Annotated in this window: 63 protein-coding genes, 2 tRNA genes and 2 other annotated features (2 of these 67 cut by a window edge); of the genes, 47 read left to right on the plus strand and 18 right to left on the minus strand. The window is 39.8% G+C overall.

Features of this window, described 5'->3' with window-relative positions; genetic code table 11:
• The 4 genes from tapA to KHA99_RS26460 form a co-directional block, all read left to right on the plus strand.
• Nucleotides 1–562, plus strand: partial view of an amyloid fiber anchoring/assembly protein TapA gene (gene tapA, locus KHA99_RS26445; RefSeq protein WP_213120465.1) — the 3' portion only. The gene continues 236 nt to the left of window position 1, outside the view; the window shows 562 of its 798 coding nt (coding positions 237–798); its start codon lies beyond the left edge, outside the window; it ends in the stop codon at nucleotides 560–562.
• 140 nt (nucleotides 563–702) lie between these two features.
• Nucleotides 703–1266 carry a signal peptidase I SipW gene (gene sipW, locus KHA99_RS26450; RefSeq protein ID WP_213120466.1) on the plus strand — a complete coding sequence of 188 codons (564 nt, stop codon included), beginning with the start codon at nucleotides 703–705 and terminating at the stop codon, nucleotides 1264–1266.
• Between the two features lie 87 nt (nucleotides 1267–1353).
• Nucleotides 1354–2160, plus strand: coding sequence for a TasA family protein (locus KHA99_RS26455; protein WP_213120467.1), 807 nt, complete (start codon nucleotides 1354–1356; stop codon nucleotides 2158–2160).
• A gap of 86 nt (nucleotides 2161–2246) precedes the next feature.
• The gene (locus KHA99_RS26460; RefSeq protein ID WP_213120468.1) at nucleotides 2247–2840 is read left to right on the plus strand and encodes an LPxTATN C-terminal sorting signal domain; all 594 of its coding nucleotides are present in this window, start codon (nucleotides 2247–2249) and stop codon (nucleotides 2838–2840) included.
• A 185-nt stretch (nucleotides 2841–3025) separates the two neighbouring features.
• Here KHA99_RS26460 and KHA99_RS26465 read toward each other — a convergent pair whose 3' ends face one another.
• Complete coding sequence (locus KHA99_RS26465) at nucleotides 3026–3916, minus strand: MBL fold metallo-hydrolase (RefSeq protein ID WP_213120469.1); 891 nt, start codon at nucleotides 3914–3916, stop codon at nucleotides 3026–3028.
• A gap of 189 nt (nucleotides 3917–4105) precedes the next feature.
• Between KHA99_RS26465 and KHA99_RS26470 the strand changes: the two genes are divergently transcribed.
• From KHA99_RS26470 to msrB, 8 genes are all read left to right on the plus strand, one after another.
• The gene (locus KHA99_RS26470) at nucleotides 4106–5620 is read left to right on the plus strand and encodes a spore germination protein (RefSeq protein ID WP_213120470.1); all 1515 of its coding nucleotides are present in this window, start codon (nucleotides 4106–4108) and stop codon (nucleotides 5618–5620) included.
• Nucleotides 5621–5632: 12 nt separating this feature from the next.
• The gene (locus tag KHA99_RS26475; protein WP_213120471.1) at nucleotides 5633–6754 is read left to right on the plus strand and encodes a GerAB/ArcD/ProY family transporter; all 1122 of its coding nucleotides are present in this window, start codon (nucleotides 5633–5635) and stop codon (nucleotides 6752–6754) included.
• Nucleotides 6738–7895: a Ger(x)C family spore germination protein gene (locus KHA99_RS26480; protein ID WP_213120472.1), complete on the plus strand. Its 1158-nt coding sequence runs from the start codon at nucleotides 6738–6740 to the stop codon at nucleotides 7893–7895. The genes KHA99_RS26475 and KHA99_RS26480 overlap by 17 nt, the downstream gene beginning before the upstream one ends.
• A gap of 78 nt (nucleotides 7896–7973) precedes the next feature.
• On the plus strand, nucleotides 7974–8552 hold the full coding sequence (locus KHA99_RS26485) for an SCO family protein (protein WP_213120473.1): 579 nt from the start codon (nucleotides 7974–7976) through the stop codon (nucleotides 8550–8552).
• A 105-nt stretch (nucleotides 8553–8657) separates the two neighbouring features.
• Nucleotides 8658–9488, plus strand: coding sequence for an SGNH/GDSL hydrolase family protein (locus KHA99_RS26490; protein WP_249366900.1), 831 nt, complete (start codon nucleotides 8658–8660; stop codon nucleotides 9486–9488).
• 5 nt (nucleotides 9489–9493) lie between these two features.
• Nucleotides 9494–10078, plus strand: a complete 585-nt coding sequence (locus KHA99_RS26495; RefSeq protein ID WP_213120474.1) for a YpmS family protein — start codon at nucleotides 9494–9496, stop codon at nucleotides 10076–10078.
• A gap of 148 nt (nucleotides 10079–10226) precedes the next feature.
• Nucleotides 10227–10763, plus strand: a complete 537-nt coding sequence (gene msrA / locus KHA99_RS26500) for a peptide-methionine (S)-S-oxide reductase MsrA (protein ID WP_213120475.1) — start codon at nucleotides 10227–10229, stop codon at nucleotides 10761–10763.
• On the plus strand, nucleotides 10760–11194 hold the full coding sequence (gene msrB, locus KHA99_RS26505) for a peptide-methionine (R)-S-oxide reductase MsrB (RefSeq protein WP_213120476.1): 435 nt from the start codon (nucleotides 10760–10762) through the stop codon (nucleotides 11192–11194). The genes msrA and msrB overlap by 4 nt, the downstream gene beginning before the upstream one ends.
• A 710-nt stretch (nucleotides 11195–11904) precedes the next feature.
• On the opposite strand, the gene KHA99_RS26510 is transcribed toward msrB, so the two are convergent.
• On the minus strand, nucleotides 11905–12504 hold the full coding sequence (locus KHA99_RS26510; protein ID WP_213120477.1) for a DUF502 domain-containing protein: 600 nt from the start codon (nucleotides 12502–12504) through the stop codon (nucleotides 11905–11907).
• A gap of 120 nt (nucleotides 12505–12624) precedes the next feature.
• On the opposite strand from KHA99_RS26510, the gene KHA99_RS26515 reads away from it, so the two are divergent.
• Entirely contained in the window at nucleotides 12625–12789 is a 165-nt protein-coding gene (locus tag KHA99_RS26515) for a YjcZ family sporulation protein (RefSeq protein WP_213120478.1), read from the plus strand.
• Nucleotides 12790–12834: 45 nt separating this feature from the next.
• Here the strand turns inward: KHA99_RS26515 and KHA99_RS26520 are convergent, their stop codons facing one another.
• A complete protein-coding gene (locus tag KHA99_RS26520) occupies nucleotides 12835–14196 on the minus strand; it encodes a TrkH family potassium uptake protein (RefSeq protein ID WP_213120479.1) in 1362 nt (453 codons plus the stop codon).
• A 161-nt stretch (nucleotides 14197–14357) separates the two neighbouring features.
• Here KHA99_RS26520 and KHA99_RS26525 point away from each other — a divergent pair, with 161 nt between their 5' ends.
• The 10 genes from KHA99_RS26525 (at nucleotide 14358) to yodN (ending at nucleotide 23788) form a co-directional block, all read left to right on the plus strand.
• Nucleotides 14358–15701, plus strand: coding sequence for an aspartate aminotransferase family protein (locus KHA99_RS26525; protein ID WP_213120480.1), 1344 nt, complete (start codon nucleotides 14358–14360; stop codon nucleotides 15699–15701).
• Nucleotides 15702–15718: 17 nt separating this feature from the next.
• The gene (locus tag KHA99_RS26530; RefSeq protein WP_213120481.1) at nucleotides 15719–16411 is read left to right on the plus strand and encodes a CoA transferase subunit A; all 693 of its coding nucleotides are present in this window, start codon (nucleotides 15719–15721) and stop codon (nucleotides 16409–16411) included.
• Entirely contained in the window at nucleotides 16396–17061 is a 666-nt protein-coding gene (locus KHA99_RS26535; RefSeq protein WP_213120482.1) for a 3-oxoacid CoA-transferase subunit B, read from the plus strand. The genes KHA99_RS26530 and KHA99_RS26535 overlap by 16 nt, the downstream gene beginning before the upstream one ends.
• 32 nt (nucleotides 17062–17093) lie before the next feature.
• Entirely contained in the window at nucleotides 17094–18362 is a 1269-nt protein-coding gene (locus tag KHA99_RS26540) for a peptidase (protein ID WP_213120483.1), read from the plus strand.
• A gap of 104 nt (nucleotides 18363–18466) precedes the next feature.
• Entirely contained in the window at nucleotides 18467–19321 is an 855-nt protein-coding gene (gene ablB / locus KHA99_RS26545; protein ID WP_213120484.1) for a putative beta-lysine N-acetyltransferase, read from the plus strand.
• 63 nt (nucleotides 19322–19384) lie between these two features.
• On the plus strand, nucleotides 19385–20776 hold the full coding sequence (locus KHA99_RS26550; RefSeq protein WP_213120485.1) for a sigma-54 interaction domain-containing protein: 1392 nt from the start codon (nucleotides 19385–19387) through the stop codon (nucleotides 20774–20776).
• A gap of 164 nt (nucleotides 20777–20940) precedes the next feature.
• On the plus strand, nucleotides 20941–22374 hold the full coding sequence (kamA, locus tag KHA99_RS26555; protein ID WP_213120486.1) for a lysine 2,3-aminomutase: 1434 nt from the start codon (nucleotides 20941–20943) through the stop codon (nucleotides 22372–22374).
• A 12-nt stretch (nucleotides 22375–22386) separates the two neighbouring features.
• Nucleotides 22387–22668 carry a YokU family protein gene (locus KHA99_RS26560; RefSeq protein ID WP_213120487.1) on the plus strand — a complete coding sequence of 94 codons (282 nt, stop codon included), beginning with the start codon at nucleotides 22387–22389 and terminating at the stop codon, nucleotides 22666–22668.
• A gap of 74 nt (nucleotides 22669–22742) precedes the next feature.
• On the plus strand, nucleotides 22743–22970 hold the full coding sequence (locus tag KHA99_RS26565) for a YozE family protein (protein ID WP_213120488.1): 228 nt from the start codon (nucleotides 22743–22745) through the stop codon (nucleotides 22968–22970).
• Nucleotides 22971–23092: 122 nt separating this feature from the next.
• Nucleotides 23093–23788, plus strand: a complete 696-nt coding sequence (gene yodN, locus KHA99_RS26570) for a germination protein YodN (RefSeq protein ID WP_213120489.1) — start codon at nucleotides 23093–23095, stop codon at nucleotides 23786–23788.
• 3 nt (nucleotides 23789–23791) lie between these two features.
• On the opposite strand, the gene KHA99_RS26575 is transcribed toward yodN, so the two are convergent.
• On the minus strand, nucleotides 23792–23956 hold the full coding sequence (locus KHA99_RS26575; RefSeq protein WP_213120490.1) for a hypothetical protein: 165 nt from the start codon (nucleotides 23954–23956) through the stop codon (nucleotides 23792–23794).
• Between the two features lie 170 nt (nucleotides 23957–24126).
• On the opposite strand from KHA99_RS26575, the gene KHA99_RS26580 reads away from it, so the two are divergent.
• The 5 genes from KHA99_RS26580 to KHA99_RS26600 all read left to right on the plus strand — a co-directional run bounded on the left by KHA99_RS26580 (nucleotide 24127) and on the right by KHA99_RS26600 (nucleotide 27401).
• Nucleotides 24127–24300, plus strand: a complete 174-nt coding sequence (locus KHA99_RS26580) for a YozD family protein (RefSeq protein ID WP_213120491.1) — start codon at nucleotides 24127–24129, stop codon at nucleotides 24298–24300.
• Nucleotides 24301–24472: 172 nt separating this feature from the next.
• Nucleotides 24473–24649, plus strand: a complete 177-nt coding sequence (locus KHA99_RS26585; protein ID WP_213120492.1) for a hypothetical protein — start codon at nucleotides 24473–24475, stop codon at nucleotides 24647–24649.
• An 11-nt stretch (nucleotides 24650–24660) separates the two neighbouring features.
• The gene (locus KHA99_RS26590; protein ID WP_249366969.1) at nucleotides 24661–25491 is read left to right on the plus strand and encodes a serine/threonine protein kinase; all 831 of its coding nucleotides are present in this window, start codon (nucleotides 24661–24663) and stop codon (nucleotides 25489–25491) included.
• Nucleotides 25478–26248 carry a sporulation protein gene (locus KHA99_RS26595; protein WP_213120494.1) on the plus strand — a complete coding sequence of 257 codons (771 nt, stop codon included), beginning with the start codon at nucleotides 25478–25480 and terminating at the stop codon, nucleotides 26246–26248. The genes KHA99_RS26590 and KHA99_RS26595 overlap by 14 nt, the downstream gene beginning before the upstream one ends.
• An 829-nt stretch (nucleotides 26249–27077) precedes the next feature.
• On the plus strand, nucleotides 27078–27401 hold the full coding sequence (locus KHA99_RS26600; protein ID WP_213120495.1) for a YodL domain-containing protein: 324 nt from the start codon (nucleotides 27078–27080) through the stop codon (nucleotides 27399–27401).
• Nucleotides 27402–27428: 27 nt separating this feature from the next.
• Here KHA99_RS26600 and yoyE read toward each other — a convergent pair whose 3' ends face one another.
• On the minus strand, nucleotides 27429–27557 hold the full coding sequence (gene yoyE / locus KHA99_RS26605) for a protein YoyE (RefSeq protein ID WP_213120496.1): 129 nt from the start codon (nucleotides 27555–27557) through the stop codon (nucleotides 27429–27431).
• A 178-nt stretch (nucleotides 27558–27735) separates the two neighbouring features.
• Between yoyE and deoD the strand changes: the two genes are divergently transcribed.
• The 3 genes from deoD (at nucleotide 27736) to KHA99_RS26620 (ending at nucleotide 31101) form a co-directional block, all read left to right on the plus strand.
• A complete protein-coding gene (deoD, locus tag KHA99_RS26610) occupies nucleotides 27736–28440 on the plus strand; it encodes a purine-nucleoside phosphorylase (RefSeq protein WP_213120497.1) in 705 nt (234 codons plus the stop codon).
• A gap of 247 nt (nucleotides 28441–28687) precedes the next feature.
• Nucleotides 28688–30154: a lmo1851 family serine protease gene (locus KHA99_RS26615; RefSeq protein ID WP_213120672.1), complete on the plus strand. Its 1467-nt coding sequence runs from the start codon at nucleotides 28688–28690 to the stop codon at nucleotides 30152–30154.
• A 125-nt stretch (nucleotides 30155–30279) separates the two neighbouring features.
• Nucleotides 30280–31101, plus strand: coding sequence for a hypothetical protein (locus KHA99_RS26620; RefSeq protein ID WP_213120498.1), 822 nt, complete (start codon nucleotides 30280–30282; stop codon nucleotides 31099–31101).
• Nucleotides 31102–31157: 56 nt separating this feature from the next.
• Here KHA99_RS26620 and KHA99_RS26625 read toward each other — a convergent pair whose 3' ends face one another.
• Nucleotides 31158–31403, minus strand: coding sequence for a DNA alkylation repair protein (locus tag KHA99_RS26625; RefSeq protein WP_213120499.1), 246 nt, complete (start codon nucleotides 31401–31403; stop codon nucleotides 31158–31160).
• 93 nt (nucleotides 31404–31496) lie between these two features.
• Between KHA99_RS26625 and KHA99_RS26630 the strand changes: the two genes are divergently transcribed.
• Nucleotides 31497–31973: a FixH family protein gene (locus KHA99_RS26630; RefSeq protein ID WP_213120500.1), complete on the plus strand. Its 477-nt coding sequence runs from the start codon at nucleotides 31497–31499 to the stop codon at nucleotides 31971–31973.
• 25 nt (nucleotides 31974–31998) lie between these two features.
• On the opposite strand, the gene KHA99_RS26635 is transcribed toward KHA99_RS26630, so the two are convergent.
• The 5 genes from KHA99_RS26635 to KHA99_RS26655 all read right to left on the minus strand — a co-directional run bounded on the left by KHA99_RS26635 (nucleotide 31999) and on the right by KHA99_RS26655 (nucleotide 33907).
• Nucleotides 31999–32358: a hypothetical protein gene (locus KHA99_RS26635; RefSeq protein WP_213120501.1), complete on the minus strand. Its 360-nt coding sequence runs from the start codon at nucleotides 32356–32358 to the stop codon at nucleotides 31999–32001.
• Between the two features lie 6 nt (nucleotides 32359–32364).
• Nucleotides 32365–32826: an Hsp20/alpha crystallin family protein gene (locus KHA99_RS26640; RefSeq protein WP_213120502.1), complete on the minus strand. Its 462-nt coding sequence runs from the start codon at nucleotides 32824–32826 to the stop codon at nucleotides 32365–32367.
• A gap of 73 nt (nucleotides 32827–32899) precedes the next feature.
• The gene (locus tag KHA99_RS26645; RefSeq protein ID WP_213120503.1) at nucleotides 32900–33376 is read right to left on the minus strand and encodes an Hsp20/alpha crystallin family protein; all 477 of its coding nucleotides are present in this window, start codon (nucleotides 33374–33376) and stop codon (nucleotides 32900–32902) included.
• A 28-nt stretch (nucleotides 33377–33404) separates the two neighbouring features.
• Nucleotides 33405–33647 (minus strand): spore germination protein, encoded by a 243-nt coding sequence (locus tag KHA99_RS26650; protein ID WP_213120504.1) that lies wholly within the window; start codon nucleotides 33645–33647, stop codon nucleotides 33405–33407.
• Nucleotides 33648–33664: 17 nt separating this feature from the next.
• Complete coding sequence (locus KHA99_RS26655; protein WP_213120505.1) at nucleotides 33665–33907, minus strand: spore germination protein; 243 nt, start codon at nucleotides 33905–33907, stop codon at nucleotides 33665–33667.
• 179 nt (nucleotides 33908–34086) lie between these two features.
• On the opposite strand from KHA99_RS26655, the gene KHA99_RS26660 reads away from it, so the two are divergent.
• Nucleotides 34087–34860 carry an SDR family oxidoreductase gene (locus tag KHA99_RS26660; RefSeq protein WP_213120506.1) on the plus strand — a complete coding sequence of 258 codons (774 nt, stop codon included), beginning with the start codon at nucleotides 34087–34089 and terminating at the stop codon, nucleotides 34858–34860.
• A 112-nt stretch (nucleotides 34861–34972) separates the two neighbouring features.
• Nucleotides 34973–35131 carry a hypothetical protein gene (locus tag KHA99_RS26665; protein WP_213120507.1) on the plus strand — a complete coding sequence of 53 codons (159 nt, stop codon included), beginning with the start codon at nucleotides 34973–34975 and terminating at the stop codon, nucleotides 35129–35131.
• Nucleotides 35132–35202: 71 nt separating this feature from the next.
• On the opposite strand, the gene KHA99_RS26670 is transcribed toward KHA99_RS26665, so the two are convergent.
• Entirely contained in the window at nucleotides 35203–35760 is a 558-nt protein-coding gene (locus KHA99_RS26670) for a GNAT family N-acetyltransferase (protein WP_213120508.1), read from the minus strand.
• Nucleotides 35761–36070: 310 nt separating this feature from the next.
• Nucleotides 36071–37198 (minus strand): amidohydrolase, encoded by a 1128-nt coding sequence (locus tag KHA99_RS26675; protein ID WP_213120509.1) that lies wholly within the window; start codon nucleotides 37196–37198, stop codon nucleotides 36071–36073.
• Nucleotides 37199–37366: 168 nt separating this feature from the next.
• Here KHA99_RS26675 and KHA99_RS26680 point away from each other — a divergent pair, with 168 nt between their 5' ends.
• From KHA99_RS26680 to dapF, 4 genes are all read left to right on the plus strand, one after another.
• Nucleotides 37367–37690 (plus strand): DUF4870 domain-containing protein, encoded by a 324-nt coding sequence (locus tag KHA99_RS26680; protein ID WP_249366902.1) that lies wholly within the window; start codon nucleotides 37367–37369, stop codon nucleotides 37688–37690.
• Between the two features lie 127 nt (nucleotides 37691–37817).
• A complete protein-coding gene (locus tag KHA99_RS26685) occupies nucleotides 37818–38672 on the plus strand; it encodes a patatin-like phospholipase family protein (RefSeq protein WP_213120510.1) in 855 nt (284 codons plus the stop codon).
• A gap of 1310 nt (nucleotides 38673–39982) precedes the next feature.
• The gene (locus KHA99_RS26690) at nucleotides 39983–40774 is read left to right on the plus strand and encodes a hypothetical protein (RefSeq protein ID WP_213120511.1); all 792 of its coding nucleotides are present in this window, start codon (nucleotides 39983–39985) and stop codon (nucleotides 40772–40774) included.
• 81 nt (nucleotides 40775–40855) lie between these two features.
• Nucleotides 40856–41839: a diaminopimelate epimerase gene (dapF, locus tag KHA99_RS26695; protein ID WP_213120512.1), complete on the plus strand. Its 984-nt coding sequence runs from the start codon at nucleotides 40856–40858 to the stop codon at nucleotides 41837–41839.
• 10 nt (nucleotides 41840–41849) lie between these two features.
• Here dapF and KHA99_RS26700 read toward each other — a convergent pair whose 3' ends face one another.
• A complete protein-coding gene (locus KHA99_RS26700; protein WP_213120513.1) occupies nucleotides 41850–43694 on the minus strand; it encodes a DNA ligase D in 1845 nt (614 codons plus the stop codon).
• Nucleotides 43695–43934: 240 nt separating this feature from the next.
• On the opposite strand from KHA99_RS26700, the gene ku reads away from it, so the two are divergent.
• Nucleotides 43935–44771: a non-homologous end joining protein Ku gene (gene ku, locus KHA99_RS26705; RefSeq protein WP_213120514.1), complete on the plus strand. Its 837-nt coding sequence runs from the start codon at nucleotides 43935–43937 to the stop codon at nucleotides 44769–44771.
• Between the two features lie 30 nt (nucleotides 44772–44801).
• Here ku and KHA99_RS26710 read toward each other — a convergent pair whose 3' ends face one another.
• The 3 genes from KHA99_RS26710 to KHA99_RS26720 form a co-directional block, all read right to left on the minus strand.
• On the minus strand, nucleotides 44802–45089 hold the full coding sequence (locus tag KHA99_RS26710; RefSeq protein WP_213120515.1) for a DUF6509 family protein: 288 nt from the start codon (nucleotides 45087–45089) through the stop codon (nucleotides 44802–44804).
• A gap of 101 nt (nucleotides 45090–45190) precedes the next feature.
• Nucleotides 45191–45282, minus strand: a tRNA-Ser gene (locus KHA99_RS26715).
• An 8-nt stretch (nucleotides 45283–45290) separates the two neighbouring features.
• Nucleotides 45291–45364 (minus strand) — tRNA-Gly (locus tag KHA99_RS26720).
• A gap of 211 nt (nucleotides 45365–45575) precedes the next feature.
• Here KHA99_RS26720 and KHA99_RS26725 point away from each other — a divergent pair.
• From KHA99_RS26725 to ltrA, 4 genes are all read left to right on the plus strand, one after another.
• Nucleotides 45576–46325 (plus strand): DeoR/GlpR family DNA-binding transcription regulator, encoded by a 750-nt coding sequence (locus KHA99_RS26725; RefSeq protein ID WP_213120516.1) that lies wholly within the window; start codon nucleotides 45576–45578, stop codon nucleotides 46323–46325.
• Nucleotides 46322–47236, plus strand: coding sequence for a 1-phosphofructokinase (gene pfkB / locus KHA99_RS26730; RefSeq protein ID WP_213120517.1), 915 nt, complete (start codon nucleotides 46322–46324; stop codon nucleotides 47234–47236). The genes KHA99_RS26725 and pfkB overlap by 4 nt, the downstream gene beginning before the upstream one ends.
• A 14-nt stretch (nucleotides 47237–47250) precedes the next feature.
• Nucleotides 47251–49116 carry a PTS fructose transporter subunit IIABC gene (locus tag KHA99_RS26735; RefSeq protein WP_213120518.1) on the plus strand — a complete coding sequence of 622 codons (1866 nt, stop codon included), beginning with the start codon at nucleotides 47251–47253 and terminating at the stop codon, nucleotides 49114–49116.
• A gap of 531 nt (nucleotides 49117–49647) precedes the next feature.
• A complete protein-coding gene (ltrA, locus tag KHA99_RS26740; RefSeq protein WP_213115845.1) occupies nucleotides 49648–50922 on the plus strand; it encodes a group II intron reverse transcriptase/maturase in 1275 nt (424 codons plus the stop codon).
• A 154-nt stretch (nucleotides 50923–51076) separates the two neighbouring features.
• On the opposite strand, the gene bcbE is transcribed toward ltrA, so the two are convergent.
• Nucleotides 51077–52354, minus strand: coding sequence for a bacillibactin exporter BcbE (gene bcbE / locus KHA99_RS26745; RefSeq protein WP_213120519.1), 1278 nt, complete (start codon nucleotides 52352–52354; stop codon nucleotides 51077–51079).
• 188 nt (nucleotides 52355–52542) lie between these two features.
• Nucleotides 52543–52795 (plus strand) — a binding site (T-box leader).
• A gap of 36 nt (nucleotides 52796–52831) precedes the next feature.
• Nucleotides 52832–53081 (plus strand) — a binding site (T-box leader).
• A gap of 59 nt (nucleotides 53082–53140) precedes the next feature.
• Here bcbE and trpE point away from each other — a divergent pair.
• The 4 genes in view from trpE to trpC are tightly spaced (each overlapping or abutting the next) and all read left to right on the plus strand, a layout consistent with a single transcriptional unit that may run on beyond the window.
• On the plus strand, nucleotides 53141–54532 hold the full coding sequence (trpE, locus tag KHA99_RS26750) for an anthranilate synthase component I (protein WP_213120520.1): 1392 nt from the start codon (nucleotides 53141–53143) through the stop codon (nucleotides 54530–54532).
• On the plus strand, nucleotides 54529–55140 hold the full coding sequence (locus tag KHA99_RS26755; RefSeq protein WP_213120521.1) for an anthranilate synthase component II: 612 nt from the start codon (nucleotides 54529–54531) through the stop codon (nucleotides 55138–55140). The genes trpE and KHA99_RS26755 overlap by 4 nt, the downstream gene beginning before the upstream one ends.
• The gene (gene trpD / locus KHA99_RS26760; RefSeq protein ID WP_213120522.1) at nucleotides 55112–56137 is read left to right on the plus strand and encodes an anthranilate phosphoribosyltransferase; all 1026 of its coding nucleotides are present in this window, start codon (nucleotides 55112–55114) and stop codon (nucleotides 56135–56137) included. The genes KHA99_RS26755 and trpD overlap by 29 nt, the downstream gene beginning before the upstream one ends.
• On the plus strand, nucleotides 56138–56563 hold the 5' portion of the coding sequence (gene trpC, locus KHA99_RS26765) for an indole-3-glycerol phosphate synthase TrpC (protein WP_213120523.1). Its footprint extends 366 nt past the window's final position; only the first 426 of its 792 coding nucleotides appear in the window; its start codon is at nucleotides 56138–56140; its stop codon lies beyond the right edge, outside the window.

The raw sequence follows: 56563 nt of genomic DNA on the forward strand, positions 1-56563 counted from the left end.
AAATAATTCTTTCCAGGCTGGAAAATGGGATGATACAGTTCCACCTGATAACGATGAATGGGATAAAAGTTCATTAAGTTTCGATGGGACCAAGGCTTGGGCAGGGGAATGTAATGTTTTTACTACTATTAAAAACACAGGGAATAGCGCGAATATGATATCCACATGGAGATTTTATTTATATAAGGTAACGGGTGGTGAAAAGCCAACAAGCGGTCATGTTGCCACGGGGGTAGTCCCTAAACTAAAGAGTGGAGAAGTAGGACAAATTTCAGCAACTGTAAAAGAAAACGGAATATATCGATTTGCGGTAAGAAGACCTCTTGGTCATCCTGGGAAAAATAGCCCTGATGAAAATGGCTATTCCTATATTTGGAGTGAAAATTTAATTAATGTCGTAAGCTGTACCAAAACCGAGCCAAATGTTAGCGAGGAAAAGTCTGAGCATCATCCAGAAAGCACAACCCCTACGGGAAATGAGGGGCAATCAGAGAATTCAGAGGAATCGACCCCTACACAGAAAGAAGATAGTCCAACATTAAATGAAGTTACTAAGGATTGAATTAGAAAATATAACAACTGAGCCTAATTCATTTAAAATCGTTACAGTAGATAAGAATGGTCATGGATCAATGGGGATTACGATAACGGTATCACTAGATAAGGTTGTAATCAATTAAAAAAGCAAATGGGGTGATCAAAGTGGCAAGCAAGATTTGGAAGATTACTAGTAATTTGATAACAGGAATTCTATTCCTTCTATTTATCTTCATGATTTTTGTAGTAGTTTCATCAAAAGCCTCAAGCGGGGAACCTAATTTCTTAGGTTACCAACTGAAAACAGTCCTTTCTGGTTCCATGGAGCCAACATTTAAAACGGGGTCTATAATTGCCGTAAAGCCAGTTGAAAATGCTACAAATTTGAAAAAAGGTGACATCATTACCTTCAAAGAATCAGAAGGAATGTTAATCACACATAGAATTGTCGACGTTATCAAAAAGGAAAATCAAGTTATGTATGTAACAAAAGGTGATAACAACGAGGATAAAGACGCCAATGCAGTTGTATCCAAAAATGTTGTTGCAAAATATTCTGGTTTTACAATTCCACTTCTTGGTTATTTCATTGATTTTGCAAAATCCAAAAATGGTACAGCTTTATTGCTGATTTTACCTGGATTATTATTACTTGCTTATTCTGCTATAACCATTTTCAAAGCATTAAAAGAACTTGATAAAGGAAATGACGTTCAAAAGACTGCTTAATGGTTGCACTCCTTATGGAAACATAAGGGTTCAATAAATAAATTTTACATACCCAAATAGAGGGTGAAAAAAGAGGAGGAAGAAGGAATGAGCTTGAAAAAGAAATTAGGGTTGGGAGCAGCATCAGCAGCACTAGGTTTATCATTAATTGGCGGAGGAACATTTGCTTACTTCAACGATACTGCAACAGTGAATAACCAATTTGCAGCGGGAACATTAAACTTGGATGTATTAAAAACTGCCGATGGTGAAATTAATTTTGATTTGAGAAATATGAAACCTGGTGATACTGCAAAAAGATACTTTGTCTTACAAAATAGCGGATCACTGTCAATTAAGGATGTAATGATGGCAGTAGTGGCTAGCGATTTTTCTGATGGTATGACGGCAGCTGGAAAAACCGCAGATAGTAATATGGAAGGGTTTTTAAAGCAATTTAAGGTTGAATTTTTCCGGGTACAAAACCCTGATCCAACACAACCAGGTGGACCTTGGAATAATCCGCAAAATGCAGATATTATTGCTTCCGGAAAAACTGTAACTTTATGGGACTTACACAATAAAAATTATAATGATATCCTTTCGGCATATAAGGGGACTGGCGCTGATATCGGTAGATTAAATATTTCTCCAACAGGAATGCCTGTAGGTGATCAAGATGGCGTTGGTATTCAAATTACCTTTGTTGACAATGGTAATCAAAATATTTACCAGGGCGATAGTGTAAAAGTATCCTTTGATCTAGAGGCTAGACAAGAAGCTGGTGTTGAGGTTAAAACAAATGGTTATATTAAATCAAATGAAAACCATCCATCTACACCAGTAACTACTGACAATAATGACAACAAAAACGTCCAGGCTGTTTCTGACGCCAAAGACAATCCAAAAGAATAATAGACTTTTAACTTGCATTCGATGGGCGGAGGGCAATCCTCCGCCTATTGAAAAAATAAGGTGAATTTATTTGAATGAGGTAATGTATGAAAAAACATCTCATTATTTTATTAATTCTTCTCGTAATGCTACCCAATCAGGTTCTCGGTGCAACAGGTACTAAGGTACTAAACTTAACAGTAGATCCTCAAAAGGTCTTGTTTGATATTCGTAATGTTAAGCCAGGAGATAGCTTTCCAAGAAAAATTGCAGTAATGAATAAAGGAAATAATGGTTTTAAGTACATCGTTACTAATAAATTTATTACCGGTTCAAAGGAATTTTATGATCGATTAATCCTGAAAATTGAAGATGGTACAAAAGTAGTATACGAAGGAAATCTCAAAGATTTTGAAAAACTAGATCCACGTTTACTAAAAAGTAAGTCAAAAGAAGATTTGTATTTTTATATAACTGTACCATATGAATTGGATAACAAATATCAGGGCTTAAATTGTGAATTTCAATTGAAATTTTATGTTGAAGGTACATTAGGCGGTGCACTTCCAGCAGATGGGCCTCGACTTCCTGCAACGGGTACAAATATGTTTAATTTTTTAGTAGCTGGTATCACGCTAGTTTTAGCTGGCGGTACACTACAATTTATTAAGAGCCGTAGAAAACAGGATAAACCAATATAAAGACCTTGATTTTGGAGCTTAACAATCAAGGTCTATTATTTTTTTCTACCATTATAAATTTTTATTATTTACATTAAAGCTGTTTTAATTTGGGGAATTAAAGAATAATCCAAAAGATGAGGGCACGCGCGACCGTGTATCTTTTTTGTTTTAAAATAGAAAATAGAATAGCCACCATAGCCATTCTATTTCACTCTCACTATTTCCGATGCTGTTTCCGCCACAACATACCCCAACCGTTCCAAATGCTTCCGAATACCGCTTCGCTCCCATGTCTTGAGAATTGGAGTTGTAAGTGTAGCTTTTGGATAAAATATCCCGATTTCCGTCAATTCTTTAAAACTCAATCCTTGCTTGACATATCCTTCAATTTTTTCATCCCTCTGATCGATTATGTCAAGGAATTTATCCATTGCGTCTGTAAATTCCTCTTTAGTGAAAATACCTTTTTGATGGCCGGTAATGTATGTATTTGCATCAAGCGTCAAGAGCCGTTTGCCTGAGTTGATAAAGTCATCGATATTACCATCGGTCCCATTATACCATGGACCAAAGGTAGTCATATCATAATCGCCAGCAAACACGACCCCGAGCTCCGGAAAGTATGGGCAGGCCAGGCCGCTTGTATGTCCAGGAGTATGCAAAAACACTACTTTTACATCATCAAATACATATTCTGACTCGTATTCATATGTTCCTGAAAATCCCCCGAGATTTTGAACCCATTCCTGTGGAAGGGTTTTTTTCCATGCTTCCACGCCTCTAGGACCCCATTCTTGATAGACCCCATTTGCATGGGCTATTCCCTCCACTGTCCTAGAAGTTTCAAATTCAATCTTATTGATAAGTTTGGTCGCATCTCGGAACAGGTGATTATGTAAGGTATGGTCAGGATGGTAATGGGTATTAATGATGAGATCAATTCCCTTTTCGTGGTCCAGTTCAAGAAGGGCTTTTGCCTCTGCTCCACTGTCAATTAGCACCTTTTCCTCGCAGTCGATATACAAGCTCCGAGAGAAAGGGACTTTGCTGCTATTTGGACCTTCCATGATGATAATAGGGCCAATTCGATTCAATGAGTTCACTCTCCTTTTCTCTCTATTTGAAAATTCATAATTTTCATCGATGAATGAATACTCATTCATAATACCACATTATTTTGTTCTTCTCAAAAAATTTTTTATCATTCAGACTGCTTTAGAATTTGGGTAAAAAATAATTATTTGGAAAAAATAAGCTAAACTGACAACAATAGGTGCTGAAATATGTTCAAATGGAAAAAAGAGAGTAAGTCACAGGAAGTATTTAAAGCCCATAGCTTATATATCGATGAATTGAAAGAGCAATTAAAAAACGAACTGCTTTATTCAGATATTACCTTTCGTCATCTCAAGAAAAACGGGAATAGAATCGTCTTTTGTTTTTTAGAAAGCTTGATTGACAAGAGTAGCTTGGATGAATTTATTCTGGCTCCGATTCAAAATAATGAGAAGATTGAATGGTCCGTCCAAGGATTCACGCAGGTTCTGCCATTATCGGTCTTAACAGTAACCAATCAACTGAGTGAAATTATCAGCGGGCTGATTGAAGGTAATGTCTATATATATGTGGAAGGGGACCCGTATGGTCTATTAACGAATCTCAGCAAGACGGTTGAACGTGGAGTGGAGAAGCCAGAAACGGAATCAAACGTTTATGGCCCGAAGATTTCGTTTACGGAATCCCTCGTCAGCAATATGAATATCTTAAGAAACAATTTAAAGGACCCAAACCTTTGTATGCAGGACCTTGTAGTGGGGAAAAGGGTGAAAACAAAAGCGAAACTCGTCTACATACAGGGAATTGCCGATGAGGAACTTGTCACCACCTTTAAACAAAGGATAAGTGAGCTTGAAATAGATTATGTCCCCGGGAACACCGTTCTTGGACATTTGATTGAAAACAACAGCTGGAGCGTGTTTCCCCAGTTGATGACGACCGAGCTCCCGGACCGGATATCCATTGCACTATACAGGGGCAAAGTGGCTGTTCTAATGGACCGGAGTCCAGATTGCCTTTATGGTCCCACAACCTTTTTCTCCTATTTTGAGTCTACCGAAGATGTTTATATGCGGTGGAATATGGGGCTGTTCTTACGGGTCCTGCGATTGACGGCGCTTTTTTTATCCGTCCTATTGACGCCCGCCTATGTTGCGGTTCTGACCTATCATTATGAAGTTATACCGTCGCCCATGCTGGTTACCTTGGGTGAGTCAAGGTCAAAGGTACCCTTTCCACCGGTCTTTGAAACATTGCTGCTAGAGTTTGTCATAGAGCTGCTTCGCGAGGCCGGTGCCAGGCTGCCAACAAAAGTAGGCCAGACCATCGGTATCGTAGGTGGTATTGTCATCGGACAGGCAGCCGTTCAGGCCGGTTTTACCAGTAACATCTTAATTATTATGATTGCATTAAGTGCGCTCGGGTCCTTTACAACCCCAAGTTATTTAATGGGTACGGCAATCAGAATGATTCGTTTTCCAATTATCATTATTGCTGGTATTTGGGGCGGAATTGGGATTATGGTTGCATTTTGTTTTTTTATCATTCATCTGCTAAGACTGGAAACACTGGGTAAACCATATCTTTCGCCGGTTTATCCTTTACAATGGCGAGATCTGGGTTATAGTTTTTTCCTTGTGCCTTATCAATATCTTGCCAAACGTCCTCAGACCAATAAACCAGTAGACAAAGAGCGTTTTTCAGAAAAAAAAGCTAAGCTAAAAAAAGATATAGATGAATAGAGGGCGATGTAAATGGAGGTGAATGTTAAACCCAGAGATGGATTGCAGCTTCATGCATTTCTGCTCATATTTATTGTTCACTCCACCCAAATTGGTGTAGGACTTGTAGGCTTGCCAAGAATTGTATATTTAGATGCTGGCCATGACGGCTGGATTTCTGTTTTTTTAGCAGGGGTGCTGGGAGGCGTGTCCTTGTGGTTCATGGTAAAAATGCTTGGTCAATATGACAGCGCAGATTTATATGGCATACATGCCGATGTATTTGGAAAATGGATAGGAAATTTTCTCAGTCTGATGTATATGGGTTATTTAGCTGCCGCCTTTTTTGTAATCTATATTAATTACATAGAAATCGTGCAGGTGTGGATCTTTCCAAACCTTCCAACCTGGCAGCTTGGGTTAGTGTTGACTCTGCTTTCTGCCTACGCTGTTTATGGAGGAATAAGGGTTGTTGTAGGAACCGCCTTCTTGTCAGTGATGGGGACGCTTTGGATGGTTTTCGTCCTATTTGTTCCTTTAAAACATTCGGAAATTAATCATATATTTCCGATATTAGATGCCGATATTGAACAAATTCTTAAAGGAGCTCACAATTCCTCCTTATCAATGATGGGGATGGAATTAGTCCTATTTGTTTACCCATATATAAAAGAAAAACAAAAAACTCAAATTTTCTCCCAAATAGGCAATGCATATACAGCCTTTATTTTTACACTTGTTACGTTTGTCTCGATAATTTATTATGCTGGTGGAAGTTTGGAACAAACCATTTGGCCTGTTATATCGTTGTTCAAAATAGTCCGCCTTCCCAATTTGGAAAGGTTCGAAATTATCGCTGTTTCTTTTTGGATGCTTATTATCGTGCCTAATTTGTGTATTTATTTGTGGGCAGCCTCGAAAGGTTTCTCACGTATATTTGCTGGAAAGCAAAAATGGGGGCTTTGGATTCTTGTCAGCTTAATCTTTGTATCTTCATTTTTTGTCAAAGCAAGATATCAAATGAATCTGATTTCAGATATAATCGGAAAGTTCGGTTTTTATGCTGCGGTTTGTTACCCGATTCTTTTATATTTCATTGTTTCTGCCAAAAACAAGTATTTTAGGGGGAAGAACAATCATGCCAAAGGGTCCTAAATGGAAAACCGCTATATTGATGATTGCTAGCACGCTTTGTTTATCTGGATGCGTGGAGGCGAGGCAATTAGAGAAATTAGGACTGATTACGGCTGTTGGCTATGATTTGGATGGGAAGAATACGATTAAGGGGACAGTGGTTGTTCATAAATTTGATGCACTGGCGAAGAATGTGACTAAAGTTATTTCAGTAGAAGCCCATACGAGTAAATCTTTACGACAGAAACAAAATCTTCGTTCCGACCAAAGGCTTGTTTCAGGGCAGCTGCGATGTGTCGTCTACAGCAAGGCCCTTGCAAAGAAAGGGATTATTCAGCTTGTTGATACGCTTAATCGTGACCCTAATATCGGCAATATGGTATATTTGATGATTTCGGAGCATGATGCTTCGTCAATCATCAATGTGGGCAAGAAGAATGTGAAACTGAATCTTGGAACTTATTTATATAATCTAATTAGGCAAAATGTAGAAAGTGAGCAGATGCTCTCACCTACACTGCAGGATTTTAATCATAGTTACCATGATAATGGAAAAGATCCGGTATTACCACTTCTTAAATTAGAGAATGGCGATGTTTCGGTTGCAGGCACAGCCCTGTTTAAGGATGACAGGCTTGTAGGAATATTGCCTACAAATAAGCTATTTTTCTTAAAAATTTTGGCAGAAAAATATAAATCTGGTACTGAAGAATTTGGATTTAATCGAGAAGACTTCAAGAGCATCTTAAAGGGAAATGAGGGACGGAGTTTTCGAACTGTTTATAATAAATTATTTCTGGAAATCGACAATATCCGCAGCCATACCAAAATAAAATTAGTGGATAAGAAAAACGTTCGATTTAGGGTCGAAATTAAATTTGCATCAAGGCTTTTGGAAACAACAGAGCCTCTTGAATTGGGCAGTGCCAAAAATGTTAAATTCATTGAGAGGCAGATCGAAAAGAAAATGGAAAAGGAAATACATGATTTGCTCATTTTTTTTCAAAAGAAGGGGGTGGACCCGGTCGGGATTGGCAATGAATATATCGCTCATATTCGCGGGAAAAAAATTACCCCAAAGGAATGGAGAAGTATTTATAAAAATGCCAAATTTGAAGTTCGTGTGAAAAATACTATTGTAAAAACGGGAGTAATAGATTAAACTACGCTTTTCCTTTCCTCTTTTTTAAAACTTTGTTAAACTATTCACGGATGGAATAGAGGAAGGTAGTGTGTTTAAATGAAATTTCGACTGGTCATGATATTATTAGTCATTTCTAGTATGCTGCTTGCAGCTTGCGGACAAAAGGAAATTAAGGATGCGCTAAACTGGGAGGTAGCCGACTTTTCTGCGGTGAACCAGGATAATAAAGCAGTTGGACTAAAGGATTTAAAGGGAAAGATTTGGATTGCTGATTTTATTTTTACAAGCTGTGCAGATGTTTGCCCACCGATGACTGCGAATATGACAAAACTTCAAAAAATGGTTAAGGATGAAGGGTTGAAGAATGTTGAATTTGTCTCTTTCAGTGTTGATCCCACTGTGGACACTCCTGAAGTACTGACTCGATATGCGAACCAATTTGGGGCAGATTTTTCAAATTGGACCTTTTTAACCGGATACTCTCAGCAGTTTATTGAAGGTTATGCAATGAAAACATTCAAGACGCTTGTGAAAAAACCTCAGAATGAAAATCAGGTCATCCATCAAACCTATGTCTATTTGGTAGGTCCAGATGGAAAAATAAAAAAATCATATAATTTATATAAAGATGTTCCGTTTGATGAAATGATTCAGGATATAAAAATTCTGCAATAGACCGTTATACAGGTCTATTTTTTTCTGGGAATAGGATGGGTATTATAGATTTGTTTTGAATGAGTTTGGTCATGTTATAATAAAATTAGTTTAGAAGGCAGGTGAATGGGTATGTATAAATTTTTCCCCCTTCTAATTCTCTCGGTATTGTTCCTGGGCTCTTGCAGCGGAACTGGGGAATGGGAATTACATCATGCAAAGCAAACGGCTGTACCGGTCTATGAGCCTGTACCTGCTGATTTTATTCCGCGCACCTTAACAGTTCTCTCCGCAGGCGATTCCTTAACACAAGGTGTTGGCGACAGTACAGGTAAGGGCGGCTATTTGCCTTATTTAGAAACATTGCTGGAAAATGAAAAAGGCATTAAGGATGTAGATTTCTATAACTTCGGGGTGAAGGGAAATCGGACCACTCAATTGCTGAAAAGGCTGAAGGCACCTGAAATAAAGCCTGTCTTAAAGAAGGCCGATTTGGTTATTCTGACTATTGGCGGCAACGATATCATGAAGGTGGTCAGGGACAATCTCTCAAATCTTGAATATTCCATTTTTATGGATGAAAAGGAGAACTATCGTAAACATTTGATTCAGATAATAGAAACAATAGTCAAGGAAAATCCAAATGCATCTATTGTGTTGGTGGGTCTTTATAATCCTTTTTCTAAGTGGTTTTCAGATATTGAGGAATTTGATCAGATTGTTTCCGAGTGGAACCAAGCAGGTCAATCGGTTATATCACAATATCCCAATGCTTACTTCGTTTCGATTGAAGATATATTTTTAAACAGCAGTGAAAACCTCCTATTCACTGATAATTTTCATCCAAATGATAAGGGCTATGAATTGATTGCCCAGCGGCTCAATGAAACAATGGAAGAACGGGTCTTGCCGGATTTGGACAGGAAGCCGTATATGGTTAGTACAGAGGAGAATTAGATTTTATGAAAAACAAATGGAAAGTTGGATTCCTAATCTTGGCGGGAATCAACCTTTTATTCGCGATTGTCCTGCTATCGCTTGTGTTGGGTACGGGCTCGGATGCGGATCAAAAAAGCACTCAAATGAAGGAAATAAAAGGTGACCACGTTTCCTTTCATGTGAACTCCAACAAATACGATTTGAATAAGCTAATTAATCATTATTTAAATGAGGAGTCTTCCGAATCCCCAATTGCTTATCGTGTTTTATTGGGAGACGAGGTGGAGTTGTATGGAAGTATTCCGGTTTTTAGTGAACAGGTTAAAATGAAATTGACATTTGAACCTGAAGCGCAAAAGAACGGGGATTTAGTTCTAAAGCAGAAATCCATGTCTGTTGGGAGTCTTCCTCTGCCCATTTCCTATGTTCTAAAGTTTATTGGAGATAATTATAAGCTTCCAGAAGGTGTTGAAATCAGACCGAATGACAAATTGATTAATGTCCATATGCAGCAATTAAGGCTGAAAAGTGATTTGAAAATTAAAGTGGACCAATTTGATTTAAAAAAGGACAAAATCGCCTTTACGATCTTAGTGCCAGTTGATTAGACTTGTACGTGAGCAAAAGAGAATAGTGTGTTATTTTGCCGGGCCAGTTGAACTGGCCCGTTTTTTTTAATCAGCAAATTTCCTTTTTGAAGCAACATTTTGTATACTCATAACTAGCAAAGAATCTAAGAAGAACGGGGTTGAGAGCATGGACAGTAAAGAACAATTGGCGACATTTGCCGGTGGTTGTTTTTGGTGTATGGTGAAACCGTTTGATGAGCTTCCTGGCATTAAGAGTGTCATTTCGGGTTATACTGGCGGTACGGTAGAAAATCCAACCTATCAGCAGGTTTGCTCTGATACAACTGGACATTATGAAGCGGTACAAATTACCTTTGACCCGGAAACTTTTCCATATGAAAAATTGCTTGAATTATTTTGGCAGCAAATAGACCCAACGGACACCGGAGGCCAGTTTTATGACCGCGGTCAATCCTATCAAACCGCTATTTTTTACCATGATGAAGTACAAAAAAGACTTGCTGAGGAGTCAAAGCATGCCTTGGAAAAAAGCGGCCAGTTCAATAAACCGATTGTCACACCAATATTGCCGGCAAAGGCTTTCTATCGTGCCGAAGAATATCATCAGCATTACTACAAGAAAAATCCTGCACATTATGAACGGTATCATATCGGATCAGGCCGGGCCGGATTTATTCAACAGCACTGGGGAGATAAAAAATGACAAATCAAAACAAGGAAGAATTAAAGAAGAAACTGACGCCGATGCAATTTGAAGTCACACAAAATAACGGCACTGAACCGCCGTTCAGAAATGAATACTGGAATGAAACGAGTGAAGGAATTTATGTCGATATTGTCTCCGGAAAGCCGTTGTTTAGTTCGCGTGATAAATTCGATGCAGGCTGCGGCTGGCCGAGCTTCACGAAGCCGATTGAAGAAGAGGAAATCGTTGAAAAGGAAGATTTCAGTCACTTTATGATTCGCACAGAGGTACGGAGTAAATCAGCAGATTCACACCTCGGCCATGTCTTTCCCGACGGCCCGGAACCAACCGGACTAAGATACTGCATCAACTCCGCCTCATTAAGGTTTGTTCCAAAGGAGAAGCTGGAAGAAGAGGGGTATGGAAAGTTTAAAAAGCTTTTCGATTAAAAAAAGCCGCGAATTTTGATAACAGGTTCCGTTACCTATCGCAAACATTAAAAATGTAAGCCAAAATGAGTGCCAATTTGCATATGAAATTGACACTCATTTTTTATTGGTATAAAGCCATTTGGGTGGAAATCACATAAAAATTTGTATAGGGAAATGCACCTTAATTTGTCGGAGTACAATGGCTGTTGTACCCCGACAATTTTGCCCTCAATTTGATATACATTTTATCTTACAAAAAGCGCTTAGAAACATAAGAAATCCTATCCTTAATTGAATAACCAGTGATATTTAAAATAAGCGGAGATTTTCCCGTTATATGCAGAATGGAGCTCGTTTAGGGGGAAATAAGGGGAGGTTTTCCGCTTAAGCACAGAAAAATCCCCAATTTTTATGTTACTTGAGTCAATAGGGGGAATTTTTCCTCTTATTTAGGCTATTTTTAAGCTTATTTACAAATTAAGAGGAATTTCTCCCTCTATTTTTCAAATTGTGGCTTAACCTTCCCCCTAACTGAGAAGAGCGGACCCTTACTAACCCAGATAAGGGAATCAGCATCTTTTACAACCAAAAAGGCTCAGTGAACAGAGCCTTTTTATTTTTAATTGCAAAAACAGATACAAGAAGCAGTACAAATTGGGTTACATTTTCAATTGCAATTTCGAGTTTTGTGATAGGAAACGGAACCCCTTAGAATTTTGAGCGGCTTTTTAAATTGAGCTTTTTTCCTTATGCTTTGAACTAGACGTCATCCCACCTGACAGGATAAATTTCATGGCATCCTCCGGTTTCACATCAATAATTTCAATCTGCTCCTTCGGAATTAGAAAGGTAAAGCCTGCCACCTGAAAGGTCTGTGGAATATATACAGCCGCATGATCCTTTAATGGACTATAAAAATCCTCTAACTGCTCGGATGTAATGAACCCCATGCTTTTCATCCCGGTTCCAGGAATGACAACCAAAGCCACCTTGGAAAAAGATTTCTTATCCCCCAAAAAGGATTGTATAGTGTCCTTTATGACTGAATAAATCGTTTTTACTACAGGGATTTTTTCCAGCAGCCGATCAATTAGCCGGATGATTTTTCCTGAAATGTACTTTGTCGATAGCCAGCCCAACAGGGTAATCAGGATAATGGTCGTCAACAAGCCGATGCCTGGTATATAATCTTCCTTTAAGTACGGACGTAACCGGTCACCAAGCAGCCCATCCAAAAATAAAAACGTTTTGTATATTACATATATGACCAGTATAATTGGAACAATCGTCAAAATCCCGTTAATAAAACTCTTTAAAATAGATTTCATTTCATTTCACCTGCCAAACTAATATCGTCTTTCATAATATAGGCGAATGCACATACAGGTCAAGCACCTACTACATAAAGTAATCTTGAAAAGATACAATTTTTAGAGGAGTGAATGCGAATGTATGGCGGATATGGTGGTTTTGATGGCTGCTGTGGTGGCTATGGCGGAGGATTCGGCTATGGGGGCTATGGCGGAGGATTCGGATTTGGATATGGCGGCTTTGCGCTAATTGTCGTGTTGTTTATTCTCTTGATTATTATTGGCGCAAGCTGGGCCTACTAAAAAGTGCGGCTGACTCCTAAACCGGGGTCAGCCGTTTTCATTTTTTTATCCGATGATAACCTTTTCCTTCGGATAATGGAACGTTTCTTTCCTTCCCTTGCCTCTTAACATCAACAAGCAGGTAACAATTCCAATCCTTCCGATAAACATTAATATCATGATCAGTATTTTACCGAAGGTTGTCAAATTTGAAGTTAATCCCAGCGATAAACCGTTTGTCCCGAAGGCAGAAGTGACCTCAACAATAATCGGTATCAAGGTGCTTTTCTCAGTAATGGATAGGAGGATAATCGAAAGTAAACACAAGCAAGCTGCTGTTGTCATCACAATAAACGATTTAATGACATCGTCGTGATTTAATTCCCTTTTAAATATTTTTACAGACCCTTTTCCTTGAGCATAAAAGATAATCGTTAAAACAACAATGGCAAAGGTAGTTGTCCTGACTCCTCCACTGGCACTGCTCGGCGAACCGCCGATAAACATTAACAGGGACATAAATAGCTGATTACTCTGAGTTAATTCACTGAAATCTAAGGTTGCAAGCCCTGCACTTTTGGTAGTAACGGAGTGGAAAAAGGAATAAAAAAGGATTTGGTGCCAATTTTTATCAGCAAAAAAATGATGAATGTCCAAAAGAAAAATAAAGATTCCTCCGAGCAAAGTAAGGATGATAAAGGTTACAGTTGTCAATTTCGTAAATAGGGTAAAGTGGAATCTTTTTTTACTCTTTAAGGATAAAAAGAAATCAAGCATCTCTACTATTACAGGAAATCCAATTGCTCCAAGTACAATTAAAAGCGCGACCATGAATTGGACAAAATAGTCTTGATAATAAGGAATAAGAGAAGCTCCCGTAATATCAAAGCCAGCATTGGTCGTTGCGCTGATTGAGATAAAAAATCCATGTTTAAAAGCAGATAATACCTCATCATAGTATTTGAGTAAATGAATTCCCAAAACAATTCCGCCGATAAATTCGATGGAAATGATAAAGATAAAAATCCGCTTTGCCAGATGGACCAAGCCAGAAAGGTTTGATTGATTGTTGTCAATCATAATCAATTGCCTTTCCTTTAACCCCACTTTTTTTCCCAGCATCACCCAAAGAAATGTACTTAGAGACATGATTCCGAGCCCTCCTAGTTGGAGAATGATGCAAAGGAGAACAATCCCGAAATTATTGAACGTATCCTTTAAGGAAATAACGCTTAACCCGGTTACGCTGACGGCGCTAACGGCCGTAAACATGGCATCGATAAAGCTAATTTTTACATTTGGAAGGTGCGCGAAAGGTAATTTTAATAAAAGCGTCGAAATAATTAGTGCAGATAAATAAAAGATAAAAATTAATTGAAATGTCGAAAGTTCCCTCGTCTTCGACTGTAGCTTCTTTATAGAGTCCATTTAAATTCATTCCTTATATAATCTCCCTGTTATTCTATAATAAGCTTTGCAAATTGTAAAAGGCCGGAAAGAAACAAAATGGTGAATCATACAATTTCAATAAGGAAATGAATCTATTAGCTTCTTAATTTTGCATTATGCAGAGGGAAGTGGTTTATAGGGTGGAACAGTCGTATTTAATTAAGCCCATGCTTGATGGGTCATACCCCGTCATCGATTATGGAAAAGGCGTCTATTTATATGACAAGAACGGAAAGAAGTACTTAGATGCCGCTTCTGGGGCTGTCACAGCCAATATCGGTCATGGAGAAAAAGAGATTATTAAGGCGATGGAAGAGCAGGCCCAAAAGGTCTCGTTCGTGTACCGCTCGCAGTTTACCAGTGAAGCAGCTGAAAAACTGGCTGAAAAGATCGCTAAGCTGCTGCCGGGAGATTTAAATTGGAGCTTTTTCGTTAACAGCGGTTCCGAAGCCACAGAAACTGCCATGAAAATGGCAATTCAATATTGGCAGGAAAAAGGAATAACCACGAAACACAAGATTTTATCCAGATGGGTCAGTTACCATGGGATTACTTTGGGAGCGCTTTCGATGTCAGGTCATCCAGGAAGAAGGGCAAGATTTGTTCCACTTTTAGAGGAGTTTCCAGTCATCCATCCCCCTTATTGTTACCGCTGTCCATACCATCTTGAAGCACCTGCCTGCCAATATCTTTGCGCCCGTGAGCTAGAAACTGCTATCAACAGAATCGGGGCAGATAATGTTGCCGCCTTTATCGTAGAGCCAGTCATTGGTGCTGCAGGCGGAGCCATTTCCCCGCCAAAGGATTATTTAAAAACGATAAAGAAAATTTGTGATGACCATGACATTCTGTTAATTGCAGACGAAGTAATGACAGGAGCTGGCCGGACTGGAGCGATGCTCGCATCTGAGCTATGGGGTGTCATTCCAGATATTGTCGCCTTAGGAAAGGGACTTGGAGCGGGATATGCACCGATTGCCGCTGCTATTGCCACCGATAAAGTCATCGAGCCAATTCTGGCCGGCTCCAAAGTGGTCATGAGTGGTCATACATTAAGTGCCAATCCACAAAGCTGTGCTGCCGCTTTAGCAGTCCTTGAATATTTGGAAAAAAATCAGATTATGAAAACAGTTGAAGGTAAGGGTGAGTTTTTACGAAAGGAACTTGAAAAACTAAAGAGCCAATTTTGGTTTATAGGGGATGTCAGAGGGATAGGCCTTCTACTCGGAATTGAATTTGTCAAGGACCAAACATCAAGAAGACCGTTTCCTAGAAATGCGCAAGTTACGCAAAGAATGGTGGAGCTTGCCAAGGAAAAAGGGCTTATCGTATATCCAGCAGGTGCGGGAATAGATGGGGTAAATGGTGACTCGATTATAATCTCACCTCCATTAACTATTACCGAAGTAGAAATGAATGAATTAATTTACTTATTAAAGGAAGCATTTTCAGTCTTTTCAAAGGAAATCAATTTATCGGAATGACTGGGTGGTGTAAAAGGATGGAAAACCCATTTGGGAAAATCGCAACCTTGGAGAAGGCCATGGAGTTTTTTCATGACGGAATGACGTTAATGTTTGGCGGCTTTGGCGGTGTAGGGACTCCGCCGGGTTTAATCGATGGGATTCTCGAAAAAGGAATTCGCAATTTGACACTAATCGGAAATGACACTGGTTTTCCCCATATTGGAATCGGAAAATTGGTCAGCCAGGAAAGGGCGAAAAAAGTGATTGCCTCTCATATAGGGTCAAATCCATTTGCCGGTCAGTTCATGCATGAGGGAAAGCTCGAGGTGGAGTTTTCCCCACAAGGCATTCTAGCTGAGAGAATTCGTGCGGGTGGTGTGGGACTCCCTGGAATTTTATCCGATATCGGCAAGGACATTGAGCTGGTAGCGGGAGATAAACAGAGGGTCGTGCTGAACGGTAAAGAATATTTAGTTGAGGAAGCATTAACAGCGGAGGTTTCCATCGTATTTGCGAAAAAGGCTGATGAATATGGAAATTTAATTTATGACAAGAGTGCCCGCAATACCAATCCGCTTGTGGCCATGGCAGGTACAATCACGATTGCCGAAGTAGAAGAAATTGTTCCCCTCGGCACTCTTGATGCGGAAGAAATTATTACACCCGGAGTATTCGTGGATTACATCATTCCAACTAAAGGGGTGAACTGGAAATGGGCATGGGAGTAGATATACGTAATAAACTAGCGAAACGTGCCGCCGAAGAAATTCAAAATGGGATGGTAGTGAATCTTGGTATCGGCATCCCTTCCCTCGTTCCTAATCACCTCAAGAAAGGGGTAAACGTTATTTTTCATGCGGAAAATGGCATTACTGGAATGGGTCAAAGTCCGATAAAAGGTGAGGAGGACAAAAACCTTTGCAATGCAGGGGGATTTCCTGTCACGTTAAACATCGGCGGTTCCTATTGTGATAGTGCGGTTTCGTTTGGCATGATCCGCAGCGGCAAAATAGATATCACGATTTTAGGCTCCCTTCAGGTAAGCCAGAAGGGAGATTTAGCGAACTGGATTGTACCTGGAAAGAAGGTCCCGGGGATGGGCGGGGCAATGGAGCTTGCCCAAAAGGCAAAGAAAGTTATTGTCCTGATGAACCACTGTGATAAACATGGCCGCTCAAAAATCGTCAAGGAGTGTACGATGCCCCTTACTTCCAGGGAATGTGTGGATTTGATTATTACGGAATTAGCAGTTTTTCAAGTGACAGAAGAAGGACTGCTATTAACAGAAATATTTGCCCAAGGTAATCTTGAAGATGTAGTCAATAAAACCCAATGTGAATTTGCTATTAGTGAAAATTTGAAAGAAATCCCCTATTAAATGCAGCATAGTTAATAAAGGGAGTGGTGCAGATGCAAAATCATGAAGCTCAAATCAACACTTGGTTGAAGGAGAACCGTGCAAGAGGGGCAAGGCTCCTGCAAATCCTTGTCAGGGAAAACTCCACAAGAGGCAACGAAAGCAGTGCTCAGGCGATTCTCATTGAAAAATGCCGCCAGCTTGGATTAACACTTGATATTTGGGAAATTGGCAGTGAGGAATTAAAAAATCATCCAGCCTACTGCTGTGATCGACAAAACTTTGAGGGAAACCCCAACCTAGTTGCTGTGTTAAAGGGCACTGGCGGAGGAAAATCTCTCATCCTCAATGGTCATATTGATGTGGTTCCGGTTGGCAATGAGTCAAGCTGGGAACGGGATCCCTTTAGCGGGCATATCGAATGCGGAAAACTGTACGGCAGGGGGGCCACCGATATGAAAGGGGGAACCGCCGCCCTTTTAATGGCGCTTGAGTCCATTATTGCCTCTGAAATAAAGCTTAAAGGGGACGTCATTTTTCAGAGTGTTATAGAAGAGGAAAGCGGCGGCGCGGGAACGCTTGCAGCTGTACTAAGAGGATACTGTGCCGACGGAGCGATAATTCCAGAACCGACGAATATGAAAATTTTCCCGAAGCAGCAGGGCTCTATGTGGTTTAGAATTACCGTAAAAGGCAAGGCAGCACACGGAGGAACTCGCTACGAAGGCGTTAGTGCAATCGAGAAATCGGTAATAGCCATTCAAAGATTGCAGCAATTAGAAAAAGACCGGAATGCTAAAATTTCAGACCCGCTTTATCAAAAAATACCAATCCCAATTCCTATTAATATTGGAAAAATCACTAGCGGCGAATGGCCATCATCGGTGCCTGACACTGCTGTGATTGAAGGCAGGATGGGGGTTGCCCCGAATGAAACAATGCAATCTGCTCAGTCTGAAATGGAAGCTTGTCTTAACGAGCTTAATGAGCAGGATTCTTGGTTTAAGAATCATCCTTTAACCATCGAATGGTTTGGCGGCAGATGGCTGCCGGGTAATATGGAAAGCAGCCATCCATTAATGAAGGAGCTTTCTGCGAGTTTCAGAGAGGTCAATGGGGAGGAACCAGTGGTGGAAGCAAGCCCATGGGGAACCGATGGAGGAATTCTTTCAGCCGTGGGGAATACACCAGTTGTTGTGTTCGGCCCGGGGACTACGGAAATTGCCCATGATGCCAATGAATATATCATTCTCGATGAAATGTTTGCCGCAAGCGAGATTATTGCTCTAACAATCTTGAAATGGTGCGGAGTACAGGAATAGTGTTGTATTCTAAAATCAAAATACTGCAGGCGAAATGTCTGGCTTGGAAAAGCCAGACATTTTTCTGAAAAACATAGAAATTTTTAAAAAAAGGGGTGATGATGATGAATCATTTACTAACGACAATTTTTGAAAATCATTCCACCTTCTATATGGAAGTCTGTATTGACCCATTTAATAAACGAATCCGAGTCGACGACTATCGCGGGAATATAAAGCAAATTCTGGTAAGAGCAGAGGAACTCGTCAAACAGCATCAAGTGGAAAAGTTAATCATCAAAGCGCGAATGGAAGATACGATTTCCCTTTTTGAATTTGGTCTTCAGCCTGAAGCGATCGTAGACCATTATTTCCGGGGTTCGGATGCATATTTTTATACAAAATATTATATTTCTGATCGGAAGAAAAACGACCATTGGATGACCGAAGACGCAATCATTCACAGTATTTATCAATTGGATCATGTCCAGCAAAATTTAACCCCGCCAAAAGATTACGAGATTAAAAAAGCTGATGAAAGCCAGGCAACCAAGCTATCTGCTCTTTACAGGCAGGTGTTTCAAATTTATCCAACTCCATTAAATGACCCGGAATATATAAAAAAGACAATGCAGAGTGGGACAATCTATTATGTCTTTTTACATCAGGGGGACATCGTCAGTGCAGCTTCTGCGGAAATAAACGATTTTTATAAAAATGCGGAATTAACAGATTGTGCGACGCTTCCGGAGCACCGGAAATATGGACTGATGAAGCTTCTCCTGAATGAGCTTGAGGGAGAATTAATTAAAAAAGGGATTTTTTGCAGCTATTCAATCGCCAGGTCATTGTCATTTGGGATGAATGCAGCCCTATATCAGCTCGGCTATTCTTACCGCGGAAGGCTCATGAATAATGTCTATATTTATGACAAGCTGGAGGATATGAATATGTGGGTAAAGAATTTGGCAGGCTGCTAGCTTTTTGGCAGATGGTGCCCGTTTTTCGGCACCAGGTATACTGGCGGAGGGGCAGGTGAAATAATGGGCCAATTAACTGCTTTAACACAGGAAGTCCTAAGTGCCATTTTAAAAAGCATTGATGAAGGAATCCATGTGGTTAATATCGAAGGGAAAACCATTTTTTATAATGAAGTAGCGGCAAGGCATGATGGAATGGAGGTGACAGAGGTTCTGGGGAAGCACCTGCTAGAGGCTTTCCCTTCCCTAACAGTAGATTCAAGCACCTTGTTAAAGGTCATCAAGACAACTAAGCCAATCTATAACCAGACCCAAGAATACGTTAATCTACATGGCGCCAGAATTGACACCATGAATACTACCTTGCCAATTCTGCTGAATGATGAAATTATCGGTGCAGTTGAAATTGCAAAAGATTATTCGCGGATGAAACTGCTTGCAGAAAGGCTGCTAGACTTGCAAAAAGGACTGAACAAAAGCAAAGGAAAAAAGATCCCTCCACAGGTCCGCTATACATTAAATGATTTAAAAACGGTAAACCCAAGCTTTAATAGAATGAAGGAGGAAGCCAGGAAACTGGCAAAATCGGATTCTCCTATCCTTGTATACGGCGAATCTGGTACCGGTAAAGAATTATTTATACAAGGAATTCATCATGAATCAAGACGGTCAAACGGACCCTTTATTGCCCAAAATTGCGCTGCCATCCCGGAAACTCTGCTTGAAAGCATGCTGTTTGGAACGGCCAAAGGAAGCTACACGGGAGCCGTTGACAGAAAAGGGTTATTTGAGCTTGCTGATGGGGGCACCCTGTTTCTTGATGAACTTCACGCTATGCCAATTGAATTGCAGGCGAAGCTTCTTAGAGTTTTGGAGGAGGGGATGGTCAGAAGGGTGGGCAGTTCTGAAACTAGTACCGTGGATGTCCGTGTCATCGCTGCGGTAAACGTTCATCCAAATAAAGCTCTTCAAGAAGAAAAACTGCGCTCTGACCTTTATTTTCGCTTAAATGTATTTACCTTTTCTTTGTTGCCGCTTCGGGAAAGAAAGGAAGATATCGTCTATTTATGCAAATTCTTTATACAAGAATTTAATAATAAACTCAAAAAAAATATCCAAGGAATGGAAGAAAAACTGGAATTCTTCTTCATGGATTATCAATGGCCTGGTAATGTCCGTGAATTAAAACATACATTGGAATATATGATGAATGTCTGTAATGGCAGTTTATTAACCACTGAAGATCTGCCAATCATGTTAAAGCAGTATTCATCCCATATAAGAAGGACTGTCAGGGAATGTGTAAATATGTCACTGCGTCAACATATTGATGACCTTGAAAGAAAACTGATCATCGAAGCGATGGAGCAATCCGGCGGCAATGTAAAACAGGCTGCAGAGCTTTTGGAAATCCCAAGACAGACTTTACAATATAAATTAAAAAAATTGAGGTAAGGTTAATTGGTGCCGATTTTTCGGCACCTTTTCATTTTCTAAAAATGAAATAAGTATTCAATTCTTCCTTCCGACCGGCAGAACACAAACGGGCACCTTAGTTTTTCGCTTTGGCACGATACTTGCATAATATTAAAGTAAGCAAGGAGTAGGAGGAATAATGAATGAAACAATTTTTATATAAGCCTGACCGGCATTGGAAAGACATAGAGCTTTGGAAAGATGTAACGGAAGAACAGTGGAACGATTGGCTCTGGCAGTTAACCAATACAATTCGTACCCTTGACGATTTAAAAAAGGTAATTAACCTTACCCCCGATGAAGAAGAGGGTGTAAGAATCTCAACTAAAACCATCCCCTTAAACATTACACCTTATTACGCATCCCTGATGAATCCTGATGATCCGCGCTGTCCAATCAGAATGCAATCTGTCCCAGTCGGAAAGGAAATTTATAAGACAAAATACGATCTAGAAGATCCCTTATATGAAGACGAGGATTCACCGGTTTCCGGATTAACACATCGTTATCCCGATAGGGTTTTATTTCTTGTCACGAATCAGTGCTCGATGTATTGCCGCTATTGTACAAGACGGCGGTTCTCCGGGCAGATTGGCATGGGTGTCCCGAAAAAGCAGCTTGATGCGGCCATTTCCTATATACGGCAGACCCCGCAGGTAAGGGATGTTCTCATTTCCGGCGGAGACGGGCTGTTGATTAATGATAATATTTTGGAATATATTTTGAAGAATTTGCGCGAAATCGACCATGTCGAAATTATTCGCATCGGGACAAGAGCACCTGTTGTTTTTCCACAAAGAATTACAGAAAACCTTTGCAACATTTTAAAAAAATACCACCCTGTTTGGCTAAATACACATTTCAATACTTCAATTGAAATAACGGAAGATTCGAAACATGCTTGTGAAATGCTAGCAAATGCCGGTGTTCCTGTTGGCAATCAGTCCGTTATCCTTTCCGGAATCAACGACAGTGTTCCGATTATGAAAAAATTAATGCATGACCTTGTGAAAATTCGGGTACGGCCATATTATATTTACCAATGTGATTTGTCAGAAGGTATTGGCCATTTCCGTGCCCCAATTTCCAAGGGGCTTGAAATCATTGAGGGACTTCGCGGCCATACTTCTGGGTATGCCGTACCTACCTTTGTGGTAGATGCTCCCGGCGGCGGCGGAAAAATTGCTCTGCAGCCAAATTATCTAATTTCCCAAAGCCCGGAGAAAGTTGTCCTCCGCAATTTTGAAGGAGTGATTACCTCTTATCCGGAGCCGGAAAATTATCTGCCTGGCAGAGCAGATGCCTATTTTAAAGAGGTTTATCCAGATATAGATGAGAAAAAATCGCTCAATGGCATCGCTGGAATTATGAATGACCAGCATTTTAATCTTGTTCCGGAAGGTTTGTCGAGATTAAATCGCCGTAAGGGATACACCGAAGATCCTGCCCACTCCACACTAAAGGATAAGCGTAGCAAGCGGGATGAATTAAAGGAGAAAAAGTATCAAGCGTTAATCCAAAAGGAAAATGAAACGGAGCAAAATACCGAAGTAAATACAGACTCGCCAACAGAGTAGGGAAAGGAGTTGATGGTCTTGGTTTGTGAGTGGTGCAGCAGTGAAAACGTAAAAAGTGTTTCCGGTACAGTTTATTGGGAATTGCCTGATGGCTCGAGGGCAATCGAAATCACGGAGACACCTGCTTTCGACTGTCCTGATTGTTCCATGGTATATCAAAGCGAGGCGACCATTAAAGAAATAGAAGATCAATTATTTTTAATTGACAGCAAGAAGGTTGGGAAGATCATTACTTTTAAGGAGCTTATGAGCATCCCACGCTTATTAAAAAGAAACTATTTTGATTTTTCATAAGTACTGGACACATGGGAGTGGTTGGATTAATATTTATTGATAAAAAGAAGTCTTTTTAGAAAGGCGTTTTATCAATGAATAAATCATTTTACCACTTTTTAATGAAATACCGGCATCCGGCCCCAAAAGACGTAGTCAGCCGGTTTGCCAATCACGCCTATTTGGACCATGACTTTCCTAAATATTCACTGGATTATTATGAACTAACGGCCTATCTTGAACTTAACGGCCATTATTTGGATTCTATGTCAACCTTTGATGAGGCCTGGCAGCTATATACTTTGTCAGAGCATAAAGACTGATAAATCGCCTTCATGATGAGGCGATTTTTTCATTTTAAAAATGTCTAGCGCTTTTAAAAAGATGTTCGCATATACTATTGTAATCAAAATTCACGGCTATTTTTTAAAGGGGAGGAGAGGAAATGACAAAAAGGAAAAAACCAAAGTATAAAATAGGTGATACGGTTGTGATTACAATTTACGGGACTGTAGGCAGAGTGACGGATGTGAAATGGCTGGACGGAGCTTATGTGTATGAAGTCAATAAAAGCCACGGTTTATTTAATGAATCAGCATTGGAATTGCTCTCGGAATATGATGGCAAGGTCTTAGAACAGGAACAAATTGATATAGAATACAAGTTTTTTATCGGCGATTTGGTTCAAGTTAGCGGCTATGGTGCCGATCTTTTTAAAGTGATTGGCTTTCGGACAGAAATTTGGCGCTATAAAGAAGACGCCTGGGAAGATGTCATTTACGAATTGTCAAGGGTAAGTGACGGGGAATGGCTGGAAGTCGGGGAAGAAGAACTGACACTTGTCGCTGATGCTGAAAGTGCAGATACATTTATTCAAAAGCTTGGTCTTTTATACTTAGTGAACAAACAAGATAAAACAACAAAAAGTCCAAATATACAGAACATGGTTAGAAAAGCAGAATTTGAAGAAATTTCTCGCAAAAAGGAGAAAAAAGAATTAATTGATAATCTGTTAGACATATTTAATGACTACCGAATTCTTTATGAATTATTTCAAGATCAAGAATATTATCAAGTTATGCGGGTTATCCTGAAGAAGTTGGAAAGTCTTGTTAATAACGATGGCAAAAGCCATGTCTAGCTGTCAGGTGAATATTTCAAACAATAGATAAAGAATAAATGGAATACCAGCCCATTTAATAAGAGAAAACAAGTAATCTAAGATTTTTTCGAAATATTGGAGGGTGATGCCATCCTCACGATTTACATCTTCTATCCATGCCTCAAACTTCCAAAGTAAATTCGTCATACAATCACCTCGTGGTTATCTTGTTATACATCCTATGCTTGTCCAGCAATTTCAGAACTGAAAAATTTTAATCTTCAATAAAATTCCACCTCGAACCAATTAGACATCCCAAAGTAACTAGCATGAAAAAGCTTTAACGGTCATACATTCTGTAAAAAGGGGGCGATGACTTGAGAGAAATTGAAGTATTTATTGATACAGAAGAAATTGCTGAATTTTTCTTTCACGAACTTGTCAAAAGAGGATACGTTCCTAGCGAAGAGGAATTAGAGGAAATCGCAGATATTACGTTTGAATATCTAATTGAAAAAAGCATTATTGATGAAGAAGTACAGGATGATTAAGTTATAACCGCTTTCCTAAAAAAATGACTATTATATAGATGAAAACGAAAGACGAGCAGTCCCTGCTCGCTTTTTGTTTTATAAGGGTAAAACGTCCTATTAATTTAAAAAATCGCGAAACCTTTTTTTGTCCCTCTCGTATATATGAATACGAAAGAATGGGGGGATATGGATGTTCAAAAAAATCCTTAAATCAATTTTTAAAAACCAGCTGCATCATCAAAAGTATGGGTCTTCAAGTGATTATTGGAAAAAAAAGAACCATTATAAGCACAGCCAGATGGGGCATTATCATTATAAAAAGAAACATAAAAGCGGCAGCTTCCTCTCTAGTTTCTTTAGCAGTTAACTGTGAAAAAAATGGCCGAAATGTATAAAAGGTTAATTTTAGGTTTATCAAGTTTTATTGAAAAGCCGTTTTCCAGTGAAGAAATAATTTCTGGCCGCTATAAGGTGATGGAGCATCTTGGGATGGGAAGTTACGGCCATAGCTATTTAGTACTTGATCTTTCCTCCCAAGATTATAAAGTTTTAAAAGCATTAAGGCTTCATAAAAGAATCACCAAAATTGGCCTGAGAGGGTTTGAATTTGAAAAGGAATTGCTGAACTCCATTCACCATCCGGGTTTCCCACATTACTTTGAGGGGGGTACATATAAACATATACCGTATTTTACAATGGAATATCTCAAGGGTAAGAATTACGAGCAGCTTATTTTCTCTGAGGGATGGAAGTTATCTGAAAGAGAAGCTTTTTCCATTGCCTATGAGCTGCTTGAGATGATCGGCTATCTTCATGAGCGGAATATTGTTCATAGGGATATCCGGATTCCAAATGTAATTTTTGACGGGGCAGCGATTAAGTTAATTGATCTGGGTTTGGCCAGATCTTTGGATGAAGTCGGAGGTAAAAAATCCAAGGAATCGAACCCCCGGAAAGAGCTGAATTTCCAGGCTGATTTTTATGGTCTGGGTCACTTTCTGCTGTTTTTGATATATTCAAACTTCTCATTTCCCGAAAATGGGAAGGAAAAGAGCTGGGAAGAGGAGTTAGACATAACAGATAATGCTAAACACATTTTACGAAAATTGCTCATGCTTGAGACACCTTATGACAATTGCGTACAAGTAAAAAAAGATATACAAAATCTTATGACTGATTTAGGAGGAATGAACAATGTCATTCTTTAACAAAATGTTTGTCAGTGTTGGAATTGGCGCGGCGACAGTGGACACGAAGCTTGAAAAGGACACTTACATGCCGGGAGAAACAGTGAAAGGTGTTGTAGAAATAAAAGGGGGTAAAGCGGATCAACAGATTGATGAAATTTACCTTGCTTTAAATACTACCTACTTAAAAGAGTCTGATGACCGTAAGTATACGGTTACTGCCACCATCGACCGTTTCCGGATCACCACACCGTTTACAATTATTGTGAATGAGAAAAAGGAAATCCCGTTTACGTTTCAGTTGCCATTTGATACTCCGCTATCTATTGGAAGGTCTAAAGTATGGGTTTCCACTGGATTAGATATTAAAGGGGCTGTGGATCCGGGGGACAAAGACTATCTCAAGGTTGTCCCCAACCCGTTAATGTCTGCGGTCTTTGATGCTGTCGACAGTCTTGGATTTAGAATTCGTGAGGCCGATTGCGAGGAAGCGCCGAGAAGATTGCGCGGGCGCCTGCCTTTTGTTCAAGAATTTGAGTTTGTTCCGGTATCCGGACCATTCCGTGGACGCTTAGATGAGCTTGAAGTTGTGTTCTTCCCTGCGGGAAATGGCGGACTTGACCTAATGTTCCAGGTCGACCGCAAGGCAAGAGGACTTTCCGGATTATTCTCAGAAGCACTCGGAACGGATGAAACAAACGTAAGAATGACCGTTACCAATTCTGATCTCCCATCTCTAAGTCAGCAAATCCAAAATGTGATTGGCAGATATTCTTAATAATTAATAAGTGTTAAACAATGGTACCATTGTCAGGCTGTCGTGAAACATCGATAGCCTTTTATTTTATCCGCCTTTTATAATGATTCACCGCGTAAATAAAAGGCCTTTCAACAAGACTGTTGATTGGCGCTCCAGGCACTACGCTTTCCGCGGGCGAGACGGGGAGCCTCCTTGTCGCTTCGCTCCTGCGGGGTCTCCCCTGCCCCGTACTCCCGCAGGAGTCTTCGTGCCTTCCGCGCCAAACAACAGGTGTATTTAATTAAAACTTCAACATTACAAGATGAAACAAGTATCTTCTAATCAGAGTTGATGAAGGACAAAATTAAAGGAATATTCGAGAGAAATGTCCCTCATGAGGCCGATGAAGGACAAATTCAAAGGAATCGAATAGAAAATGTCTCGCATAAAAGCTACACACTTGCCAGGTTCGAAAAAGCGTGTGGCTAAAACGCAGGTTGATTTGCCTCCCTGTTGATTGGAGCGGAGGGCACTCGACTCCTGCGGGATATAGAGGTCACTGGAGACCCCGCAGGCGCCTAAGCGCCGAGGAGGCTCCAGGACCTCCCCGCGGAAAGCGAGTGCCCGGAGCGGAAATCAACAGGCCCGTTGGCAGGGATAATCTATAAAAATTTGGTAATTTAGGTTTGGACAAAATTCAAAAATTGCCGAAAAAAATTCTAGAAAATCCGACTATAGTACAAGGTACCATTGTTTTTTTATAAAAAACTTCTTTCGACAAAATTAGTGTTGTTTCTTTGAAGGAATCGACAATACCCGTCTTTAATTATTAAAATAGACAAATTATTCAAATAATTGGAGGGGTATTATGATCAAAATGCTGACAAGAAGGACCTGTATTCAATATGATGTGACGCTCTTTCAAACTCCAAAACATCGCGAAAGGAAAGGGCATAAACAGGTTTACCGGACAACCATTCAAGCGGGCAGCAGAGAACAGTGTCTTCAGGAAACCTTTAGCCAATTTAATGTTACAGATCGAATCCCTCCCAAGTATAAAGGAAGATTTCTATCCACATGGGATATTGTTTTAATTGATGAGGGACGCGGCGGTCAATATTACTTTCAACTTCAGCCTGGCGGCTGGTACCCGATAAATAGAATTGTTCTTTTAACAGATAAGGAAGGCTGACCCGTTTTGTCAGCCTCTTTTAATGCATTAGTGCTTTCTGCCTCCAGTAGCACTATCCTCTTTTGCATGTGCCTCATGTTCAGCAATGATGGCTTCCGGCGGCACGTGATTATTTTTTTTCTGCCCGCGAATTCGGTTTCGATGTTTTTTTCCCATTTTCAAACCTCCAATAGATAATTTTCAAAATATAATTTTGGACCTACAAATATAATTCCCCACAAAAAATAAAAAATCATGTTTTTTCTCATTTTGGTTTTTATTAAAAAAAGCTGTATGTTATAGTGACTATGGTGCAACATGTTATTGCACATACATAATAAGGAGGGTTCCATTGATGAGTGTACATATCGGCGCAAAAGAGCATGAAATTGCTGAAACAGTACTTCTTCCGGGAGATCCGCTTCGTGCCAAATACATTGCTGAGACGTTTTTAGAGGAAGCAGTGTGTTATAACGAAGTTCGGAATATGTTCGGATTTACTGGTACATATAAAGGGAAAAAAATATCTGTTCAAGGAACAGGAATGGGAGTTCCGTCCATTTCTATATATGTGAATGAATTAATCCAAAGTTATAATGTGAAAAACTTAATTCGGGTCGGTACATGCGGTGCCATCCAAAAGGATGTAAAGGTTCGTGATGTCATCTTGGCCATGACCAGCTCAACTGATTCTAACATCAATCGGTTGACTTTTGGGCATGTTGACTATGCGCCTGCGGCAAATTTTGATTTATTGAAAAATGCCTATGATGCAGGGGTGCAGAAGGGGCTTAACATAAAAGTTGGCAATGTTTTTACTGCGGATTCCTTTTATAACGATAATGCCGAGCTTGAAAAGTGGGCGAAATATCAAATTCTTGCTATTGAAATGGAAACAACAGCCCTTTATACTCTTGCAGCTAAGTTTGGCCGGCGAGCACTGTCTATTTTAACTGTCAGTGACCATATTTTAACCGGTGAAGAGACAACGGCCGAAGAAAGACAATTGACCTTTAATGATATGATTGAAGTCGCATTGGAAGCATCTATTAAGGAATAATCGACATAACCCCCTTCCCGACGTGAAGGGGGTTACTATTTTTAATTAATATTTAATAATTTTTTCATTAACTTTTCTTTGTTAAATTTATTAAAAAGATGTTATTCTAAACACTAAGGGTAAATTTTTTAGATTTTATAAAGTGCTTTAAAATAATAGCGAGTCTTGACTTTGCTAGTTAAGAAAGCAAGTCCGCTTCTTATTTTGATGGTTAATGAAAGTGGTGAAGGCTTTGGAAGAAGAGAAAATGGATCAGGAAAAAGTTGAGCAGGAGCAAATGACGGATAACAATAAGCCGGGATATATTCGTTTAAAAAGATTTCACTTTATTATGCTGCTTTTTTTGATTGTTTTTTTATCAGCAGGAATCACTACAGTTGCCCTTTCATTTGGTGATGAAAAAGTAGTGACAGTTAACAACGACCGAAAAGAATTTGCAAAACTGTATGAAGCATTTGACACCTTGAATAAGGATTATTACAAAAAAGTAAATGATCAAAAGTTGATTAATGGAGCCATTAACGGAATGGTGGAATCCTTGGACGACCCTTATTCTGATTATATGAGCAAAGATGAGGCCAAGAATTTTAATAACAGCATTTCTTCATCATTTGAAGGTATTGGCGCCGAGATTCAAGAAAAAGACGGTCATATTATGATTGTCTCGCCGATTAAAGGGTCCCCAGCGGAAAAAGCCGGTTTACAGCCGAATGACATTATTCTATCTGTTGATGGAAAAACCATTCAGGGCATGACATCTACTCAGGCTGTAACCATTATTAGGGGGAAGAAGGGATCGAAGGTCGAATTGTCCATTAAGAGAGCAGGACAAGATACCCCGATTTCTGTACCGATTATTCGCGATCAAATCCCGATTGAAACTGTCTATGGGGAAATGGTTGATGACAAAATCGCGAAAGTGCAAATTACAAGCTTTTCAACTAATACCGCAAAAGAATTGACAAGTACTTTAAATGATTTGCAAAAGAAAGGGATGAAAGGTCTTGTATTAGACCTTAGACAGAACCCAGGCGGTCTTTTGGACCAAGCTGTAAGTATATCGAGTATGTTTGTCCCGAAAGGAAAAGTGATTGTAAAGGAAGAAGATCGCAATGGGAAAATTAAAGAAATTGCCTCGCAAAATGCGGGCAATCCAAATCTTCCTTTAGTTGTCCTGATTGACAAAGGCAGCGCCAGTGCATCTGAAATCCTTGCTGCAGCCGTTAAAGAATCGGCTGGTGTTACTTTGGTTGGCGAAAAATCGTTTGGGAAAGGAACTGTGCAGACTGCTTCCAATTTCACAGACGGGTCCAACCTGAAATTTACGATTGCCAAGTGGCTGACACCTAACGGAAATTGGATTCATAAAAAAGGGATTAAGCCTGATGTGGAAGTGGCATTACCGGATTATGCATCCTTGTCAATCATTAATCCTGACAAAGAGCTGTCATTATCTACATCTTCAGCTGAAGTGCAAACCGCTCAAAAAATGTTAAAAGCCATTGGTTTTGACCCAGGCCGTGAAGACGGATTCTTTGATGAGAAGACAAAAGAGGCCGTTACCGCATTCCAAACCGCCAATAACCTGCCGGCTGATGGAATCTTAAAAGGCGACTCTACCATGAAGCTGATGGAACTATTAAGGGAAAAAATCAAATCTGACGATACCCAGGTTCAGAAAGCAGTCGAAGTCCTAAAAGAAAAAATGCAATAAATAATGGCCTGCCACCACTCTGCTTAAGTTAAGCAGCGGGGGCAGGCCTATTAAATTTAATGAATGAATATGACTTCTTCAGGTAACTCTTTAAATAGTATATTTTTTGTATTAAGGAGGATTTAATGAAGAAGATATCCATCATTTGGCTATTGATCGGCATCCTCCTCGTTGGGCAAAGGGTTCAGGCCGATAGTGATATCAGTTATAAAATCGAAATGCTTGATTGGAAACAGGTCGATGAAATATTGCCGAGGTATTCTAAATTTACCGTCATCGATCTGGAAACGGGGAAACGGTTTAAGGTGCAGCGGCGTGCTGGCAGTAATCATGCTGATGTCCAGCCATTAACAGTAAAAGATACGAAAATCATGAAAAAAATTTATGGCGGAAAATGGAGTTGGAAACGCAGGGCGATAATCGTCATGGATCAAAAAGACAATTGGATTGCAGCTTCCATGCATGGGATGCCCCATGGAGCCGGTGCTTTAAAAAATAATTTTCCGGGTCATTTTTGCATTCATTTTTATGGGAGCACAACGCATCGGACAAATTCCATGGATTTATCCCATAAGCTGATGATTCTCAAATCAGCCGGAAAATTGGACGATTATCTAGGAGAAGCCAATCCTTACGAGGTAATCAATGCTTACATAACCGGCTTTAAACAACAGGATGCAAGCATTATTTCAGAGGCTTCGGTGCAAAATATCCGTTTGAAGCCAATTCTAAAGAATATTGAAAATGTTAGAATTTCACGCATGGAATTATTGCCGCCAGAGGATTTATCAGAAGAGATTAGCTTGGAAGTTCCCGTTGAAATTGATTGGGTGATAAAAAATCGCGGCCGACAAATCTATAAAGGAGCTATCCATTTGGTGCGATTTTCTCCTGCAGATGCTTGGAAGGTTGATTCAAAGCAATTTATTAAAGAAAATAACTTATAAACAAAAAACACCTTAATGAGAGGAGATTCCTCCATAAGGTGTTTTTTAGTGAAATACTAGATTGGCTGTTCGCCATGTTTGATAAATGTTCGTTCATCTTCAATTAATCCGCAGGCTCCGCATTGAACTCGATAATCAGGTCCGTTGTATGGAAGATGAAACGGTTCTAACTCATTACTGGCGTATTCTCGAACGACGGAGCCCGACTGAGGATCCATTTTTACGGAATGAGATACTTGTTGAATAATATTAAAACGGCTTCGATTGGTTTTACAATTTGGACATCTGTATGGTGTTGTCATAGGTTTCTCCTTTCATTGACTTGTTAAAATCTATTTTTTGCAATAATATTGGTAAGTATGTACAATTCAAGTGAAGAGACTGGAGGGATATAATTGAAAAAATATCTTTGGTGTGTGCTGTCTATTCTTTTTTTAATTTTGGCAGCCTCTTGCGGTAAACAGGAAAATCATAACGCAGCCAATAAGCCTCCGCAAATAATAGAGGTAGCTCTCACTATTAAACCGGAAAAAGCAGAACCAAATAAGCCGGTTATATTTGAGGCAAAGGTAACTCAAGGAAAAGAAGCAGTTGAGGACGCAGATGAAGTGACGTTTGAGATTTGGCGGTCAAAAGACGAAAAACATGAAAAAATCAATGTTAAACATGCGGAAAATGGAATTTACCGATTAGAAAAATCCTTTCCAACAGAAGGTACCTACTATGTAATTTCCCATGTGACTGCAAGAGACATGCACAGCATGCCCAAAAAGGATTTCGTTGTCGGAACACCAAGTGAACCAGAAGACCCAAATGCCAGCCACTCAAATATGGATATGAAAGGTCACGACAATTCTACTAATGGACATTAAAAAAGACAGCCCTTGGCTGTCTTTTTTAAACCTCAGCATCTTTTATGCCTTTCTTTTCAAGCTTTTCTTTTATCTTAGCCTTTATTTCTTCGGAAAAATCTCCTTCATACGATGTTCCAACTGTTAAATGTCCTGAGAGTTCATTAATATCTAACTGACCAAAATTAATGATGCTATCCTGCTTCCCCACTGTCAATTTTTCAATCAAAGGTTTATTTAGATTATGCCAATTTAAATTATCGTTTTTTACATTCTGTTTCTTTGACTCTGTTTCTTGTTTAAATTCCTGTATGGCTGCCTTAAGAGCAGCAATTCTTTTCTCTAACTCGGAAATTTTTTTATGCCCTTGCATCTTGGTGAATTTTCCAGGGAAAATTTGCATCATTGTACTTTATTCAGGATCGGTAGAATTAAAGGTAATAGGAATGTCTTCAACTTCTTCTAGATTAATGGGCATAAAAATCATTAAAATCCCGTTTTTAATATCTGTCTTTATTTGTTGGCAGACCGTTGGATACGGAAGTATTAATTCCTTCTTAAATTTCCGATTAGCCCGTTCTTTAATATGATACTTGCGATTAGTCTGCAGTGATTTAAATTCCCCTTTGATGGTAAGCACCTGCTGCTGGATGGATATATTGAGATGATCCCGTTCCAATCCGGGGACCTCGGCCTCAAGGATCAGCATATTATCCTCCTCAAATAAATCACATTTTGGAAAAAAATCGCTGATGGTTTGTGGATTGAAAGGGGCTGCAGAAGTTTGCTTGGAATCGAAAATATTGTTCCAAAAATCCTCAGATTGGAAGCTATGCGCTGCATCCATCCATTTTTTTAATTTATCAATCTCCATCATATCACCCCTTGAAAATGGCCAGTTATTTCATCTTATTAATTTGATAAAAAAAACATGCAAGAAATTAGTATTACAAAATTTCCGTTACATCAATCTGTGAAAACTGCATATCAATATTTTTCGGGATTTTTACTTCAAGGGTGCCATCTTTATAGTTTGCTGCTGCACCTTTCTTTTTGACAATGGCTGGGAGGGTGATGGTGTGTTTATCTCCGGGCTCGGGGATGTGTTCGAGAATAAGCTGATTTGACGTATGATACAGGCGAAGTTTTTTGATCCATTCTTCATCTTTAATGGGGATCCTTACAAATACGTAATCGTGTGTCTCAAAGGCTGAGGAGTTTAATGCCCCGGTTCCAGGCTGAGAAGTGGAGGATTGCGGCCCAAAGCCACTGAACATTTCCTGCGGGTTCATCATTCCTTTCATATTTCCGGGTAAAACCTTGCCAATGATATCCTGAACGTATTTGTCAATCTCATCTGGTTTCATTTTTTGAAGAGATTCCCTCACGTCTTTGTTAAAAGGGAACATATTCCATGGGAACATAACATTACATCCTTTCGATTGCTAAAATTTATATTTGATTCAAAATCGGGGCTGAAGGGTTTGCAATTTGGTCCTGATCGGTAATATCAATATCGGTATAAACATTGACATGACCGGAGGATGAAGGGGATAAATCACCAAAAGCCATATTCGTACCGATTAATTTTTGGTTGGAGGTATGGCTGTTTTGGACAATCGGGCCAAAATCAATGTTGGCATTATTATTCATGGCATTTGTTTTAATGTTAAATATATTAATTTGAAAAGGCATGATAATTTTTCAGTCCTTTATATGGGATTTGAAAAGACGTTAGATGGATTCGCGATATCTCCCATATCATTGATGTCCGGATCAATAAAGACATTCTCCATAGCAGCAGTCGGCGGTGCGAAATCTCCATAGGAAGCATTTTGTCCCTGGGATTTAGTATTGGCCGTATGAGCATTATGAAGTGCGTCACCGATGTTGACAGACCCATTGTTTGAAACACTGTTGATTTTAAAGCTGAAAATGTTGATAACAGTCTGCATGCTGTCACATCCTTTACACATTGTTACGGTATAGTATGCAGATGAATGCCCATAGGTTATTAAATCTTGGGATTACCATCCAAGGATTTTGTCCAGTCCAAAGTAAATATTTGCATAAATAGAGGATTCTTTTTAACATATAGTATAGGGTGAAAATATATTTAGAGAGGTAATTGTTTGTGGAAAAACGAACAGCTTTGATTACAGGAGGGGTATCTGGAATAGGAAAGGCAACAGCCTTCCACCTTGCAGAAAAAGGGTATCAGCTTGTAATCAACTATCGTAATAGTGATGCAGAAGCAAATTCTTTAGCAAAGCAATTAGACAGTCAATTCGGAACAAAAAGCCTTGCCGTTCAAGGTGATGTCGCCAATGAAGGGGATTGTCACCGCATTGTAAAGGAAGCCGTATCAGCATTTGGGTCCATCGACGTGTTTATACATAATGCAGGTCCATATGTACATGAGAGAAAAAGACTTGCGGAATATACCTTTGACGAATGGAATTATATCCTTCACGGAAATTTAAGTTCTTTTTTTTATTTATCTAAAGAGATTATCCCTTTAATGCGAAAACAAAAATGGGGAAGAATTATTACATTGGGCTTTGACAGGGCAGAAACTGCTCCTGGCTGGATTTACCGGTCAGCCTTTGCATCTGCAAAAACTGGCCTAGCCTCCTTAACCCGGACCATTGCGTTAGAGGAAAGAGAATACGGCATTACAGCAAATATGGTCTGTCCAGGGGATATCACAAATGAATGGAAAGAAAAGAATATTATGGAAGCCACAGAAGCGAAAATCAGTGCAGCAGCATTCGAAAGACAGGGAACTGGCGAAGATATTGCTCGTGTGATCGGTTTTATCGTAGAGGAAAAGTCTGATTTTATTACGGGTAGCATTATTCCCGTTACCGGGGGTAGTGATGTTTTAGGAAAAGTTTTTAAAAGTTGATTTAGACACTGGAAAATGATTTATAATTTTTTGAACTATTTGATAGTCAAGTATGATAGCAGCTCCTTTTGTTAATAATAGTAAGTAATCATCGATGAAAGGAGCAAAGAGTATGAGTTTTAACCTCAATCGAATTAATCCTAATCAAACCCAAGTGTTTTTTCATGATGGCCGCTTTGAAACGCTGACAAACGAGGAACTAGAAGAATTTTTGCTCCATATGGGTCTTAGTGATATAAATGAATCAATGGAACAAAACGTAACGGAATAATTTGTCATATTACTAAAAAAAGGCAATCGGGGTTTTAATAACCACGACTGCCTTTTCTTGCACAATCAGCTTTATGCTTCCAGACGCTGAGATTCTCCTAAATTTGAGCCGTTTCGCAGTAAATTTAAGGTATAAAGATCTTTAGGAATTTCATATAGATCAAAAATGTCACCATTTGCATTTAATTGTTCATACAACGATTTTCTAGCTTCATTTGCTTTCATAACATAGGGGAGTTTTTCCGCAGCTTTTATGGAGCGAATATTAACTTTACGGATTCTCATAAAAACTGTTTCGATGCCTAATTCATAAAATAACTCTTGAAAAAATGCGTCTTTAGCTAAACTATTGTAGCCTTTACCATGATATGGTTTTCCGAGCCATGTTCCCAGAAATCCGGCGTTGCCCTCAACATCAAATAAGCTGATGGTCCCAATTGGTGTTCCCCATTCATCAAGGATCGTCCGGGATATGATCTCCCCTCGCTCTTCGGCTTCAATGGTTTGTTTTGTCATAAATAAAAATTCCTCATAGGAAGCGGCTTTTTGGCGCACAAAAGGGAAGACATCTGGATGCGTAATTAGATCGTATAATTCGTGGCTGTCATGTACATCGCGTTTTTTTAACATGATTATCCCTCCATTTAGGGCATTCCGATCCCATGTCAAAAGAAGCGGTCCACCCTCGAAATTTTTTTAAGTTTAAAAAAAATTTCGGGGTGGGAATCGAACCCACTAGAACCAGTCATAACTGGTGGCGCACCATTTGCCTTCCCAATTTTCAATTGTTTGTGTAAAGCAGATTTTGATTGTAAACCCCCAATGGAATTACGCTAATGAAATCAGTTTCACCTAGAAAATCATACAAGAAAAATTTCAAAAAATAAATAGTTATTTGTAGGATTTTTGGTGAAATTTTTTACCATTTTTCAACAAATTTCTACGAATCCTGATAGATGAATTCACCGCCAATCATTGTCCATAATGGTTTCGCCAAATAATGAAAAGGGTGTTGGCTCCATAGGACCACATCCGCCTCTTTTCCTGCTTCAATACTTCCTACTCTGTGATCGATTTTCAGATTTTTGGCCGGCAGGATTGTGATACCTTCAAGCGCCTTCTGTTCCGGTAAGCCTTCCCTGATGGCAAGACTTGCGCAAATATTTAAATATTGAATGGGTACATATGGATGGTCAGTTGTAATCGATACATCAATACCATGCTTGGTAAGCTCCTGATAAGTTTTCCATGTTTTGTTTTTTAGTTCGATTTTCGATCTCCGCGTTAAAGTCGGGCCAACCGATACCTGTAAGCCAAGACCGGAAAGCTCATTCGCTATTAGATGCCCTTCCGTACAGTGTTCAATTCGCAAATCAAGATTAAACTCTTCAGCGAGCCGTAATGCAGTAATTATATCATCTGCACGATGTGCATGGATTCTCACAGGTATTTCTCTTTTCAGTGCCATAACGAGGGGGTTAATCCGAAAATCATCAGGATTATCCGTGTTAATGGCTTGATAGAAAGCTTCTCTAAGCATCCCCATGATTCCCATTCTTGTTATGGAATTACTGTTTCCATGACTGTGAATTCGCTTCGGGTTTTCCCCTAGGGCAATCTTTAGCCCTGCCGTCTCTTCGACAATCATTTTTTTGATATTCTTTCCGGTAGTTTTGATGATGGCGGTGGTTCCGCCAATCACATTGGCACTTCCCGGCATAATATGGACTGTGGTGATGCCACTTTTTACCGCATCTGTAAAAGCAGGATCTAGTGGATGAACCCCATCAATGGCCCTAATGTGCGGCGTCATTGGCTCATGTGTTTCGTTGGCATCGTTGCCGGCCCAGCCTGTACCTTCGTCATACAAACCCAAATGGGTGTGAACGTCAATAAATCCAGGAAAGAGGCAGTGCCCTTCGCAATCAATTATTTGGATGTCTTCGTCATAGGTGATGTTTTCGTCTACTTTTATTATTTTTCCATTTTCAATTAATACATCACCGCAGCGGATCGGTGCAGATGTAACCGGGTAAATGGCCGCGTTTTTTAAAAGTAATTTTTTCATAAATAAAACCTTTCTGAATGTGTTTATAGTATTTTATCCATTTTAACAAGGGAGAAGTGGTTATTAAAGGCTTTTTCATTATTTTTCCGGTGTTTTTTGGTACTAATGACACATTTAAATATGCTTTGCGTAATAGTATATAGGAGTATTTATTAGGGGGGAGCGCGTTTGGTTAGTAATGAGGAAAGAACAATGGCTGCTGTCATGTATGTGTTGAATTTCTTTGTGCCTGTAATTGGACCGCTGATTATTTGGCTGTTAAAGAAGGAAGAATCAGCATTTATTGATTATCATGGGAAGGAATATTTTAATTTCACAATTTCTTATATTGTTTACTTTGTCATTAGTAGTATCCTAATTGTTCTGCTCGTCGGGCTGTTCCTAATTTGGGTGGTCGGTATCGCGGCCGCAGTATTTAATATTATTGCCGCGGTGAAAGCGTACGAAGGAAAGGAATACCGTTTCCCATGGATTTTCAGGTTAATAAAATAAGTGAGGGATGATAGACTGTCTTTGACAGTCTTTTTTTATGAGCTAAAAAAGGTCTTTTCATTTTGCAAATGGGCAGAGATAATCTATAATTTCTATTGTTTAATTGGCAAAGAAGGGACGGATCTGCATGAATCATCGAGTCGGTTTGGTTTTGGAAGGCGGAGGGATGCGCGGTGTTTATACTGCGGGTGTCCTCGAATACTTTTTAGAGCAGGAAATGTTCTTCCCCTATGTTATTGGCGTATCTGCTGGGGCATGCAATGCAGCCTCCTATTTATCGAAACAAAGAGGCAGAAATAAAACCGTCACGATTGAATATGCTTCTGACCCGCGATATATTTCGTGGAAAAACTATTTTAAGAATCGGCAAATTTTTGGAATGGATTTTATTTTTGATGAACTTCCCAACAAACATATTCCTTACGACTTTGACAGGTTTTATCAAAATCCTTCAGAATTTGTCATCGGGACGACTGATTGCATGACTGGTGAACCCGTCTATTATAGTAAAAAGGATTATGGGAAAGATCTTCTGACTGTATTAAGGGCCTCCAGTTCATTGCCGTTTATTGCACCTGAAATCCGTTTTAAGGAAAAAATTCTGCTCGATGGCGGAATCAGCGACCCCATTCCGATCAAAAAGGCAAAACAGGATGGCTATGAAAAAAATATTGTCATCTTAACCCGTAATGCCGGGTATCAAAAAAAGCCATCTAAATTTCATTTTCTGGCTGGCAGAAGGTACCCTGAATATAGTGGTTTGTTAACAGCACTTCGGAATCGCTATCAACTATATAATGATACGCTCAATTACTTGGATGAAGAAGAGAAAAATGGGAGCCTCTTTGTCATCCGCCCTACAGTTCCGCTTCAAGTAGGAAGAATTGAACGTAATCCGCGTAAACTAGAGGTACTTTATAATCAAGGATATGAGGATGCAAAAGCATTAAAAGATTCCATCACTAAATATATAAACGAGTAAAAGGAGAGTTCAATTTTGACTCTTCGCAGATTGTCGAGAAAGGTTACTTTTCTCGACAATTTTTTTATTAAATGATTGTCTCTGCTAACGGGCCTGTTGATTTCCGCTCCGGGCACTCGCTTTCCGCGGGGAGGTCCTGAAGCCTCCTCGGCGCTATGGCACCTGCGGGGTCTCCAGTGACCTCTATATCCCGCAGGAGTCGAGTGCCCTCCGCTCCAATCAACAGGGAGGCAAATCAACTTAATGAATTGCAATACAATCATTCGATCGCTATGGAGATTATGTCCTCCCAAACTGGCATCCCTTTAAGCGTTCGGTCGTTTAGAGAGGCTATATCCTCCCGAACTAGCAGCCTCTTGAAGCGTTCGGTCGCATATAGAGGTTATATCCTCCCGAGCCAGCAAACTCATGAAGCATTCGGTCGCATATAGAGGCTATATCCTCCCAAACCAGCAAACTCATGAAGCATTCGGTCGCATATAGAGGCTATATCCTCCCAAACCAGCAAACCCTTGAAGCGTACAGTCGCATATAGAGGCTATATCCTCCCGAACCAGCAAACTCATGAAGCATTCGGTCGCATATAAAGGCTATATCCATCCAAACTAGCAATTCCTTGAAGGGTTCAATCGCATATAGAAGTTATAACCTCCGTGGCCGGTAAATTCTTCAAGCATAACCGGCTATTGGAGGGAAAATTCAATTCTTTTTGGCATAACTATTAAATTTCCCACTTATTTTTATTATTTGCTCTGTTAAAACTGAATGTTGATTTCACTGTGTTTGAAAATAAACGGAAAAATTCCGTTTAAATTGGGAAATACCCCTATTTCCTTGAAAATAAAGGAAGATTTTCCGTTTATATTATCCAAATCTATAAATTTTGTCTTATTTAGAGCAGTTAATCGGAATTTATCCGCTTATATCTGCTTCATATGCTTTCACTATATATAATAGCCGGAATTTCTCCGCCTATGAATTATCATACCTACACGAAAATCAACAATGAATAATAACAGAGCTTATTATTTATTGTGAGTTTAAGTTCTTTATTGAATACACCTGTAGCGCAAATCAACAGACCTGTTGCAAAGCCTTTTTGTTAATAGTTTCAAACAACTTAACACTGTGAATAATAAAGTGGATTGAAGTGAAATAAAAGAGACTATTTAAAGTTCCTCGACAGCCTGAGAAGAGGTCACAATTGACTCTTCTTTTTCTATTTTTTGATTGATAGAAAAACTTCTATCATTTTTTAGCGGAAGCGAAAATAAATTAATATAGAGAGGAAATGATAAGGAGTTTTCTTAATGAGAATAGACCAACATTACCGGGCATCCGCCAATCTTAGTTTAAACGGCAGCATTGCTGCCATATTGCCGGCCACGCTGATTATTACAGGGAATTTTTCCTTTTCTAAAACAAATGAAATAATGCTTTTATCCATTCCGTTTATTCTCTATAGTTTTTTTGCGTTTCAACTCTATCTTTTTAGAATGAAGCAATCACAGTCGATTCACCGGAATTTGCTCTTGGTTAAAAAAGAAAATCCTGCCCACTCTTTGTTTGAGGCCCGTCATCTGTTACTCCTGCATGTCCAAACCTTTTCCCCAAGATTGCAGCTTTTTCTTCCAAACGGAAATTTAGCGGCCTCCATCGAGAAAAAGTCTGGGGGAGGTTTATCCTTTTTTAACCGCATCAAAACCTTTACTCTCTACAACTCACATGAAGAGGCAGTTGGTTTTTTTAAGGTTAAAGACAGCAAATTTCTTAAAATCGAAGTGTTTGATAGGAACTGGAATTACTTGGGGTGTATGGAGAAAAGGAAGATTTCCTGGAACAATTCTAAAAAGGAATTGCTGGATGTTGATGGTAAATATATTGGGGCTGTTGAGGGCTCCGCTTTGTATATGGATGAGTTGGTCCTAAACAAAGGGGACAGATTGGAGGTGAGGCTTAGAAAGGGCTGGATGCCCTTGGAATGGAGCAGGCTGTTTCCCAATCCCAATACCCCGGTTCTCACGTTCGCTGAAAGCTTAACTAAGGAGGACAAGCTGTTAAGAATGTCATTTTTAATAAATGAATACTTTATTGAAAGATAAAAATCAACTTGGTTCCCCTCCTTCTTATTGTTTGGTATGATATATAATAAATTTACCAAACAGCAAGACGGGGGGTTTTTTGTGAATATAATATTAACTAAAGGACATGGTTCCGGTAATGATTTTCTAATCATTGATGAAATAACAAACGGCTATTCTTTTTCAGAAAATGACAGGTCGGCACTTGCCAAGCTGTTGTGCTATCGGCAAGGCGAACTTGGAGCAGATGGAATCCTATATGTGATGAATAGTGACCATGCCGATGGCAGAATGCGGGTGTTTAATGCGGACGGCTCCGAGGCTTCGATGTGCGGAAACGGGCTTCGCTTGGTTGCCCGCTATGTCTGCGAGCTAAAAGGGCTGGATGAGGCCGTAATCGAAACCATGAAGGCGAATCTCAAAGTAAGCCGGAAACCGGAAATTTATGACGGTGTCCCCACCTATCAGGTAGAAATTTCACCTGTATTATTTGAATTAAGTGCTTTGCCGCTCAATTTAGATCAGCCAACACTTTTGAATGAAAAAATTGAGGAGCTTTCAGATGATTTAAGGTTTACTGCCCTTGCTGTACCTAATCCTCATTTAGTGGCTATTGTTACAGGTGGACAGCTTGAAGGGAACCTTCAAAAAGAATTAAGTGAAAAAGTCAACGGACCAAATGTATTATTCCCTGACGGAGTGAATGTGAGTTTTGTAAAGCAGCTTGGATCAGGCAACATTTATGTTCGGACATTTGAGCGTGGGGTTGGCTTTACGAATGCTTGCGGAACTGCGATGTCCGCTTCTTCCTTAGTTACCTGCCTGCAGGGTTTAAATGAATTTGAAACAAGTATTCAAGTTTATAACAATGGTGGAAAAGTTCAGTGCATTGTCCATCGGCAGGAAGACAAGTACCAGATTGACCTAATCGGCAATGCCACATATCTTTATAATGCAGCAGTAAATGTTGATCTAAGCGGTGGAACCTTCACGGTTTCGCACCAAGAGGAACTAACAGAGCAGCACACATACGAAAAGCTGCAAGCAGAGGTGCAGGGGTTTTTAAATACAGCGATTAAAGGATAAGGATTACACCTTATCCTTTTTTTTGTGAATTTTGTTTTAACACTTCCAGTACAGGTGCGTAGGGCTGAATGGATTTTGTTTGGAAATAACTTTTAAAGGGGTCTCCAAACTGCCTAATCCTTTCTAAAGCATAGTCCAATGTAAACATCCTAGGGTCAAGCTTTTCGTCTACTTCCTCCCAAAAAAGCGGTGTAGCAACCCCGCCATGCTCGTTCCCACGCATCGAATACGGAGCAACTATCGTTTTCCCTTCCCCATGCTGGACATAATCCACATATAACCTGTTTCCTCGTTTCTTTTTCATTCTTTCGATCGTAAAGGAATCGGGGTCTTTTGAAATCAAATAATCGGCGATAAAGCTCGTAAACAATCTTGTGTCATCATAGCTGAATTCATCTTCGGGCAATGGAAGATAAATTTGCAGCCCCTTATTACCAGAGGTTTTGATAAACCCGATCAAGTTTAACTGATCAAGAACCTCTTTTATTAATAAAGCGGCCTTTATTGCCAAATGAAATTCATCCTGTGATGGAGGATCTAAGTCAAACACAATTTCACTTGGCCCCTTGCTGACGGTAGTTTGAAATGGCACATGAAACTCAATGGCAAGCTGGTTTCCAAGCCATATCAAGGTTTTTAAGTTATTGCAGAGAATATAATCAATGTCATCAGCTGTATGGGTATGGACAAAATCCGGAGCATAATCCGGACAATTCTTTTGATAAAATGCTTCCCCAAACATCCCGTGCGGAAAGCGAATGACGGTAAGTAAGCGATTTTTTAAAAATGGCAGCATATACGGGGAAATTTCCCTTAAATACAAAATATAATCAGCTTTCCTGATATTGAACTTGTCCCACAGCGGCTTATCAGGATGAGTGATTTCAAGGTCTTCAGGCAGATTTTTTTGCTGAAAAATAAATTTGTCATAGGTGCAGTCCTCAGGTGCCAAATCAAATCTGAAATGGTCAAAATGGGGCTCGCGAAGCTGGTTTTCATAAAGCTCCAAATATTTCACTTCCAGGCAGATGGCAGGCTCTACATAAATAAATTGGGTATCCTCTTTGACCATATTTTGTTTTAGGATTTGCCCAAGGGCCTGTTTTTCATCCGGTTTAAAGCCAAACAAAACTTGTCCTACCCCGTAAATGGAGTCATCCTTATAGACCCCCAAATAAAAATAGCCATTTGTTTTATCATAGGAGGTGACAAAGCAGCTGACATATTTCCAATTTTTATACTTTAGCCATTGTAAAGACCGCTTTCCTTCCTCCCAAATACTTGAGGCCTGTTTAGCTACGATCCCTTCACCGTCGTATAGTACCACTTTTTCCCATATCTCATTAAAATCCTCATAGGCCATAACAGGCTGCAGCAGCTGCTTATTATATGGGTCAGCATTCAATTCCAGCCCTGTTTTTTTAAATAATTTGCTCAGTTCTTCTTTTCTTTTTAAAAATTCAAGGCTATACATCGGCTTCCCATTTTGGACTAATAAATCGAAAATCATCAAGCGGCAGGGGGAATTTTTTGCTTGCTCTTCTATTTTTTTCGCTGCCTTTAAACGGCCGCGAATTTGAATGGCTGAAAAATTGGCTTTATAGGGATTTTCAAGGGAAACAAGTTCACCATCGAGTCGTAGCGGCAGAAATGGTTTAAATTCATTTTCATGCTGTAATAAAAAATCCTCTATTTCCGGAAATTGTGGTAATAAGGATTTCCCATTGCGGCTTGTCAATTCGATCCCGTTTGAATCCCAATCAAGAATGGCTCGAAATCCATCATATTTTACTTCGAAGAGCCAGTCTTTCTGAACAGGCTGAGCAAAAGTCAGCGTGGGGAGCATTGGTTTCATGGAAAATGCCCTTTCTTTTTTCAGCTAATTAGAAAGTATAAACTTTTTATCGAAAGCTTTATACTTTCTTAACGCATCAATTCAACTACGCCTCTGTCTTCGTCCTGGCGGACTCGCCAATCGGCGAGTTTTCATTATTATATTGGCTGAAAAATAAACCTTTCATCCATTTCCATTTGTTTTTAGGAATGTTAGCTCAGAGAAATCAAAAAATAATAACAAAAAGATTGGAGACACGTTATGCATACAATGTGGAAAGGCAGTATCAGCTTCGGGCTTGTTAACATTCCTATCAAGCTTCATACGGCAACTGAAGATAAGGATATCAAGCTGCGTACACTGCATAAGAAATGTCACGCCCCGATTAAATATGAAAAAGTATGTACTGTTTGTGAAGAAGAGGTTAAACCAGAAGAGATTGTAAGGGCGTATGAATATACGAAAGGAAAATTTGTTGTTCTTGATGAGGAAGATCTAGAAAAACTGCGGAAAGAAAATGAAGAAAAGGCTGTTGAAATTATTGACTTTGTCAAAATTGAAGAAATTGACCCAATTTACTTTGAGAGAAGTTATTATATGTCTCCAAATGAGGGAGGAGGTAAGGCCTATTCTCTTTTGCGAAAGGCATTAGAGGAATCCCAGAAGGTAGGGATAGCTAAAATTGTGATAAGATCGAAGGAACAGCTTGCGGTTATTCGCGTCTACGAGAACACATTAGTCATGGAAACCATTCATTTTCCCGATGAAGTTCGTAAGGCTGCGGATGTTCCGAATGTGCCTTCAGAAGATAAGGTAACGAAAAAGGAATTGGATACAGCTATTTTGCTAATTGACCAATTAACATCCGAATTTGAGCCGGAAAAATACACGGATGAATATCGAACTGCCTTGCTGGAATTAATCGAATCAAAACGCCAAGGAAAAGACACAGTAACCGCCGCAACGAAGGAAGTTGCGACGAATGTGACCGATTTAATGGCGGCCCTTCAGGCCTCAATTGATCGTACCAAGCCGAATAAGGCTGCTGCAGCTCCTCCAAGAAAGAAGGCAGCGACAAAAGTCAAAAAAGAAGCATAACAACAAGGAAAAGCAGGGGAGTCCCCTGCTTTATTCTTCTCTAATTATACTCTGGCAGTAGTCAAAAACTAATTGCTCTTCATCCTCTTCAAGAGCAAAATCAAATACTTTCTCGCTCCCTTTTTCAAAAAAATGATAATTGGAGATTTTTGTTCCGCTCTCGTCCACTACAAAAAGGACCCGGAGTCCAACCCCTTTATCAGAAAAGAGTTCATCCTCTTCATCTATATCAAGGTCAAGAAAAATTTCGTAACGGTCCCCCGATAATAAACCAAATGGATCTTCCAATTTTTCTACTGTATGATCCGTAATATTCAACTATATCATCCTTTGCATAAATTATTGACTTTATTATTATGACATATTTTGAATCAATAAGAAAACGCCAGAAACCTCTGGCGTTTTTTAAGTCCTATGTATGGCGGAGAAGGTGAGATTCGAACTCACGCAACGGTTGCCCGTCCTAACGCATTTCGAGTGCGCCCCCTTATAACCACTTGGGTACTCCTCCAAATCATTTGGAGCGGGTGAGGGGAATCGAACCCCCGCCGTCAGCTTGGGAAGCTGAAATTCTACCATTAAACCACACCCGCATAATTAAAGACAAAATAATTATAGCATAATACTAATAAAAGTGGTAGAAAAAAATTTAATGAAATCTAAAATATGAATGATTTTGGAAGAGTTTTTTATTCTCCTACTAACAATCAGTCAAAACATGAATGTTTTTGATAGAAAATGATTGATTTTTGCAATCGGTTTCAGTATTATTAAACATAACAATAAAAAATAGGTGGTGATGACTTGTTAACTCCTGAACGTCATCGGCTTATTCTACAATTATTAAAGGAAAAGGGTATTGTTAAAATCCAGGAAATCATGGAGCTGACGTGTTCCTCCGAATCAACGATCCGTAGGGATTTATCCCAGCTTGAGGAGCAAAAGTTTTTAAAAAGAATCCATGGTGGTGCATCAAGGCTGCAGGGTAAACTCCAGGAGCCGAGCATGATAGAGAAATCCTCCAAAAACCTTCATGAAAAACAGCTGATTGCAAAATATGCGGCTGGTTTAGTGGAAGAAGGGGATTGTATTTATTTAGATGCAGGGTCAACCATTTTTGAAATGATTGATAGCCTGCCAAACGATATTGTCGTGGTAACTAATGGTTTTATGCATTTGCCGGGCTTATTAAATAAAGGTATTTCTACTTTCTTAATTGGCGGGTTGGCAAAACAAAAAACAAATGCCTTAATTGGCCGGGGGGCCTTAGAAAGCCTTGAATTTTACCGTTTTGACAAATGCTTTATGGGTGTAAATGGCATTCATCCACAATTCGGTTTTACTACCCCAGACCAAGAAGAAGCAATGGTAAAGCAAAAAGCGCTTTTCTTATCAAGGGAGGCTTTTGTACTGGCAGACAGTACTAAGTTTTCGGAAATATCATTTGCCAAAATTGCCGATATTCATGAAGCCTCGATTATTACAAATGATTTAGAAGATGAAATTGGACATCAATATTTAAATAGAACCACAATAAAGGTCGTGACAGCATGATTTACACATTAACGTTAAACCCTTCGGTTGACTATATTGTGAAACTTGACAGCTTTCAGTTGGGAGCATTACATCGGACTGAGAATGAAGCAAAATTTCCCGGAGGAAAGGGAATTAATGTTTCAAGAGTTTTAAAGCAAATGGAAACGAACAGTAAGGCGCTCGGGTTTATCGGCGGCTTTACCGGAGCATATATTGAGCAATTTCTTGAAACAGAAAATATAGAAACAGATTTTGTGAAGGTCGTAGAGGACTCTAGAATCAATATTAAGCTTAAAACAGGCCAGGAATCAGAAATTAATGCAAAAGGACCGGATATATCAGAGGCTGCTTTCAGCTTGCTGAAGGATAAAATTCGCCAATTAAACGCTGACGATTTATTGGTTTTGGCAGGAAGCATACCAGGCTCACTTCCAAAAACAACATATGAAGAGCTGGTTAAAATCTGTAAAGAAACCGGAGCACAATTTGTTGTTGATGCGGAAGGGGACTTATTGAAAAAAGTCCTAAAATATAAGCCGTTTTTAATTAAACCAAACCATCACGAGCTAGGAGAACTGTTTGATACTTTAATATCAAGCCCTGAGGAAGTCATCCAGTTTGGGAAAAAGCTTGTCTCGATGGGAGCTGAAAATGTCATTGTTTCATTGGCCGACCAAGGAGCAGTTTTTATTAATAAGGATAGTACGCTGCTCGCCAATGTTCCAAAAGGTAAGGTTAAAAACTCGGTCGGGGCCGGGGATTCCATGGTGGCAGGGTTTTTGGCTGCTTACGAAAGAACAGGAGATTTAATTGAAGCATTCCGATATAGCGTTGCCTCAGGAAGCGCCACCGCTTTCTCGTTAGGACTTTGTACTAAGGATCAAGTAGCTGAGCTTCTTCCACAAGTTCAGATAAAGGAAATCAGGTAGAGGAGACAACCAAAATGAAAATTACTGAATTGCTTACAAAAGATACGATCCTCTTAAATATTGACGGTAAACAGAAAGATGAAGCGATTGATCAGCTTGTCGATGTATTGCTGAAGGCGGGAAAAATAACAAACCACAATGATTTCAAATCCGCCATTTTAAAAAGAGAAGGCCAAAGTACAACAGGAATCGGCGACGGAATTGCGATTCCACACGCAAAAACGGCGGCAGTTAAAGAAGCAGCTATTGCCTTTGGTAAATCCGTTGCCGGTGTTGACTATGAATCGTTGGACGGAAAGCCTGCCCATTTATTCTTCATGATTGCTGCACCAGAAGGGGCTAATAACACTCATCTGGAAGCCCTGGCACGTCTGTCCGGATTGTTAATGAAAGCTGAAGTCCGATATGAGTTATTAAAGGCCGCATCTGCGGATGAAATAATAGATATCATCAACCGTTTTGATAAAGAGGAGAAAGCGGAGGCAACAGTACCTGAAACGAAAAAGAATTCAATTGTAGCAGTGACTGGATGCCCAACCGGTATCGCCCATACTTATATGGCGGCAGATTCCTTAAAGGCCAAAGCTGCTGAATTGGGTGTCAATATCAAGGTTGAAACCAACGGTTCTGGCGGCGCCAAAAATGTGTTGACCAAAGAGGAAATTGAAAATGCAACAGCAATTATTATAGCTGCCGATATCAATGTCGAAATGGAACGGTTTAAAGGAAAACATGTCATACAGACGGCGGTTGCTGATGGCATCCGGCGTCCGGAGCAATTAATCGAACGAGCTTTAAAAAAGGACGCTCCAGTCTACAATGGCAGCGGCACTGAAGGTACTCAAAAATCAGCGCAAAAAGATTCAAAAATGGACTTTTACAAGCACTTAATGAACGGTGTGTCAAACATGCTTCCATTTGTTGTTGGGGGTGGAATCCTAATTGCAATCTGCTTTATGTTTGGCTATAACTCCTTTAAGCCGGACGATCCATCCTATAATCCGATTGCTGCTGCATTAATGACCATTGGCGGCGACAACGCATTTAAACTGATTGTACCTGTTCTAGCTGGATTTATTGCCCTCAGCATTGCAGACCGCCCTGGTTTTGCAGCCGGTATGGTTGGCGGTATGATGGCGGCAAACGGCGGCGCGGGCTTCCTAGGCGGGTTAATTGCCGGATTCTTGGCTGGTTATATTGTTCTACTTCTAAAGAAAGTGTTTGCCGGACTTCCAAAGTCGCTGGAAGGAATCAAAGCAATCTTAATTTATCCACTTTTAGGGATCGCCATTACTGGATTTATTATGCATTATGTTGTTAACAAACCGGTAGCGTGGTTAAATACAGAGATTACGCATTGGCTGACAGGTCTTGGGACTGGAAACGCTGTTCTTTTAGGGATTGTATTAGGTTTAATGATGTCGTTTGATATGGGCGGCCCTATTAATAAAGCGGCCTATGTATTCGGTACAGGCTTGCTGGCGAGTGGCGTTTACGAACCAATGGCTGCGGTAATGGCGGCAGGCATGGTGCCGCCATTAGGAATTGCGATTGCCACTACACTATTTAAGAATAAGTTTACGACTGAGGAACGAGATGCGGGTAAGGCTTGCTATGTAATGGGATTATCATTTATTACAGAAGGTGCGATTCCATTTGCGGCAGCAGACCCATTCCGGGTGATCCCATCCGTTATGGCCGGTTCTGCTGTTGCTGGAGCCCTTTCGATGGCTTTTCATATCGGTTTAAGAGCACCACACGGCGGAATCTTCGTAGTGCCGCTAGTTGAAAACAGTGCCCTTATGTATGCTTTGGCCATTCTTATCGGAGCTGTGGTCTCAGCATTATTGATTGGATTCTTGAAAAAACCTGTTAAATAAGGAAAAGCCGGCATCTTGCCGGCTTTTAATTGTGTGCCAGGCATGGCAACTATCTAGGTGGTGAAAGTCCACTGTGGGGGTACACATCAACCAACCACTAAGGAAGCGCAAGGTACTTATCGTGAGGTAAGGGCTGGAGGAAGCGTGGAATAAAATCTTGGCTCGACGAACAGAAATCTGATACTAAGGCTTTACAAAGGGATGAGGCTCCAATTCAAGTCAAAGTCCAAAAGATGTGCGTAACTTTGTAGAGTAAATCAGGCGAGTAAAAGAGGAAAGATTGTTGTCTTACCCTGGGAGGTCTTGCGGGTGTACAACTAGTACAGTCGAAAAAGGTTAGCCGCAAGAAGTCAGCAGAAGCCATAGTAGTGAAATTAGTTCATGAAGGGCTGAACAATTTATAGTGTTTCAACGCCACGAATGCATAAGTGACGTACTCCGAATGTGTTAATGGGGAAAGTATGAGCGTATCTCAAAGGATAACCAAAATGGAGCTATCACTTATTACGTGAGAGGAAAGGAGAAACGAGTGTGGAACTTTTAGAACAGATTCTAAGCAATCAAAATATGAATGAAGCCTACTTACGTGTCTATAAAAACAAAGGTGCTAGTGGGATTGATGGAATAACAGTCGATGAACTGAAGCGATATCTGAAAGAGAACAAAGATGAGCTACGTCAGCGCATCAGAACAAGAAAATACCAACCACAAGCTGCCTTAAGAGTGGAAATCCCAAAAGAAAATGGCAAGATGCGCATGTTGGGAATACCAACAGTAGTGGATAGAGTAGTTCAACAAGCAATTCATCAAGTTCTCAGTCCGATATTCGAAAAGCAATTCAGCGAATTCAGTTACGGCTTTAGACCAAAAAGAAGCTGTGAGATGGCTATTATAAAAAGTTTGGAAATTCTGAATGATGGACACGATTGGGTAGTAGACATTGACCTTGAAAGATTCTTCGATACAGTTCATCATGATAAACTCATGCGAATTATCGCAAACACAATCGATGATGGTGATGTCATCTCGTTAATCAGAAAATACTTAGTAAGTGGAGTTATGGTAAATGGGAAATATAAAGAGACTCCCGTCGGGACTCCGCAAGGAGGAAACCTCAGTCCATTATTGAGTAATATTATGTTAAACGAACTAGATAAGGAACTAGAAAGTAGAGGATTGCGTTTCGTTAGATATGCGGATGACTCCCTAATCTTTGTGAAGAGCGAGCAAGCAGCAAACAGAGTGATGAAATCAATCGTGAGATTTATAGAAGGAAAATTAGGGTTGATAGTTAATGCAGAAAAGAGTAAAATCTCTCGCCCTAAAGAGTTAAAATTCTTAGGATTTGGATACTACTATGACTTCAAAACTGAGAGATACCAAGTGAAACCTCACCCAAAGTCATTACAGAAATTTCAAAGAAAGCTACGACAACTTACAAAACGAAACGGGAGCGTCTCTCTAGATTTCAGAATTCTTAAGCTTAAACAAGTCATTTTTGGATGGGTGAACTACTTTAGAATTGCAAACATGAGAAAAGCAATGACCCAAATAGATATGAAATTACGCTCAAGAATAAGAGTAATCATTTGGAAACAATGGAAAGTTCCTAGAAAACAAATCAAGTCGCTAATCCAACTAGGTATACCCGAAGAAGAAGCAAAAGGATTAACGTTCTGCCGGAAAGGTTACCGGTATATCGGGTTATCGAAAGTTGTTCAAAGAGCAATCTCAAACAAAAGACTAAAGCAGAGGGGGATACCCTCTGCTCTTGAACGTTACTTAAAAGTACACACTGTAATATAAATTGAAACGCCGTATACGCGATCCGTTCGTACGGTGTTGTGAGAGGGGCGAAAATAAACTGCTTTATTTTCCCTCTACTCGATTGCTAATAGGTAAGCATAAATTCAACTACGCCTCATGAACCGTCCTATCGGACTCGCCAATCGGCGAGTTTTCATTTTTTTTCAGGAGGTGGCTTAATTGCGAAAAGAGCCACAATTGCTGCCAAGATGCTTAAACTGCTCATTAAAATAAAAATCCAGTGGTTCGGAAACTTCATCAATAAAGCGATAATCGGAGGTCCGGCTGCAACGCCAATAAACCTCATGGAACTGTAAAGAGAGGTAATGGTACCCCGCTCTTTCTTTTCGACCCCCTCGGTAATAAGCGCATCAAGAGAGGGGAGGCCTAGACCAATGCCAATCCCCGCAATCAGAAACATGCAAATCATAAACCAAAGCTTAATGGAAATCCATAAGGCTGCAATAGAAAGCCCTGCAGCAAGAATTCCGCCAAATGTTAACCACTTCATTAACACTTTATTTTTTTTAATCACCTTTCCGCCGATAAAGGAGGATAAGCAAAGTGCTCCAAGAGGTAATGCCAAAAAGAACCCTTTCTTAAGATCTTTAATGCCATATTCTTTTTCAAACACTTCTGATAGGTAAAATAAGATGCCAAACAGAACAAGCATAAGAATGCCGCCAATAAAAAAGATGGCATATAGCCAACGACCGCTTTCAGCAAAAGTATTTTTAACATTCATAAAGAAATCCCTAAATGGGATTGTTTTTTGCTTTTTTTGCGGTGATTTAACAAGAAATACCATCATAAGTACTGAAATAAGACAGAACACAGGGATCGAGAAAAACGGCAAAAACCAGATAAACCCAGCTAAAATTGCTCCGAAAATGGGACTTAGAACCTTGCCAAACGTATTGGAGGTTTCGATGATTCCTAAGCAGGTGCTCACATCATCCTCATTTTTAAACATATCACCGACTAGCGGCAGGACAATCGGAAATGCCCCAGCTGCACCAACCCCTTGAAGTGCACGGCCGACTAAAACCAGCCAGTAAGCGTCCAATTTCCAGGAAGCCCATCCCGAAAGCAACCCCCCGAGCGCGGCGATAATTAAACTCGGGATAATTACTTTTTTCCTGCCGATATGATCAGATAAATAGCCGGCAACTGGTATTAAGATAATGGCAACGATCGAATAAACAGTTATAATTAAACTCGACTGAAAGGAAGAAATGGATAATTCTTTCTCCAATGCCGGTAATACCGGAATTAACATGGAATTTCCTAAAGTCATGACTAATGGAATGGAAGATATAGATAGAATTGCCCACTTCTTGCTAGATATCTCACTTGAGCGATTTTGGCCAGCCTTTGATTGCTTCTTTTTAGCGGTCCGTGGATTATTCCACAATTGTTCAATGTGTTCCATTTATCCTCTATCCCGCCTTTTTTCTTTGTACTGTTAATATTCACTATTTTGATTTAAAAAAACTTAAGGAAGTAATCCTTTTAATGGTAAGGGAAATTAAAAGTTTTTATGAAAAATTCGATAATTCTAAAATTAATCCCTTGACAATATACTGGTTATTGTAATAACATAAAAAACAACAAAATGAACTTGCGGCAGTGATGAAGAGTAGTAGCTTTTACGGATTCAAAAGAGAGCTGATGGTTGGTGAAAATCAGTGATGACGTTTAAGTGAATGGACTTCTGAGCCTCCAAACCGAACCTTCCATAAGGGGACCAGTAGGCTTTGGCGAAATCTCATCGTTACATGAGACAGATATTAAAGTATTTATCTTTGATATCGGTAAAGTGAGCTAATTAGTTAGCTAATGAAGGTGGCACCACGGGTCTCCCGTCCTTTTTATGGACGAGAGGCCCTTTTTTATTGTCAAAAAAATAATGAAATCGATGAGCAAGAGGAGTACGCATATTTATTTCTTTCCAGAGAGTCGGGGAATGGTGTGAGCCCGATAAGAAAGGATTTGCCGAATGGACTTGCGAGAGACATCTTGAACTAGAGTAGGGATGTACGGAGTTCCACCGTTAAAAGGATAGGATATCGAGTTATTCGCTCTGTATCTGAAACGAGGAAGCAAACTAATTGCTTCAAAATGAGGTGGCACCACGATCCGAGAGATTCGTCCTCTATATTCATAACCATGTTATGGATATAGGGGACTTTTTTATTTTCTGAAGGGAGTCAAAACGATGAACATTAAAATGGCTATTTTTATGAAAGAAATAAGCGGTGATACTCTAACACCCATTTCCATTTTGCAAAAAATCAGCGGAAAGAAGAAATTCTTACTGGAAAGTTCCCATAAATACAATGATTCCGGCCGCTATTCCTTTATTGGCGCAGACCCAGCCATTGAGCTTGTTTCCATAGGAAAGGAAAACCGCGTGATTAAAAGAAATGGGCAAACGCAGCAAATAAGCGGAAATCCATTAGACGTTATAGATAATCTTCTGCCTGCGGTAAAACTTGATGAGCTGCCATTTCCGTTTATCGGCGGGGCAATTGGCTATGTCGGCTACGATATTATCCGACAGTATGAAGTGATTGGTAAGGAATACCCGAACAGTTTGAATATGCCGGATGTCCACCTAATGGTGTATGAGGAAGTGATCGTCTTTGATCATCTTGAGGAGAGGGTTTTTATCGTCGGTATTCCTCTTCAGGATGATTCAGACAGTGCAAGTATTGAAATGAGAATCGACAAAAGGCTTCAGGAATTAAAAACACCAAATGTTTATGATGAAGAGAATAGTTTTAGCTTGTCAGGATTTGAATCGGAAATTTCTAAGGAAGCCTTTATCAAGAATGTTGAAATTGCTAAAGAGCATATTTTAGAAGGAGATATTTTCCAGGTTGTCCTATCGAGAAGGATGAAAGCAGTCTTTGAAGGCTCTCCATTATCGCTTTATCGTAAACACAGGGCTAATAACCCGACGCCATATATGTTCTATATCGACTTTGAAGACTATACCGTGATTGGTTCATCGCCTGAGAGCTTAATTAAGACGAGAGGTAAATCAGTCATAGCCAATCCGATAGCCGGAACAAAAAGACGAGGACAAACTACTGTTGAAGATGAAGCCATACAAAAGGAATTATTGACTGATGAAAAAGAATTGGCTGAACATAAGATGCTCGTCGATCTTGGCAGAAATGATTTGGGAAAGGTTTGCGAATTTGGTTCCGTTCAGGTTGACCGGTACATGGCCATTGAAAAGTTCCGCCATGTTATGCACATCGTTTCAGAAATCAGCGGAACCCTCCTGTCAGATAAAAACGCGCTTGACGCACTTGCTGCCTGCCTCCCGGCCGGAACAGTATCAGGAGCACCAAAGGTTAGGGCGATGGAAATCATTAACACACTTGAAAAATCAAAACGAGGTCTCTATTCGGGAGCGATTGGTTACTTTTCAGTGAATGGAAACATGGACTTTGCCCTTGCGATTCGGACGATGATATTAAAAGACGGAAAGGCATTTATTCAAGCTGGTGCCGGCATTGTCCATGATTCCGATCCTGAATCGGAATATGAGGAAACCTTAAATAAATTAAAAGCATTTTTGGAGGGAACCCTGGGATGATATTACTCATTGATAACTTTGACTCATTTACCTTCAACCTTTATCAGTATTTGGGAGAATTAGGGGAAGAAGCTGCAGTTTATCGAAATAACCAGATTAGTCTAGAGGAAATCAAGGCTTTGAATCCAAAAGCAATAATCCTCTCACCAGGTCCTGGTAAACCGGAGGATGCAGGTGTTTGTATCGAAATAATTAACAACTTCTATAATAAAATTCCTATTTTAGGAATTTGTCTTGGGCATCAGGCAATTGGAGCAGCCTTCGGAAGTGAAATTAACAGAGCAAAACAAATTAAACATGGCAAAACTTCGTTCATCAATCATAATGGCAGCGGCATTTTCAATTATTTATCCTCACCATTGGAAGTGATGCGTTACCATTCATTAAAAATTGAAAAAGTTACGATGCCGCCAGAACTTGAGTGTATTGCTCATTCCATGGATGATAACGAGGTTATGGCTATTAAACACCAGGATTACCCGGTTTACGGGCTCCAGTTTCATCCAGAATCTATTGGGACTCCATTAGGAAAACAAATGCTTAAAAATTTCTTACTTGAAATAGGAAGGATGGATACAAATGAAGGAATATTTACTACAGTTAGCTGAAAAACGGTCATTCTCTGAAAACGAGATGAAGGAAGCAGTTGATTTTATATTAGGTGAAGAGGTATCGGAATCAGAAATTGCCGCTTTTTTAATGGGACTTAAATCCAAAGGTGAAACAGTTGATGAAATTGTTGGCATTGTAAAAGCGTTAAAAGGAAAGACATTGTCATTTAGAAAGAAGTTTCCGAATGCTTTGGATAATTGCGGAACTGGCGGTGACGGTTCTTCAAGCTTTAATGTAAGTACTACTTCTGCTTTTGTCCTCGCTGCGGCTGGAATACCAGTTGCTAAACATGGAAATCGAAGTGTTTCCAGTAAGACAGGAAGCGCTGACGTTCTGGAATACTTAGGCGTTAATCTTAATTTACCAGCCGAAAGTACGGAAGAGATCCTAAGCGAAATCGGGATTGCCTTTTTATTTGCACCACATGTGCATCCAAAGTTGAAAAAAGTGACGACCGTTAGGAGACAGTTGAAAATCCCGACTATTTTTAACTTTATCGGGCCTTTGACAAATCCGATCGAATTGGACTATCAACTTCTAGGCGTGTATCGCCGTGATCTTTTGCCAGTTTTTGCGGAGGTGTTAAATCTGCTTGGACGCAAGCGGGCGATTGTCCTAAATGGAGCCGGCTTTATGGATGAGGCATCCCTGCAGGGAGAAAACCATTTAACTATTTTAGAAGATGGGGTCATCACAAGCCAATCCTTTTATCCTGAAGATGTTGGTCTGCCAACCTATGATAATAGCTTCATTAAAGGCGGCGATTCGACGGAAAACGGAGAAATCTTACGGAATGTGCTAAGAGGTACAAAGGGGCCTTATCGAGATACCGTACTCCTAAATGCTGGCCTTGGTATTTTAACAGCCGGAAAGGCAGACACCATTAAAGAGGGTATAAAACTAGCCGCAGAAGTCATTGATTCCGGAGCAGCATATCACAAATTAGAAGTATTAATTGAAAAATCACGAGCAATGCAAAGAGAGGCGATATAAGTGACAACGATATTAGACCGAATTATTGAACAAAAGAAACAGGAACTGGCTCTCTTGCAGAATCAGAGTGTTTTTTATCCGGCAATAGATCGTGAAAAAAGATCGTTGCTTGATAAGCTTCAAAAGTCACAGCAAATATCTATTATTGCGGAATTCAAGCGGGCTTCACCTTCGAAAGGAATGATTAATAATGGTGTGGAACCGGCTGTACAGGCTTCCATTTACGAACAATCCGGTGCCAGCGCCATCTCCGTTTTAACTGACCAAACTTTCTTTAAAGGGTCTTTTGAAGATTTAATAGCGGTAAGGGAAACAGTGCAGCTGCCGATCCTTTGCAAAGACTTTATTATCGATCCGCTGCAAATCAATAACGCCTGCGCACATGGGGCTGACATCATCCTATTGATTGTCGCTGCGCTTGAAGAA

It is taken from the genome of Neobacillus rhizophilus, assembly GCF_018343535.1.
Classification (GTDB): domain Bacteria; phylum Bacillota; class Bacilli; order Bacillales; family Cytobacillaceae; genus Neobacillus; species Neobacillus rhizophilus.

Excerpts from the sequence above, each read along its gene's own strand:
- KHA99_RS26455 (WP_213120467.1), top strand. The coding sequence starts at position 1,354 with ATGAGCTTGAAAAAGAAATTAGGGTTGGGAGCAGCATCAGCAGCACTA.
- KHA99_RS26460 (WP_213120468.1), top strand. The coding sequence starts at position 2,247 with ATGAAAAAACATCTCATTATTTTATTAATTCTTCTCGTAATGCTACCC.
- KHA99_RS26470 (WP_213120470.1), top strand. The coding sequence starts at position 4,106 with ATGTTCAAATGGAAAAAAGAGAGTAAGTCACAGGAAGTATTTAAAGCC.
- KHA99_RS26475 (WP_213120471.1), top strand. The coding sequence starts at position 5,633 with ATGGAGGTGAATGTTAAACCCAGAGATGGATTGCAGCTTCATGCATTT.
- KHA99_RS26480 (WP_213120472.1), top strand. The coding sequence starts at position 6,738 with ATGCCAAAGGGTCCTAAATGGAAAACCGCTATATTGATGATTGCTAGC.
- KHA99_RS26485 (WP_213120473.1), top strand. The coding sequence starts at position 7,974 with ATGAAATTTCGACTGGTCATGATATTATTAGTCATTTCTAGTATGCTG.
- KHA99_RS26490 (WP_249366900.1), top strand. The coding sequence starts at position 8,658 with ATGGGTATGTATAAATTTTTCCCCCTTCTAATTCTCTCGGTATTGTTC.
- KHA99_RS26495 (WP_213120474.1), top strand. The coding sequence starts at position 9,494 with ATGAAAAACAAATGGAAAGTTGGATTCCTAATCTTGGCGGGAATCAAC.
- msrA (WP_213120475.1), top strand. The coding sequence starts at position 10,227 with ATGGACAGTAAAGAACAATTGGCGACATTTGCCGGTGGTTGTTTTTGG.
- msrB (WP_213120476.1), top strand. The coding sequence starts at position 10,760 with ATGACAAATCAAAACAAGGAAGAATTAAAGAAGAAACTGACGCCGATG.
- KHA99_RS26510 (WP_213120477.1), bottom strand. The coding sequence starts at position 12,504 with ATGAAATCTATTTTAAAGAGTTTTATTAACGGGATTTTGACGATTGTT.
- KHA99_RS26515 (WP_213120478.1), top strand. The coding sequence starts at position 12,625 with ATGTATGGCGGATATGGTGGTTTTGATGGCTGCTGTGGTGGCTATGGC.
- KHA99_RS26520 (WP_213120479.1), bottom strand. The coding sequence starts at position 14,196 with ATGGACTCTATAAAGAAGCTACAGTCGAAGACGAGGGAACTTTCGACA.
- KHA99_RS26530 (WP_213120481.1), top strand. The coding sequence starts at position 15,719 with ATGGAAAACCCATTTGGGAAAATCGCAACCTTGGAGAAGGCCATGGAG.
- KHA99_RS26535 (WP_213120482.1), top strand. The coding sequence starts at position 16,396 with ATGGGCATGGGAGTAGATATACGTAATAAACTAGCGAAACGTGCCGCC.
- KHA99_RS26540 (WP_213120483.1), top strand. The coding sequence starts at position 17,094 with ATGCAAAATCATGAAGCTCAAATCAACACTTGGTTGAAGGAGAACCGT.
- ablB (WP_213120484.1), top strand. The coding sequence starts at position 18,467 with ATGAATCATTTACTAACGACAATTTTTGAAAATCATTCCACCTTCTAT.
- KHA99_RS26550 (WP_213120485.1), top strand. The coding sequence starts at position 19,385 with ATGGGCCAATTAACTGCTTTAACACAGGAAGTCCTAAGTGCCATTTTA.
- kamA (WP_213120486.1), top strand. The coding sequence starts at position 20,941 with ATGAAACAATTTTTATATAAGCCTGACCGGCATTGGAAAGACATAGAG.
- KHA99_RS26560 (WP_213120487.1), top strand. The coding sequence starts at position 22,387 with ATGGTCTTGGTTTGTGAGTGGTGCAGCAGTGAAAACGTAAAAAGTGTT.
- KHA99_RS26565 (WP_213120488.1), top strand. The coding sequence starts at position 22,743 with ATGAATAAATCATTTTACCACTTTTTAATGAAATACCGGCATCCGGCC.
- yodN (WP_213120489.1), top strand. The coding sequence starts at position 23,093 with ATGACAAAAAGGAAAAAACCAAAGTATAAAATAGGTGATACGGTTGTG.
- KHA99_RS26575 (WP_213120490.1), bottom strand. The coding sequence starts at position 23,956 with ATGACGAATTTACTTTGGAAGTTTGAGGCATGGATAGAAGATGTAAAT.
- KHA99_RS26585 (WP_213120492.1), top strand. The coding sequence starts at position 24,473 with ATGTTCAAAAAAATCCTTAAATCAATTTTTAAAAACCAGCTGCATCAT.
- KHA99_RS26590 (WP_249366969.1), top strand. The coding sequence starts at position 24,661 with ATGGCCGAAATGTATAAAAGGTTAATTTTAGGTTTATCAAGTTTTATT.
- KHA99_RS26595 (WP_213120494.1), top strand. The coding sequence starts at position 25,478 with ATGTCATTCTTTAACAAAATGTTTGTCAGTGTTGGAATTGGCGCGGCG.
- KHA99_RS26600 (WP_213120495.1), top strand. The coding sequence starts at position 27,078 with ATGATCAAAATGCTGACAAGAAGGACCTGTATTCAATATGATGTGACG.
- yoyE (WP_213120496.1), bottom strand. The coding sequence starts at position 27,557 with ATGGGAAAAAAACATCGAAACCGAATTCGCGGGCAGAAAAAAAATAAT.
- deoD (WP_213120497.1), top strand. The coding sequence starts at position 27,736 with ATGAGTGTACATATCGGCGCAAAAGAGCATGAAATTGCTGAAACAGTA.
- KHA99_RS26615 (WP_213120672.1), top strand. The coding sequence starts at position 28,688 with ATGGATCAGGAAAAAGTTGAGCAGGAGCAAATGACGGATAACAATAAG.
- KHA99_RS26620 (WP_213120498.1), top strand. The coding sequence starts at position 30,280 with ATGAAGAAGATATCCATCATTTGGCTATTGATCGGCATCCTCCTCGTT.
- KHA99_RS26625 (WP_213120499.1), bottom strand. The coding sequence starts at position 31,403 with ATGACAACACCATACAGATGTCCAAATTGTAAAACCAATCGAAGCCGT.
- KHA99_RS26635 (WP_213120501.1), bottom strand. The coding sequence starts at position 32,358 with ATGATGCAAATTTTCCCTGGAAAATTCACCAAGATGCAAGGGCATAAA.
- KHA99_RS26640 (WP_213120502.1), bottom strand. The coding sequence starts at position 32,826 with ATGGAGATTGATAAATTAAAAAAATGGATGGATGCAGCGCATAGCTTC.
- KHA99_RS26645 (WP_213120503.1), bottom strand. The coding sequence starts at position 33,376 with ATGTTCCCATGGAATATGTTCCCTTTTAACAAAGACGTGAGGGAATCT.
- KHA99_RS26650 (WP_213120504.1), bottom strand. The coding sequence starts at position 33,647 with ATGCCTTTTCAAATTAATATATTTAACATTAAAACAAATGCCATGAAT.
- KHA99_RS26655 (WP_213120505.1), bottom strand. The coding sequence starts at position 33,907 with ATGCAGACTGTTATCAACATTTTCAGCTTTAAAATCAACAGTGTTTCA.
- KHA99_RS26665 (WP_213120507.1), top strand. The coding sequence starts at position 34,973 with ATGAGTTTTAACCTCAATCGAATTAATCCTAATCAAACCCAAGTGTTT.
- KHA99_RS26670 (WP_213120508.1), bottom strand. The coding sequence starts at position 35,760 with ATGTTAAAAAAACGCGATGTACATGACAGCCACGAATTATACGATCTA.
- KHA99_RS26675 (WP_213120509.1), bottom strand. The coding sequence starts at position 37,198 with ATGAAAAAATTACTTTTAAAAAACGCGGCCATTTACCCGGTTACATCT.
- KHA99_RS26685 (WP_213120510.1), top strand. The coding sequence starts at position 37,818 with ATGAATCATCGAGTCGGTTTGGTTTTGGAAGGCGGAGGGATGCGCGGT.
- KHA99_RS26690 (WP_213120511.1), top strand. The coding sequence starts at position 39,983 with ATGAGAATAGACCAACATTACCGGGCATCCGCCAATCTTAGTTTAAAC.
- KHA99_RS26700 (WP_213120513.1), bottom strand. The coding sequence starts at position 43,694 with ATGAAACCAATGCTCCCCACGCTGACTTTTGCTCAGCCTGTTCAGAAA.
- ku (WP_213120514.1), top strand. The coding sequence starts at position 43,935 with ATGCATACAATGTGGAAAGGCAGTATCAGCTTCGGGCTTGTTAACATT.
- pfkB (WP_213120517.1), top strand. The coding sequence starts at position 46,322 with ATGATTTACACATTAACGTTAAACCCTTCGGTTGACTATATTGTGAAA.
- KHA99_RS26735 (WP_213120518.1), top strand. The coding sequence starts at position 47,251 with ATGAAAATTACTGAATTGCTTACAAAAGATACGATCCTCTTAAATATT.
- bcbE (WP_213120519.1), bottom strand. The coding sequence starts at position 52,354 with ATGGAACACATTGAACAATTGTGGAATAATCCACGGACCGCTAAAAAG.
- trpE (WP_213120520.1), top strand. The coding sequence starts at position 53,141 with ATGAACATTAAAATGGCTATTTTTATGAAAGAAATAAGCGGTGATACT.
- KHA99_RS26755 (WP_213120521.1), top strand. The coding sequence starts at position 54,529 with ATGATATTACTCATTGATAACTTTGACTCATTTACCTTCAACCTTTAT.
- trpD (WP_213120522.1), top strand. The coding sequence starts at position 55,112 with ATGAAGGAATATTTACTACAGTTAGCTGAAAAACGGTCATTCTCTGAA.